The sequence below is a fragment of the Metapseudomonas resinovorans genome, from assembly GCF_002003485.1.
In the GTDB taxonomy this organism is placed as follows: Bacteria; Pseudomonadota; Gammaproteobacteria; order Pseudomonadales; family Pseudomonadaceae; genus Metapseudomonas; species Metapseudomonas resinovorans_D.
In genome coordinates this window covers 1-55,726 of sequence record NZ_BDMA01000055.1, presented here as the reverse complement: position 1 = coordinate 55,726, position 55,726 = coordinate 1, and the positions used below count along the sequence as shown (strand labels likewise).

Below are 55,726 nucleotides of genomic sequence, written 5' to 3'. Positions count from 1 at the left end.
GGCCTGGCCACTTACCAGCCGGACCTGCCCTTTGCCGGCGTGCTCGGCAATCGTGTCGGCAGCCAGCGCCACAGTGACCTGATCCGCGACAGCCTGCCGGACTGGATTCGCTGGTACGGCGCCCTGCCGCGCAACGCCGATGTGGAGCTGCCGAGCCGCCACCTGGGGCTGGTGCAGGCCGATGAACTGGCCGATCTGGATGCACGCCTCGACGCCGCCGCCGATGCCCTGGCCGCCAGCGCAGAGGTGGCGCTGCCGCCAGCCGTGAGTTTCGCCGCGCCCGAGCCGCAGTCGCTGGGCAACGAATTGGCGGGAGTACGCATCGGCGTCGCACGGGATACCTCGTTCGCCTTCATCTATCAGGCCAACCTCGACCTGCTGCAGCGGCTGGGTGCGGAACTGGTGTACTTCTCGCCGCTGGCCGATGAGTGCCTGCCTGAGGTGGACAGCCTCTACCTGCCGGGCGGCTATCCCGAGCTGCACTTGCGTCAGCTGGAGGGGAATCGTGCCATGGCCGACGCCATCCGCGCGCACCACAGGGCCGGTAAGCCGATCCTCGCCGAGTGCGGCGGCATGCTTTACCTGCTCGACGCCCTGACCGATGCGAGCGGCGAGAGCGCCGAACTGGTTGGCCTGCTGCCCGGCCGCGCCACCATGCAGAAGCGCCTGGCAGCCCTGGCGCTGCAAGAAGCGCCGTTACCGGAAGGCAGCCTGCGTGGGCACACCTTCCATCACTCGCTGCTGGATTCCACCGAGGAGCCGCTGGTTCGCGGCCTCTGCCCGAACGACAAACCGGTGGCCGAAGCCGTATTCCGCTGCGCAAGGCTGACTGCCTCCTACATTCACTTCTACCTGCCGTCCAACCCTCGGGCGGCGGCGGAGCTGTTCCGACCATGAGCGATCACGCCTTCAGCCCGGAGGAACGCGCGGCGGTCTATCGCGCCATCGCCGAGCGTCGCGATATGCGCCACTTCAGCGGCGGCGAAGTGGCGCCCCAGTTGCTGTCGCGTTTGCTGGAGGCGGCCCATCAGGCCCCCAGCGTCGGCCTGATGCAGCCCTGGCGATTCATCCGCATCAGCTCGGGCGAGCTGCGCGAGCGCGTCCATGCCCTGGTGGAAGCGGAGCGGGTACGCACCGCCGAGGCCCTGGGTGAGCGCTCGGATGAATTCATGCGACTCAAGGTAGAAGGCATCCGCGACTGCGCCGAGCTGCTGGTGGCGGCGCTGATGGAGGGTCGCGAAGCCCATGTGTTCGGCCGCCGCACCTTGCCGGAAATGGACCTCGCCTCGCTTTCCTGCGCCATCCAGAACCTCTGGCTGGCGGCCCGTGCCGAAGGTCTGGGAATGGGCTGGGTGTCGTTGTTCGATCCGGCCGCCCTGGCGGAGCTGCTGGACATGCCGGAGGGCAGCAAGCCTGTTGCGGTGCTCTGCCTGGGCCCGGTGAACGCGTTCTATCCGGCCCCCATGCTCGCGCTGGAGGGCTGGGCCGAGCCGCGGCCATTGACCGAACTGGTATTCGAGAATCAGTGGGGGCTGCGCCCGTGAGCCTCGGATTCCTGACCCTCGGCGCCGTTGCGCTGGATGCCCTGTTCGGTGAACCGAAGGGCTGGCACCCGCTGGTGGCCTTCGGCAAGTTCGCCAATCGTCTGGAGCGCCGTTTCAATCCCAGTGGACGGGGTTGGCGCAGCCACGGCGTCACGGCCTGGGTGCTGGCGGTGATGCCGCTTACCTTCGGCGCCTGGCTGCTCGCGGAACTGCCCTATGTGGGGTGGCTGGTGGGCGTGATCGCCCTGTATGCCGCCATTGGCCTGCGCAGCCTCAACGAACATGCCGAGCCGGTGGCCAGTGCACTGCAGGCCAGCGACCTGCCGGAAGCGCGCAAGCGCGTGGGTTACATGGTCAGTCGCGAAACCCGTGAGCTGGACGAGCCTGCCGTAGCCCGCGCCGCCACCGAGTCGGTGCTGGAGAACGGCAGCGATGCCGTGTTCGCTGCGCTGTTCTGGTTTGCGGTCGCCGGTGCGCCGGGGGTGGTGCTCTATCGCCTGTCCAACACCCTGGACGCCATGTGGGGCTACCGCAACGAACGTTTCGAACGCTTCGGCTGGGCGGCGGCCCGCATCGACGACGTGCTCAATTACATCCCGGCGCGGCTGGTGGCTCTGACCTATGCACTGCTCGGCAAGACCGCGCTGGCCTTGCGCTGCTGGCGCCGACAGGCACCCCGCTGGGACAGCCCCAACGCCGGTCCGGTAATGGCTGCCGGCGCCGGTGCCTTGGGCGTGGCCCTGGGTGGACCGGCGGTATATCACGGCGAACTGCATGAGCGCCCGGTGCTGGGTGAAGGTCCACAGGCCCGCGCCGAGGATATCCGCCGCGCCATGGACCTGGTGCGCCAGGGCGTGATGCTCTGGCTGGTGGTGCTGATCATTGGAGGCTGGCTCCTTGCTTGAACATGGCGGACGGCTGCGCGCAGCGGCGCGGCGCTACGGCATTGCCGAGGCCGACTGGCTCGACCTTTCTACCGGCATCGCACCTTACGGCTGGGAGCTGCCGGCCATTCCGGCTGCGGCCTGGGCGCGCCTTCCCGAACTGGATGACGGCCTGGAGGACGCAGCCCGGCGCTATTACGGCTGCCAGTCGCTGCTGCCAGTGGCCGGTTCCCAGGCGGCGATCCAGGCCTTGCCACGCCTCCGCGAGCGCAGCCGGGTCGGAGTGATTTCACCTTGCTACGCCGAGCACGCCCATGCCTGGCGCCGCGAAGGTCACGAGCTGGAAGAGCTCGATACGCAGACCGCGGAGCGCGAGCTGGAGCGTTTCGACGTGCTGCTGGTGGTCAACCCGAACAATCCCACCGGCCAGGAACTGACGCCGCAAACCCTGCTGGACTGGCGCGCGCGCCTTGCCGAGCGGGGCGGCTGGCTGTTGGTGGACGAAGCCTTCATGGACTGCACGCCGCAACACAGCCTGGCGAGCCATTGCCCTTTGCCGGGGTTGGTGGTGCTGCGTTCCTTCGGCAAATTCTTCGGCCTGGCGGGGATCCGCCTGGGTTTCGTCCTGGCCGAAGCTTCGCTGCTGCATCGGCTCAACGAGTGGCTCGGCCCCTGGGCGGTCAGCGGCCCAGCTCGGGCCCTGGCCAAGGCTCTGTTGCAGGATGAAGTGGGGCAGTTGGCCCAGCGGCAATCCCTGTTGCGCGATGGCCAGCGCCTGGACGCCCTGCTGGGTGATTGCGGCCTGCCTCCCTCGGGCGGCACCGCCCTGTTCCAGCGTCTGGTCCGCGACGACGCTCAGGTCCTGCACGAATTCCTCGCCGCTCGCGGCATCCTTACCCGGTTGTTCACCTCGCCACCCAGCCTGCGTTTCGGCCTTCCGCCGGACGAAGCCGGCTGGGCGCGCCTGGGCCGGGCCCTGATCGACTTTTCCAAGGAGCGCCCATGACCACCCTGATGGTGCAGGGCACCACCTCCGATGCCGGCAAGAGCACCCTGGTGACGGCCCTGTGCCGCTGGCTCAAGCGCCAGGGCGTTGCAGTCGTGCCCTTCAAGCCGCAGAACATGGCGTTGAACAGCGCGGTGACCGCCGACGGTGGCGAAATCGGTCGTGCACAGGCCGTGCAGGCCCAGGCTTGCGGATTGGCGCCGCATACCGACATGAACCCGGTGCTGCTCAAGCCCAATACCGATATCGGCGCCCAGGTGATCATCCACGGTCGCGCCGTCACCAGCATGAATGCCGTCGCCTATCACGACTACAAGAAGGTCGCGATGGCGGCGGTGCTGGAGTCCCATCAGCGCCTGCTTGGCCAGTATTCCGTGGTGATGGTCGAGGGGGCCGGCTCCCCGGCCGAGATCAACCTGCGCGCCAACGACATCGCCAACATGGGGTTCGCCGAGGCTGTGGACTGCCCGGTGATCCTGGTGGCCGACATCGATCGCGGTGGCGTGTTTGCCCATCTGGTGGGCACCCTGGCGCTGCTGTCGGAAAGCGAACAGGCACGGGTGAAGGGCTTCGTCATCAACCGTTTTCGGGGCGATATCGCCCTGCTCGAGCCGGGTCTCGACTGGCTGGAACAGCGCACCGGCAAGCCAGTGCTCGGCGTGCTGCCTTATCTCACCGACTTCCACCTGGAAGCCGAAGACGCCATCGACCAGCGTCAGTCCGCCAAGACGGGCGATGTGCTGCGAGTGGCGGTGCCGGTGCTGCCGCGCATCAGCAACCACACGGACTTCGATCCGCTACGGCTGCACCCACAGGTACAGCTCACCTTCGTCGGTCCTGGTCAGCCCATTCCACCAGCGGACCTGATCATCCTGCCCGGCTCGAAGAGCGTGCGTGCCGACCTCGCACGGCTGCGCGAGCACGGCTGGGACCAGGCGCTGCAACGTCATCTGCGCTACGGCGGCAAGGTGCTTGGAATCTGTGGCGGCTTCCAGATGCTCGGCAGCACCATCGCCGACCCCCACGGCCTGGAAGGGCCGGCAGGGGAGAGCGCCGGCCTTGGGCTGCTGGATATCGACACGGTGCTGGAGCCGGAGAAGCAACTGCGCAATGTCGCCGGCCACCTGCTGCAGGAAGATGCGGCGGTGAGCGGTTACGAAATTCACGCCGGCGTCACCAGCGGAATTGGCCTCGAAACGCCCATGGTCCTGCTGGACGGCGGTCGCACCGATGGTGCCCGCAGTGCCGACGGTCAGGTCATGGGCACCTACCTGCACGGTCTGTTCGAATCCTCCGCCGCCAGTGCCGCCATACTTCGCTGGGCCGGTCTCGCCGCTGTCCAGGCGGTGGACTACAACGCACTGCGTGAGCGCGATATCGAGCGTCTGGCCGACCAGGTGGAACAGCACCTGGATACGCGGAGGCTGCAGTTACTGTGTGGGCTTTCCCTGTAGGAGCCAGCTTGCTGGCGAACCTTCGCACCACCCTTCGCCAGCAAGCTGGCTCCTACAGACGTGTCTTACGACTCAGGAGGTTTACCGATGCCTGAACTCATCCTCGGCGGTGCCCGCTCCGGCAAGAGTCGGTTGGCGGAGAAGCTCGCCGCTGAAAGTGGCCTCAAGGTCATCTACATCGCCACCAGCCAGCCACTGGACGGAGAGATGAGCGCTCGCGTCGCCCATCACCGTGCCCGCCGCCCGGAACATTGGGGCCTGGTGGAAGAACCGCTGGCACTCGCCCGCGTACTGCGCGAGAACGCTGCCGCCGATACCTGCCTGCTGGTGGACTGCCTGACCCTCTGGCTGACCAATCTGCTGATGCTGGACGACCCGGCGCGACTGGACGAAGAACGCGAAGCGCTGCTCGCTTGCATCGCCGAGCTGCCTGGCCGCGTCCTGCTGGTGAGCAATGAAACCGGCCTGGGCGTCGTGCCCCTGGGGGAGCTGACCCGTCGCTATGTCGACGAGGCCGGCTGGCTCCATCAGGCCCTGGCCGAACGCAGCGAACGGGTGATCTTCACCGTCGCCGGGCTGCCCATGATCCTCAAGGGAGATTCCCTATGATTCCGTTGCACTGGTGGCAGGCCCCTTGCCAGCCCCTCGATCCCATCGCCCGCACCAAGGCACATGCCCGCCAGGACCAGTTGACCAAGCCCCGTGGTGCCCTCGGCCAGTTGGAAGACCTGGCCATCACCCTTGCCGCCCAGCAGGGGCGTGAGCGGCCGTGCATCGATCGCCCCTGGTTCGCGGTGTTCGCCGGTGACCATGGCGTGGTGGAGGAGGGCGTGTCCGCCTATCCACAGGCAGTGACCGGCGAGATGCTGCGGAACTTCGTCCGTGGCGGGGCGGCCATCAGCGTGCTGGCAAAGAGCCTCGGCGCAACCCTGGAAGTCGTAGACCTGGGTACTGCGCTCCCGCTCGAACCGCTGCCGGGCGTACTGCACCTGCATGTCGGGGCCGGCACGGCGAACTTCGCCCGTGAACCGGCGATGACCTCCGCCCAGTGCCTGATCGCCCTGCAAGCCGGCCGTTCGAGTGTCGAGCGCGCCCTGGGCGCTGGCGCCGATCTCTATGTCGGCGGGGAAATGGGCATCGGCAACACCACCACTGCCAGCGCCCTGGCCTGCGCCCTGTTGGGGCTGCCGGCCACTGCGCTGGCTGGCCCCGGTACCGGCCTCGACGGCAAGGGTGTGGCCCACAAGATTCAGGTCATCGAGCACGCCCTGGCGTTGCATCGCGATGGCTGCGACAGCCCGCAGGAAACCCTGCGCCGCCTGGGTGGTTTCGAAGTGGCGGCGCTGACTGGCGCCTACCTGGCCTGTGCTCAATTGGGCCTGCCGGCGCTGGTGGACGGTTTCATATGCAGCGTGGCGGCGCTTTGTGCCGTGCGCCTGAATCCCGCGTGCCGCGAGTGGCTGCTGTTCTCCCATCGCTCCGCCGAGCCGGGCCACGTTGCCGTGCTCGAGGCGCTGGAAGCGCAACCGCTGCTGGACCTGGGCCTGCGCCTGGGTGAGGGCAGCGGTGCCGCCATTGCACTGCCGCTGTTGCGCCTGGCCTGCGAACTCCATGGCGGCATGGCGACCTTCGCCGAAGCGTCGGTTTCGGACCGGCCGGAATGAAGCTCGACCTCCTGCGGCATGGTGAAACCGAACGCGGCGGCGGCTTTCGCGGCAGCCTCGACGACGCCTTGACCGATACCGGTTGGTCGCAGATGCGCGCGGGTATCGTCGGCGCCGGGCCCTGGGATGTGCTGGTGAGTTCGCCCCTGCAGCGTTGCGCCGCGTTCGCTCGCGAACTGGAGCAGCGACTTGGCCTGCCTCTGCATTTCGACGCCGATCTGCGCGAACTGCACTTTGGCCAGTGGGAAGGCCGCAGCGCGGCCGAGTTGATGGAGAATCACGCCGAAGGCCTCGGCCAGTTCTGGAACGATCCCTACAGCTTCACCCCGCCGGACGGCGAGACGTTGCTGGACTTCGAAGCACGGGTGCTGGCTGCGGGTGAGCGCCTGCTGGAGCGCTTCGCCGGAAAGCGGGTGCTGCTGGTCACCCACGGTGGCGTGATCCGAATCCTGGTGGCCCGCGCCCGCCATCTTCCGCGCACCGGCTTGATGCAGGTGGAAGTGGCCCATGGTGAGCTGTTCCGCCTGACCTTCGACGAACACGGCCTGCGGGAGCGGCCATGACGCCCTTGCTGATCGCCCTGCAATTTCTCACCCGCCTGCCGGTACGCCTGCCGGGCATGCCCGAGCCAGAGCAGATCGGCCGCTCGTTGCTCTGGTATCCCCTGGTCGGCCTGTTGATCGGCGCACTGCTGCTGGGGGGCGCCTGGCTGCTGGACGGGCATCCGCCGCTGTTGTCGGCCGCCCTGTTGCTGGCGCTCTGGGTCGGCTTGTCGGGCGGCCTGCATCTGGACGGGCTGGCGGACACGGCCGATGCCTGGGTAGGTGGCTACGGCGACCGCGAACGCACCCTGACGATCATGAAGGACCCGCGCAGCGGTCCCATCGCCGTCGTGGTGCTGGTGGTGGTGCTGCTACTGAAGTTCGCCGCGCTAGTAACGCTGTTGGACGCCGGACATTTGCTGCCCCTGCTGCTGGCGCCCTGGCTGGCGCGCGGGATGCTGCCGCTGCTGTTTCTCACCACCCCCTACGTGCGTCCTGGCGGTTTGGGGCAGGCGATTGCCGAACATCTGCCGCGGCGGGAATTGCCCGTGTGGTTGGGTGGGCAGGCGGTGGTGATGCTGTTGCTGGGCTGGGCGGCGTGGATCGCGCTGGTGGCGGCGCTGGTGCTGTTCGGCTGGTTGCGTGGGCGGTTCATGCAGCGGCTGGGTGGGACGACCGGGGATACGGCGGGGGCGCTGGTGGAGTTGGTGGAGGTGGGGGTGTTGGTGGGTGTGGCGTTGTTTGCCTGATCTACCCTCTCCCCCGGCCCCTCTCCCTGAAGAGGAGAGGGGTGACTCGCGCCTGAAAGGACAGAGCAGGCTGGCAGCTCCGAGCGCCGCTACGGCACGGACTAGCTCCCCTCGCCCTTCAGGGAGAGGGGCTGGGGGAGAGGGAATTGCAGGGAAATGCTTCCTCCGCAGCCAATCGGATGGCTTCGAGCACCGCTTCAGTTTCCAGCAGCACTTGATGGTTCCAGAACCGCAGAACCCGGAATCCCCGCCTGACCAACCAGGTATCTCGCGATTCATCGGATTCGCTTTCCAGATGCTGCCCGCCGTCCACCTCAATCACCAGCATCCGCTCCTGGCAGATGAAATCGACGATGTACGGACCAAGGGGCTTCTGTCGTCGGAACTTCAGGCCAAGCAACCGTTTCGCGCGCAAATGCCGCCAAAGCCACTGCTCAGCATCGGTCTGTCCCGCCCTTAAGCTGCGAGCGAACGCGAGCTTTTCCATGGGTCTTTCCTCCGTGAATGGAAAGACCTGATCTTCCCCGCAACGGGACTCGGAACCGTCCGAAAGCCCCCCGCGATTACCCCGATCTACTCAAACACAAAATGCTCCCCCGCCAGACCCATCACCGACGCTGTCGGCTTCAGCATTGCTGCCACGTGCCCCTTGGCGCGAGGTAGCAGGCGGGCGAAGTAGAAGTCGCTGGTGGCCAGTTTTGCGCGGTAGAACTCGGCGGATTCCGAACCGCCTTCGCGCAGTCGCACGCGGGCCGCGCGCTCCTGCAGGGCCCAGGAATACGCGAGGGCGGCGTAGCCGGAGTACATCAGGAAGTCGTGGCTGGCGGTGCTGACCAGGTCGCGATCTTTGCGGGCGCGCAGGGCGATGCGCAGGGTCAGCCAGTTCCATTGTGCGGCGAGTTTCAGCAGCACCAGCGCGCGGCCGCGCATGGCCGGTTCCGTCTTCAGCAGTTCGATGGCGAAGCGGGCGAGTTTGCCGGTGAAGTCACGCACGGCCTTGCCCTGGGTCATCAGCAGTACCTTGCGTCCCAGCAGGTCGAGTGCCTGGATGCCGGTGGTGCCTTCGTAGAGGGTGGCGATGCGGGCGTCGCGGACGATCTGTTCCATGCCGTGCTCGCGGATGTAGCCGTGGCCGCCGAATACCTGCATGCCGAGATTGGCGCTTTCCAGGCCCAGTTCGGTCAGGCAGCCCTTGAGGATCGGTGTCAGGAAGCCGAGTTTGTCGTCCCAGTGAGCATACTGGTGCTCGTCCTTGTGCAGGATGCCTTCGATCATGCGGTCGGCGTACTGGGTGGCGAGGTAGACCAGCGCGCGACCGCCTTCGGCTACAGCTTTCTGGGTCAGCAACATGCGCCGCACGTCGCCATGGACCATCAGCGGGTCGGCGACGGCATCGGGCTCCTTGGTGCCGGACAGGGCGCGCATCGAGCGGCGTTCGCGGGCGTAGGCGAGGGCGCCCTGATACGCCAGTTCGGCAGTGGCGACGCCCTGGATGGCGGTGCCGATGCGGGCGCTGTTCATGAAGGTGAACATGCACTCGAGACCTTTGTTCGAAGGGCCGATGAGAAAGCCAGTGGCACCGTCGAAGTTCATCACGCAGGTGCTGGAAGCCTTGATGCCCATTTTCTTTTCGAGCGCCCCGCAGCTCACCCCGTTGCGTTCGCCGAGGCCGCCATCCGTGCCGGGGAGGAACTTGGGCACGATGAACAGGGAGATACCGCGCGTGCCCTTGGGTGCGTCCGGCAGGCGGGCGAGGACGATGTGCACGATGTTCTCGGTGAGGTCGTGCTCGCCCGAGGAGATGAAGATCTTGGTGCCGGTCAGGGCGTAGCTGCCGTCGGGATTCGCCTCGGCGCGGGTCTTCACCTGGCCCAGGTCGGTGCCGCACTGGGGCTCGGTCAGGCACATGGTGCCGCCCCAGCGGCCTTCCGTGAGGGGGACCAGGTAGGTTCTTTTCTGTTCTTCTGTGCCGTGCTGCATCAGGGTGTTCATGGCGCCGAGGGAGAGGCCCGGATACATGGAGAAGGGCCAGTTGGCGGTGCCGAGCATTTCCTGTTTAAGCGCACCCAGGCTCATGGGCAGGCCCTGGCCGCCATACTCCACCGGATGCGACAGGCCTTGCCAGCCACCGGCGACATAGGCGTCGTAGGCTTCCTTGAAGCCCTTGGGCGTGCGCACCTCGCCGTTTTCCAGGTGGCAGCCTTCCTCGTCGCCGCTGTGATAGAGCGGGGCGATCACTTCTTCGCAAAGCCGCGCGCATTCGCCGAGGATGGCGTCGACCATGTCCGGCGTCGCGTCGCCGCCATTGGCCAGGGCGCGATAGTGGGCGGGAAAGTCGAAGACTTCGTTGAGCAGGAAACGCGTGTCGCGTAGCGGGGCTTTGTAGCTGGGCATGGTGACCTCGGCGTGCGTTGATGGCCCGGTTTATACGGGGCGCGCAGCACGAGGGCCTTGGCAGCGGCAACGGCAGCCTCTGGCAGTTGGGACAATCACTGGCGTCGAAAAGGAGGTTCCGATTGACGCTCAGGCAGGTGCGGGTATATACACGTAACCCATGTTGCCGACCCAATGCCTCTGTACCAAGCTGCGCCGCGCCACGCGAAGCGTGACCCGGCTCTACGACGATGCCCTTGAGGGCGTCGGGGTGAACGTCGCCCAGTATTCGCTGTTGAAGAATCTGGCGCGGCTGGATCAGCCCAGCATCACCAGCCTGGCGGATGCCCTGGGGCTGGATCGCAGTACGTTGGGGCGCAATCTCAAGGTGCTCGAAGGCAAGGGCCTGGTGCAGTTGGAGGGTGGCGAGGACCAGCGCAATCGACTGGTTTCGCTGACCGCTGCCGGCCAGGCCAGCCTCGATGAGGCGCTGCGGGCCTGGGAGCAGGTGCAGGTGCAGCTGGGGCAACGAATAGGACTGGAGAAGCGGGCGGCGCTGATGGCGCTGCTGGACGATCTGGAACACATCGCCTGAATATTTCGCTGAAAAGCGGGTATGTACCCGTAAAGGACTTTTTATGACATCGGTATGGCGTACGAGTGGCTGGGTACTTCTGGGGGCGTCGCTGATCCTGGCGCTATCCCTGGGCATTCGACATGGCTTTGGCCTGTTCCTGGCGCCGATGAGCAGCGAGTTCGGCTGGGGGCGGGAGGTATTCGCCTTCGCCATCGCCCTGCAGAACCTGATCTGGGGTCTGGCGCAGCCCTTCACGGGTGCGCTGGCCGACCGTTTCGGCGCAGCCAAGACGGTGATCGTCGGAGGCGTGCTTTACGCCGTCGGCCTGGTGCTGATGGGATTCTCCGATTCGGCCCTGTCGCTGTCGTTCAGTGCTGGCCTGCTCATTGGTATCGGCCTGTCAGGCACCTCGTTCTCGGTGATCCTCGGTGTAGTGGGGCGTGCCGTGCCGATGGAGAAGCGCAGCATGGCGATGGGTATCGCCGCTGCTGCCGGCTCGTTCGGCCAGTTCGCCATGCTGCCCGGCACCCTCGGATTGATCGGCTGGCTTGGCTGGTCGTCCGCGCTGCTGGCGCTGGGTCTGCTGGTGGCGCTGATAGTGCCGCTGGTAGGGCTGCTCAAGGACAATCCGCCGCCGCCCCAGGCCCATGAGCAGAGCCTGGGCGAAGCCCTGCGCGAGGCGACGTCGCATAGCGGTTTCTGGCTATTGGCCCTGGGCTTCTTCGTCTGCGGCTTCCAGGTGGTGTTCATCGGCGTGCACTTGCCGGCCTACCTGGTGGACCAGCACCTGCCGGCTTCGGTGGGCACTACGGTGCTGGCGCTGGTGGGGCTGTTCAACGTGTTCGGTACCTATATCGCCGGTTGGCTCGGCGGCCGTCATGCCAAGCCGAAGCTGCTCACCGGGCTCTACCTGCTGCGCGGGGTGGTGATCGTGGCCTTCCTCTATTCGCCGCTGAGCGTCTGGAGCGCCTATGCCTTCGGCATGGCCATGGGGCTGTTGTGGCTGTCCACCGTTCCCCTGACCAACGGCACCGTCGCGACCCTGTTTGGCGTGCGCAACCTGTCGATGCTCGGTGGTATCGTCTTCCTGTTCCACCAGCTCGGCGCCTTCCTCGGCGGTTGGCTGGGGGGCTACCTCTATGACCACACGGGCAGTTACGAACTGGTATGGCAGATATCCATCTTCCTCAGCCTGCTGGCCGCCGTGCTGAACTGGCCGGTTCGCGAGCAGCCGGTGGCGCGGCTCCAGCCCGCCGGAGCCGCATGAGCCTGCGCCTGGTCTGGGCGCTTGGCGCCCTGCTGTTCAGCCTGCTGCTGGCCTTGGGTTGGTGGGGCTGGCAACAGGGCGGGCTGGCGCTGATGCAGCTGGGGATGAGCCTTTGCTGATTGATCGGCGAGGAGGCTCGCAGTAGCGTAAGCGGATCACACGACCTGTGCCGGAGTCCGCCATGAAAGCCTCGCCCTTCCTCTTCCTGTCGCTTGCCTTGTTCGGCAGCCAGGTCATGGCTGCCGAGTGCCCTTCACTGCTGCAGCACGAGCTGCCGCAACTTCGTTCGAAGAACACCATCGACCTGTGTCAGCGCTTCGCCGGCAAGCCGATGGTGATCGTCAACACTGCCAGCCACTGCGGCTTCGCTCCGCAGTTCAAGGGGCTGGAAGCCCTCTATAAACGCTACAAGGATCAGGGCCTGGAAGTGCTTGGCGTACCCTCGGACGATTTCAAGCAGGAAGCCGCCACCACCGAGGAAACCGCCAAGGTCTGCTACGTCAACTACGGCGTGACCTTCGCCATGACCCAGCCGCAGCACGTCACTGGAGACGAGGCGACGCCGCTCTACAAGGAACTGATCGCCCAGTCCGGGCAGAAACCGCGCTGGAATTTCTACAAGTATGTGGTGGACCGGCAGGGCAAGGTGATCGCGCATTTCTCCAGCCTGACCAAGCCCGACGACCCGGACCTGCTGAAGGCGGTGGAGCAGGCGCTGGCTAGCCAGCCTTGATCGACAAGCATGAAAAAGCCCGGACCAGTCCGGGCTTTTTCATGGCTCTGATTCCCGCTTAGAAGCGGTAGGTCAGCTGCGCACCCAGGCCGTGGGCGCTGTTCTGGAAGGTGGCGCGGTAGGCCCCCTTGGAAGCGCTGACCTGGTTGATGTCGGCGTCATCTTCCTTCAGGTAGGAGTAGGCCACGTCGACGGTCACGTCGTCGTTCGGGCTCCAGGCGGCGCCCAGGCTGAAGATCTTGCGGTCGTTGGTGGGAATGCGCGGCGAGCGGTGCTCGTTGCGGGCCGGGGACTGGTCGTAGGCCAGGCCGGCGCGCAGGGTCCACTGCTGGTTCAGCTTGTAGGCGGCACCGACGGCGTAGGACCAGGTGTCACGCCAGTCCTGCTCTTCGACGATGGTGCCGAGGGCAGGGGCCAGCAGGCCGCGAACGCCCTCGTTGTCCACCTTGATTTCTTCCAGGCGGCTCCAGCGGGTCCAGGTGCTGCCGGCATAGAGGGTCCAGGCGTCGTTCAGGTCGTGGGTGACGGAGAAGTCGACCGATTCCGGGGTTTCCAGATCCAGGGAGGCGTCGTACTTGCCGGCGGAGCTGGCCAGTACCGGGCCGCTGCCGGAAACGGTGGTGTCGCCTTTCAGCTTGTAGTCCACCTTGGAGTGGTAGGTCAGGCCGAAGCGGGTGCGCGGGTCCAGTTCAAAGAGAATGCCGGCGTTGAAGCCCAGCGCGGTGTCGTCGCCCTTGACCTTCACGCGGCCATCGTTGCGACCCGGGGACAGCGGGTTGAGCACGGAAGAGGTCAGCTCGCCGTCGATGCGGTTGATGGTGGGGCCGAAGCCGACGGACAGCTGGTCGTTGATGCGGTAGCTGACGGTGGGCTGCAGGGTGATCACCCGTACTTCGCTCTTGTCGCCGTAGTAACGGCCGGCGAAGCCGGTCTCGTAGTCGGTGATCAGGCCGAAGGGCACGTACATGCCGAGGCCGAAGGTCCAGTTGTCATCGATCGGCTTGACGTAATAGCCCATGGGCACGCCGACGGTGGGAACCATGTCGCCATCGTTGCTGCCACCGAAAGTGCCGCGAGCGTCGTCGATATCGGTCTTCGCGAATATGGCGGCGGCGCCGACACTGACCTGCTCGCGCTTCAGGCGCGACATGCCGGCAGGGTTGCCGTACACGGTGGTGGCGTCGTCGGCCGAGGACGAACGGCCGGCGAAGGCGGTACCCATGCTGCTGACGCTTTGTTCGTTGAGGGCGAAGCCCGCAGCCAGGCTGTAGCTGGAAGCGGCGCTGACGGCCAGGGCGAGGGCGGTCTTGAAGACTCTGCTTATCACGGTGAACTCCTGATCGGTGGTGCAAAGGCCGGCACGCTAACAGGAATCCCCCGACCTGGAAAGCTCGGGAAAGTGCGGCAATATGTCTTGTAAGATTGTCGAACAAAAGGCAAAAGGATGGCATTTTCGCCGATCGTGCAGATCGCCTGGCACGCTTGTTCCTGACTGGTCGGTCAGTGATCAGGCGACTTGGCAAAGCCCGCCGACATGACGCTGCCAGGCGTCGATGAACTCGCGGGGACTGCCGTCAGGCTGGAAGACCTGGCGCCAGATCATGGCCATGCCGATCAGGTCATCCGCAGGGGGTAGTACCAGAACGGTCGATTCCACCAGCATCCAGGCGATGGCGGTCGCGTAGCGCAGGTTGACGATCAATTCCAGGTGGGGAGCCGTGAGAAAGGCATGCTGGCTAGCCAACCCGCGTACCTGGCTGGCGAGCTCCGGGTCATGGGCGAGATGCTGGTCCCAGAGCTGCTGATGGCGTTCATCGCTGATGCGATAGAGGCCGCGGCCCGTGCCGCAGTCCAGGGCGGCGCCGAGGGCGGATTGGCAGGCGGCGGCGCCCAGCAGCAGGCTTTCGGCGGTGGAGGAGGGACGCTGCAGGTAGAGCAGCGTCGGTCGTATTACGTGCTGGCGGAGATCGCTGGCGGCAATTCCCATATGGCCCTCGCGAAAGGTGCCGGCGGGGCCGGGGCGTTTTGGCAGCTTCTCATCGTTCTAGGAAAGAGCCCCACCGGGAGCGGAGTTAGCCGCTCGATTTGAAGTCTAGTGCGATATTCCCGCTGTAAAGGACTGTTTTTAAACTGTTTCAGGCTTCTGGTTATTGTCTATATAGCTGCCTGTGATTAAAAAACAGCCAGCAGGCGAGGGCGCCATGTCCCGTGCCTGCCGGTTATTCGGGGGCTTATTCGCCGGTGGCCAGCGGGCGCGAAGGCTGAGTGATCCACTCGCTCCAGGAGCCGGCGTAGAGCCGTGCCAGGGGGTAACCGGCGAGGCTGAGGGCGAAGAGATTGTGGCAGGCAGTGACGCCCGAGCCGCAGTAGGCCACCAGGTCATCCAGCGGACGGTCGCCGATCAGGGCGGCGAAACGCTGCTTGAGGGCCTCGGCCGGGAGGAAGCGACCGTCGCTGCCGAGGTTGTCGGTGAAGGCGGCGCACTGGGCGCCCGGAATATGGCCGGCCACCGGGTCGATGGGCTCCACTTCACCCTTGAAGCGGGGGAGTGCGCGGGCATCCAGCAGGGTCAGGTTCGCATTGCCCAGACGTTGCTGGAGGTCGTCGGCGTCCACCAGCAGGCTCGCGTCCGGCTGACCGGAGAAGGTACCGGGCTGCACCGTCGGTGTTACGGCCGTCAACGGCAGTTCGGCATCGCGCCAGGCCTTGAGGCCACCATCCAGGAGGAATACACCATCACGCTTGCCCAGCCAGGCCAGCAGCCACCAGGCGCGCGCGGCGAAGGCTCCGGGGCCGTCGTCGTAGAGCACGATAGTGCTGTCGGCGGTGATTCCCCAGTCGCGTAGTTTGGCGGCCAGTGTCGTCGGGTCCGGCAGCGGATGGCGGCCGGTCACGCCTCGGGTCACGGGGCCGGAAAGGTCGCGTTCCAGGTCGGCGAAGCGGGCCTTCGGAATGTGGCTCTCGGCATAGCTGCGCTGGCCGTAGGCCGGATCGTCGAGGGAGAAGCGGCAGTCGAGGATGATCAGGCCCGGTTCATCCTGGCGGGCGCTGAGTTGAGCAGGGCTGATGAGCTGTGCGAGCGACATGGCGGGGTCCTTGTCGTGACCATTGTTGTGGCAAGCATCATAAGGACGCCCGCACTGGCTGTCTCGCGCAATTGGCGGCGGCGCGGAGCCCGCGCCGCCCGTGGGGTCAACGGCAGATGGAGCGCAGGCGCTGGAAGCCCGCGTCGAGGTCGGCGATCAGGTCGTCCGGGTGCTCCAGGCCGATGTGCAGGCGTATCAGCGGGCCGTCGGCCTTCCACGTGGTCGCGCTGCGATGGGCGCTGGGATTGGTCAGCAGGATCAGGCTTTCGAAGCCGCCCCAGCTGAAGCCCATGCCGAACAGGTTCATGCCGTCGAGCATGGCGCGCACGGCCTGCTCCGGCATGGCCTTGAGCATCACCCCGAACAGGCCGCAGGCGCCGCTGAAGTCGCGCTTCCACAGCTCATGGCCGGGGGCACCGGGCAGGGCCGGGTAGAGGATGCGTTCCACTTCTGGCTGCTCGGCCAGCCACTGCGCGACCTTCTCCGCATTGCGCTGGTGGCGTTCCAGTCGCGTGGACAGGGTACGCAGGCCGCGCAGGGCGAGGTAGGCGTCGTCTGCACTGACCGACAGGCCGAGCTGCTTGTAGAAGCCGCGTACCTGCGGGAACAGCGCCTCGGTGGTCATGATCACGCCCATCAGCACGTCCGAGTGGCCGACGATGTACTTGGTGGCGGCGTGGATGGAGATATCTACGCCGTGCTTGAAGGAGGCGAAGTGCACCGGGGTGCCCCAGGTGTTGTCGAGCATCACGAGGGCGCCATGGGCGTGGGCGACTTCGGCGATGGCCGGCACGTCCTGCACTTCGAAGGTCAGCGAGCCGGGCGATTCGAGGAACACCACGCGGGTGTTGGGGCGGATCAGCTCGGCAATACCGCCGCCGATCAGTGGGTCGTAGTAGGTGGTCTCGATGCCGAAGCGCTTCAGGGTTTCGTCGCAGAAGGCGCGAGTCGGGTCGTACACCGAGTCGGTCATCAGCAGGTGATCGCCGGGCTTGAGGGTCGCCAGCAGGGCAGTGGTGAGGGCGCTCAGGCCGCTGGGGGTGAGCATCGCCGCGTAGGCGCCTTCCAGTTCGGCGAGGGCGCTTTCCAGCGACCGCGTGGTGGGGTTGCCGTGTCGGCCGTAGGTGTTGAGAGTGCCGTTCTGTGCATGCAGGGCTTCCACGGTGGGGAAGAGCAGCGTGGAGGCGCGGTAGACCGGCGTGTTCACGGTGCCGCCGACCCGGCCCCGTTCGCGGCCTTCATGGGCCAGGAGTGTTTCGAGGTGCAGCTTGCGGTCGTCCACCTGGTGTTTCCTCTGATTCCGAATAACGAAAAGTATGCGACGCCTGGCTGGGGATGGCGGCGTCTGGAGTGGAAAAAAGATTACGGGTGGGGGCGGGGAATTTCTTTGCTTTGATTGGCGAGCTTTGGTGGTTTTATAGAAATAAAATCTACTTAAAAGTCGCAAGGTGAAAAATATTTCCAAGCGATTCGCTCGATTGGAAGAATCATTCTTCGACTTACAGCTTCAGGTGCCCGAGCGGCAGTGCCGTGGTGTGCTTGATCACTTCCATGGCGAAGCCGGAACTGACGTCGGACAGGTCGGCGACGCGGATCAGGCGTTTGTACACGGCGTCGTAGCCCTTGATGTCCGGCACCACGATCTTCAGCAGGTAGTCGACGTCGCCGGTCATGCGGTAGATCTCGACGATCTCGGGAATGTCGCGGGTGCCTTCGATGAACTGGCGCGTCCAGTCGTCGCTGTGACGGCTGGTGCGGATGGTGACGAAGACCGTGACGCCGAGGTCGAGCCGTTCGGCATCACAGAGCGCCACCTGCTTGCGGATCACGCCATCCTCACGCAGCTTCTGCAGGCGACGCCAGCAGGGCGTGGGGGAGAGATTCACCGCCTCGGCGAGCTCCGCGAGGGAGATGGAGGCGTCCTGCTGCAGGAGGTCGACGATCTGCAGGTCTTTCTTGTCCATGGGGGCGGGTCCGTGGAGGAAGCGTTTGGTCAGAAGGCTGGCGGGCCAAGTGTGTCGAAACGATGACAATCGGCATCATAAGGTCACCTGCGCATGAAGTCGCGCGGGGAAAAGATGGGAGAGCTCGATGCCAAGCCTGCAAATTCTGAGTGAACGCGCCTCGCTGATCCGCCGCCTGGGTGTGATCCTGGGGACCTTGTCGGTGGTCCTCTACTACTGCTGCAAGGTTCTGGTGCGCGCGCCGATGAAGCGCCTCGACCGCGCCTGCGTGGACCGTTACACCCGCGCCATGTCGCGCCTGCTGCTGCGCCTGGTACGCATGGACCTGTCGGTGCACGGTGCGATACCCGACTTCAACGACGGTCGCCGCTACCTGATCCTCTGCAGCCATTCCAGCCACTACGACATCCCGGCCAGCTTCGTCGCCCTGCCGGGGTCGATCCGCATGCTGGCGAAGAAGGAGCTGTTCCGCATTCCCTTCCTCGGCCCGGCCATGCGAGCGGCGGAGTTCCCCTCCATCGACCGGCACAACCGCCGCCAGGCCCTGGCCGACCTGGAGACCGCCCGGCGCATGATGGAAAGCGGCATCGTCCTCTGGGCCGCACCCGAAGGCACCCGCTCCGCCGATGGCCGCCTGTTGAAGTTCAAGAAGGGCTGCTTCCACCTGGCGCGGGACACCGATGCGGTGATCATTCCCGTGTCCATTCGCGGTATCCATCGCGTGCTGCCGGCCCGCACCTTCCGCCTGAACCTCGGGCAGAAGGTGGAAGTGCATGTGGGCGAGCCGATCGACGCCAGCCAGTACAGCCCGGAGCGCCTTGGTGAGCTTATGGCGGATACCCGCCAGCGAATGGAAACATTGCTGGGACACGAGCCCGGCGAACCCGTGGTGGTGGAACCGCGCGAAGTGGCGGCCTGAATCACCCCCCGGCCCACCTCGAGCGTGGGCCTTGTGGGAGCGAATTCATTCGCGATGCAGGTCGAAGACCTGCCACTCGCATGCCGGGATGCCTTGCACCCCTTCGCGAATGAATTCGCTCCCACACTAGCTTTCCGAACCCGATACGACTTCTTGCCGCCGGGCGGTGGACATGAAGAGCGAGAGCGTTCCGTGCCTCAGCGGATCTTCAGCTTGCCGATCCGGTCGTTGTCCAGGCTGCCCAGGTAGAGGTAGTCCCCCACCGGCTTGACCGACGTCACCATGCGCAGGTGAGTACCGCTGGTGTCGTGCAGGCTGTGGACGATTTCCCCCTTCTCGTTCAGCTGGATCGCAAAGCCGTAGGGCACCGCCTTGGGCCAGAACATGCGCGGCAGCTTGGCGAGCTGTGCTTTCAACCAGGGCTGCGTGTGGAGGAAGTCGGCATCGGACTTGCGCGGGGTGGGCAGCGCGACCCAGAAGTTGCCCTGGTGATCGCCCTGGATGTTGTCCGGCAGGCCCGGCAGGTTGTCGATGAACACATCGTGGGTGCCAGCCTTCTCGCCGCTCAGCCAGTAGCGGGTGATGCGGTAGCGGTAGGTTTCGTTGACCAGCACGAAGTCCTCGTTGGCCGATAGCGCCACGCCATTGGCGAAGTACAGGTCCTTGAGCAGTACCTCGGTCTTGCCGGTGACCGGGTCGTAGCGCATCAGCCGGCCATGGGGGCGGGCTTCGAGCAGGTCGAGCAGATAGTCCGGTTGCTGGAACTTGCTGGAGGCGTCGGTGAAGTAGATGCGGCCGTCCTGGGCGATGTCCAGGTCGTCGGTGAAACGAAACGGCACGCCCTCGGCTTCGGTGGCCAGGACGCTGATCTTGCCTTGCGGGTCGATGCGCAGCAGTCCCTTGTAGGCGTCGCCGACGATCAGGTTGCCGGTGGAGTCGAAGTCCATGCCCAGCGGGCGGCCGCCGGTTTCGGCGAAGGTCTCGACCTCGCCCTTGTCGCTGATACGCACGATGCGGCCGTCATGCAGGCCGGCGTAGAGGCGACCCTGGGCGTCTACGGCGGTGTCTTCCGGGCCATGGACTTGCCCCAGGGCGATGAGCTCGGCCTTCATCAGGGTGTCGTTGGGCTCGAGTACGCCGGTCATGGCCGGAGCCTTGGGCGCGTCCCAGGCCTGCGGGTCGATGGGCGAGGGCGTCAGGGCGAGATAGACCGTCAGGGCGACGATCAGCAGGGCGAATACGCCCAGCAGCTTCTTCATCTTCTTGTATCCATTCAGGTGAGGTGGCGGCCGGAGCCTTGTTCTTCTGCGCGGGCTTTTTTAGCAGCCGCCTGCCACAGGCGCCAGGGCTGAATGTTGCCGCATTAGACAGACCGCAGTTGACAGTGCCACGGCGGCCTGCGCAGTATCTGGCCCTCGCTGCATTCAACCGAGCTTTAAATGCCTGCCATCGCCTTCTCCGCCGTTTCTACCCTGGTCCTCTCGGCCCAGGCGTTGGCTATTGGCGTTGCCGCTGGTAAATCGAAGAAACAGTCGCTCATTTGACCGGGGCGCGCTGTCCCGTCAGATGGGCTGACAGGACAGAAGGCGCGAAGTAGGTCGATCCTCCCTCGAATTCCCTCCCTGCATCCCTCCGACGGTGACTCTGACGGTCAGCCAATGGAGATCTGCAATGCCTGTGTTTTCCGGAATCTGGGTTGCCCTGGTAACCCCCTTCAACGACGGCGCCATCGACTTCCCAGCCTTGCGCCGCCTGGCTCGGCACCTTCTGGACGAAGGCGTCGCCGGCCTGGTGGCCTGTGGCACCACGGGAGAGGCCGCGGCGTTGTCCAAGGACGAGCAGTTGGCCGTGCTGGACGCGCTGCTGGACGAGGTGCCGGGCGACCGCCTGGTGATGGGGCTGGCGGGCAACAACCTGGCCGAGCTGCTGGCTTTCCAGCGCGAGGTGCAGCGCCGGCCCATCGCCGGTGTGCTGGTGCCGGCGCCTTATTACATCCGTCCATCCCAGGACGGCCTGCTGGCCTGGTTCGGGGCCATCGCCGATGCCTCGACGGTGCCGGTGATCCTCTATGACATTCCCTATCGCACCGGCGTGCGCCTGGAACTGGCGACCCTGCGCCAGCTCGCCCGCCATCCGCGCGTGGTGGCTATCAAGGACTGCGGCGGCAACCCGGAAACCACCCAGGCGCTGATCGCCGATGGCGCACTGGATGTCCTGACGGGCGAAGACGGACAGGTCTTCACCACCCTGTGCATGGGTGGTCGTGGCGCGATCTGCGCGTCGGCGCATATCTACCCGCAACAGTTCGTGCGCATGGCCGAATGTATCGGCAACGGTGAACTTGAAGCCGCGCGCGTGATCTTCCAGAAACTGCAGCCGCTGATTCGCCTGGCCTTCGCCGAGCCCAATCCGGCCCCGGTGAAAAGCCTGCTGGCGCTTCAAGGATTGATCAAAGACGAGTTGCGACTGCCCATGCAACGCAGTTCCGAGGCCCTGCGCCAACGCCTCGATACCGAGCTGGCCTAGGCGCTGGCCCGCCCCGCGCAGATTGGCTGCGGGGGCGGGGGCGATGCAAGGCGCGAAGCGAGGACCCGGCGCGATATATACTGCGCGCCACTGATTCAAGGAGAGCCCTGTGGCCATCGACATTATCTGGATTCGCGACGACGCTTCGCTGGCCAAACACTGCGCCGAGTGGCGGCGCCTGCCCTTCGTGGCCCTGGACACCGAGTTCATGCGGGTCGACACCTTCTATCCCAAGGCCGGCCTGGTGCAGGTCGGTGACAGCGAGCGGGCGTACCTCATCGACCCGCTGCTGATCGGGGACTGGTCGCCCTTCGCCGAACTGCTGGAAGATCAGGCTGTGCTCAAGGTGCTGCACGCCTGCAGCGAGGACCTGGAGGTCTTCCTGCGCCTGACCGGCGCCATGCCGCAGCCCCTGCTGGATACCCAACTGGCCGCCGGCTACCTCGGCATCGGCTATTCCATGGGCTATTCGCGCCTGGTGCAGGCGGTGCTCGGCATCGACCTGCCCAAGGACGAAACCCGCTCCGACTGGCTGCAGCGCCCGCTCACCGACATGCAGGTGCGCTATGCCGCCGAGGACGTGCAGCACCTGGCCGAACTCTATGCAGCCCTGGAGCCGCGCCTGACCGAGCCCAAGCGTGCCTGGGTGCTGGAAGATGGTGCCGAGCTGGTGGCCAACCTGCGCCGTGAAATCCTTCCTGAAGAGCTCTATCGCGAGGCCAAGCTGGCCTGGAAGCTCTCCCGCGCCCAGCTTGCCGTGCTGCGCGAGCTCTGCGCCTGGCGCGAGATCGAAGCACGCCTGCGCGACCAGCCGCGCAACCGCATCCTGCGCGAACACAGCCTCTGGCCCCTGGCGCGCTTCCAGCCGGACAACCTCGTGGCACTGGCGCGCATCGACGACATGCACCCGCGCACCGTGCGCCAGGACGGCAATACCCTGCTCAAGCTGATCCGCGAGGCCGCCGAGACGCCGCCTGCCCAGTGGCCCGAGGCGCTGCCCGAACCCTTGCCGCCGGAGGCTTCGGCGACGTTGAAAATGCTGCGTGCCATCGGCCAGGCCGAAGCCGAGCGCCTGGGCATGGCGCCGGAACTCATGCTGCGCAAGAAATATCTGGAAGCGCTGCTGAAAAGCGGCTTCCCCGACGGCCCCTACACCCTGCCCGAAGGTCTGCGCGGCTGGCGCCGAGAGCTGATGGGCCAGGCCCTGCTGGATGCCCTGGCCACCGCCGGCCAATGAACCTTTCCGCCGTGCCGCCGCGCACGGCTTGCCCCACGAGCCCGACCATGAAACGTATCTGCTCCATCTACAAAAGCCCGCGCAAGAACGAGATGTACCTCTATGTCGACAAGCGCGAAGCCCTGAGCCGCGTGCCTGAAGGTCTGCTCGCCGCCTTTGGCGCCCCCCAGCATGCCTTCGACCTGGTGCTCACCCCTGAGCGCCAGCTTGCCCGCGAAGATATCGGCAAAGTGCTGGAAAACATCGAGAAGCAGGGCTATCACCTGCAGATGCCCCCGGCCCAGGATGAGTACATCGAGCATCTGCCGGAAGAACTGCTGCGGATGAACGACCCCATCTGATGAAAATCCTCATCGCCGAATCCGAGTTCGCCCTCTACGCCGACCTGCTGCGCACCGAGTCCGGGTTGCAGCTCCACGGCGGCAGCGAGGTGGAGCGCCTGCTGGACGCCGCACACGAGTGCACAGTGTGGCTGGGTGAGCCCGATGTGATGGCGCAATTGCTGCGCAAGGGCTGCAAGCCGGAGTGGATGCAATCCACTTGGGCGGGAATCACGCCGTTGCTGGCCGCCGACCTGCCCAAGGACTATCGGCTCACCCGCGCCGTCGGCATCTTCGGCCAGGTCATGGCCGAGTACGTGCTGACCTACCTCCTGGCGCATCAGCGGCAGATCTTCTCGCGGGTTGCGGCCCAGAGCGAGAAACGCTGGGACAACCGCCTGCCACGTAGCCTGGACGGCAAGCGGGTGCTGATCGTCGGTGCGGGCGACATCGGCCAGAGCGTTGCCGGTTTCCTCGAGCCCTTCGGTGTGGAGTTGCATGGCATCGCCCGCGAGCCCCGCCCGATGGAGCCTTTCGAGCGAGTCTCCGGCATGGAGGCGCTGGCCGAGCAGGTGGCCTGGGCCGATTGCGTGGTGAACCTGCTGCCCGACACGCCGGCTACCCGCGACATCTACGACGCCGGAATCTTCGCCTGCATGCAGCCGACTGCGCTGTTCATCAACGCCGGACGTGGCGTGGCGGTCGTCGACCATGACCTGGTGACGGCGCTGCAGGCCGGCCAACTGGCCGGGGCAGTGATCGACGTTTGCCGTGAAGAACCCTTGCCGGCCTGGCACCCGTTCTGGAGCGCGCCCAACCTGCTGGTGACCGGCCACAGCTCGGCGCCGACGCTGCCCAGCGCCATGGCCCGCCTGTTCGTCGACAATCTCGCCCGTCATCGCTCGGGCGCGCCCTTGCGCGGGAACGTCAACTTCGAGCGCGGCTATTGAGTTCGCCGTGCCGTAACCAGCGGTCAGCTATGCTTGGCCGACACCCTGGACGCGACTAGAATATCCGCCCCCCGAACCAACCCCCTCGCACACCATGGCCGCCAAAGTCGAACCCTTCTGGAAGCGCAAGACCCTCGAACAGCTCGATCAGGAAGAGTGGGAATCCCTCTGCGATGGCTGTGGCCTGTGCTGCCTGCAGAAGCTCGAAGACGAGGACGACGGCAGCGTCTATTACACGCGCATTGCCTGCAAGCTGCTGGACCTCAATACCTGCCGCTGCACCGACTACGCTAATCGTCGGAAGTTCGTGGCCGACTGCATCCAGCTCACCCCGGCCCAGGCCGACGAGTTCCGCTGGCTGCCGCCTACCTGTGGATATCGGCTGGTGGCCGAAGGCAAGGACCTGCCGCCCTGGCACCACCTGATCTGCAATGACCCCGAGGCGGTGCACAAGGCGGGGATCTCCCAATCCGGTCGCATGCTGAGCGAAAGCAGCGTGGCGGAGGATGATTGGGAGGACTACCTGATTTTCCGCGCCGGCTAGCAGGCGGTTGGAAGCTGGCCGCGTCGCTGACGATTTTCAACGCGCTACAGGGCCGGTCACGGATCAAACCGCCACCTTTCGAGTCTCAGGGACTGACCGTCACACCTACCAAGGAAGCCATCCTCGATGTCCGCCCGTTCCCAGCTGCTGCTGTCCACCGTCCTGCTGACCCTGAGCACCCCGCTGTGGGCCGCCAAGAAGGTCGATCTCGACTATCAGGTGCGCTTCCTGCCCGAGAGCGACCAGGCCGAAGTCAGCCTGGTGCTGGAGAAAGGCGACGGTGTGCGCGGCCTGCGTTTCGACCTGGGGGACAAGGGCTATTACAGCGACTTCAAGGCCAGCGGTGACTGGACTCAGGAAGACCCGGGCCATGGCACCTGGATACCCGGCAAGGGTAAGGCCAGCCTGAGCTACAAGGTGCGCGTCAGCCATCCCCGTGGCGACGGCCGTTTCGATGCCCGCATGACCCCCGACTGGGCGCTGCTGCGCGGCGACGACCTGGTGCCGGCTGCACGCCTGGACCTGGCGGACGGCATCGACCTGGTGGCGCGCCTGCAATTCGAGCTGCCAAAGGGCTGGGAAGCCGTGGAAACCGGCTGGCCGCGCATCGGCAAGAACCGTTTCCGCATCGACAACCCCGAACGCATGCTCGACCGTCCCACCGGCTGGATCCTCGCCGGAAAGCTGGGCAGTCGCCGCGCCACGCTGGGCAATACCGACGTCACCGTGAGTGCTCCGGTGGGCGAGGACATGCGGCGGATGGACATCCTGACGATGCTGACCTTCGTCTGGCCCCACGCCCAGGAAGTCTTCCCCCGCGAGCCGGGCAAGCTGCTGATCGTCGGCGCCAACGACCCCATGTGGCGCGGCGGCCTGTCGGCGCCCAACTCGTTCTTCATGCACTCCGCGCGTCCCCTGGTGAGCGAGAACGGCACCAGTTCGCTGGTGCATGAGCTGGTGCATGTGCTCAGCCGCATCAGCGATACCGACCGCAGCGACTGGATCAGCGAAGGCGTGGCCGAGTACTACGCCATCGAACTGATGCGCCGCGCCGGCGGCCTGGGCGACGACCGCTACGAAGCCATCCGCAAGCAATTGCGCCAGTGGAGCAAGAAAGTGGACAGCCTGCGCGGCGAGCACGCCAGCGGCCCGGTCACCGCACGCGCCGTGCTGCTGCTTCAGGACCTGGACAAGGAAATCCGTCTGCGCACCGATGGCCAGCGCTCCATGGACGACGTCGCCCGAGGGCTGATGCGCCTGGACAAGGCCAGCACCAAGGACTTCATCGAGATCAGCGAAAACATCATGGGCGGCGCGTCGGACGTGCTGGATACCAAGTTGTTGCGTTGATTGCCGCTTTGCCTTTGCCCGTAGGAGCTGGCTTGCCAGAGAATGGCGCCTTTTCGCTAGCAAGCTGGCTCCTACAGTTGCTGCATCTCCGTAGGTTGCGGTAGAGCGAAGCGAAACCCAACGCTTCGTGGTCGGGCCCTCAAAGGTGGGCTGAAGCCCACCCTACAAATTCCGGGTCATCGCTTTTCCTGTAGGGGCGAATTCATTCGCCAAGCAGGCCGCAGGTCTGCCCTCGGCGCTCAAAAGGGGGGCTGCTGCGCAACCCTTGGCGAATGAATTCGCCCCTACAAGGATCTATTCGCCGTCGTCAGACAATCTGCCTACATCTCCCCCCGCCGCCCGCTCAGCAGCTCCAGCATTGCCGCCGCAGTCGGCTCGGACGATGCCGGGTTCTGCCCGGTGATCAGGTTGCCGTCGGTGACCACATGGGGCTGCCAGTCGGCCACCTTGGAGTACTGGGCGCCTTTTTCCTTCAGTACGTCCTCCAGCAGGAAGGGCACCACCTCGGCCAGGCCCACGGCGGTTTCCTCGGAGTTGGCGAAGCCGGTTACCGCATTGCCCTGCACCAGCGGCGCGCCGTCCGGCGCCTTGGCATTGAGGAGCACGGCGGGGGCGTGGCACACGGCGCCCACCGGTTTGCCGGCGGCGTAGAAGCTTTCGACCAGCACGATGGAATGCAGGTCGTCCACCAGGTCCCACATCGGGCCATGGCCGCCGGGGTAGAAGAGGGCGTCGTAGTCGCCCGGCACCAGGCCGGCGAGCATGTGGGTATTGGCCAGGGCGCGGCGTGCTTCGTCGTCCTCGCGGAAACGATGGGTTGATTCGGTCTGGGCTTCCGGGTCGTCGCTTTTCGGGTCCAGTGGCGGCTGCCCGCCCCTGGGCGAGGCGAGTATCACTTCGGCGCCTGCGTCGCGAAATGCGAAGTAGGGCGCGGCGAACTCCTCCAACCAGAAGCCGGTCTTCTTGCCGGTGTTACCCAACTGGTCGTGGGAGGTCAGTACCATCAGGATCTTCATCGTGATCTCCTTGTGGACTCGGTTTCGAACGGCCCGACGGGCTATTCCTCGCGCTTCAACAGGTCGCCAATGTCGGCGAATGCCTTATAGGTGGTACGCGGCCCCTGCCGCGCGCCGGGTTGTTCTTCGCTGTGCCACTGCTGGTCGGTATAGCGGGCATGCTCGTTGTCATGGCAGTAGAGGCAGAGTAGCTCCCAGTTCGAACCATCCGGCGGGTTGTTGTCATGGTTGTGATCGCGGTGGTGCACCGTAAGTTCGGACAGGCGCTTGCCACTGAATTCGCGGCCGCAGCGGCCGCATACCCAAGGGAACAGTTTCAGTGCCTGCTCCCGGTAGCTGTGTTCGCGCCGCTTGCGTTCGTCGGCAAGCAGCTTGTCCAGCTTGCTCGTTGAAGGAGGCGTAGTCATCGTCAACTCCCGTGGCTGCGTCTCTGAAAGTCTAGTTCCGGGCAAGATCGATCGCCGGCATCCCGTCGCATGGGGGATCACCCCGGCGTGCGGGGATTAGACTGGTCAGTGTGATGAGCAGGAGGCTGACACCATGATCCATTCCCGCGTTGCATTTCTGCTGGCTCTGGCCCTGACAGCCAGCACGGCAGCGGCACAGAACCCACCGCTGTTGCGTGCGCCCTTGCAGGCACCGGCAGGCGCACCCGGCACCGCTAGTCCGCAGCCTTATCCCCAGGTGGTGCCGCGCGCGATTACCAGCCCCTCGCCGCAGAGCGGCAATCCACAGATGATGAGGCGCCCGGACCAGGAACAGCGTCTGCGCGAGTCCCTGGAGCAGCGTGACCAGTCGATTCCCGCACTGGAGCAGCAATTGGAACGCAACTCCAGGGGGCTCGGCACCGGTACCGGTAATCCCTGATTACTGCGGGAGCAGACCCAGCACCTTGAGCAGGAAGGCATATTCCAGGGCCACGTCGCGCAACGCCTGGTAGCGGCCGCTCATGCCACCATGGCCGGCACCGAGGTCGGTCTTCAGCAGCAGCGGGTTGCCGTCGGTCTTCATCGCCCGCAGGCGGGCGACCCATTTGGCCGCTTCCCAATACTGCACGCGGCTGTCGTTGTATCCCGCCACCACCAGCATCGCCGGATAGGCCTGGGCGCGGACGTTTTCGTAGGGCGCGTAACCCTTGATGCGCGCGTAGACCTCGGGCTCGTGCGGGTCGCCCCATTCATCGTATTCGGTCACCGTCAGCGGCAGGTCGGGGTTCTGCATGGTGTTGAGGACGTCGACAAAGGGCACCTCGGCGATGGCGGCGCCGAACAGGTCGGCGCGCAGGTTGAGCACGGCGCCGATCAGCAGGCCGCCGGCGCTGCCACCGCTGACGGCCAGTTGCGCCGGGCTGGTGTAGCCCTCGGCGATCAGGTGCTCGGCGCAGGCGATGAAATCGTGGAAGGTATTGGCCTTGTGCTCCAGCTTGCCGGCGCGGTACCAGGCCTCGCCGAGCTCGCCGCCGCCGCGCACATGGGCGATGGCGAAGACGAAGCCGCGTTCCAGCAGGCTGAGACGCGCGTGGGAGAACCAGGGGTCGAGGCTTTCGCCGTAGGCGCCGTAACCATAGAGGTAGAGCGGGGCGGGCTTGCCCAGGGTGTCGCGGCGGGCCACCAGGCTGATGGGGATGCGCGTGCCGTCCGCTGCCGTGGCCCAGAGGCGCTGACTGAGGTAGGCGTCAGGATCGAAGGGGCCCTCCACTGGGGTTTCCTTGAGCACGACCTGCGCGCCAGTGGCCAGGTCCAGCTGGCGGACCTGGGCTGGGCGGTTCAGGGCCTCGTAGCGCAGGCGAATCACCGGGCTGTCGAATTCCAGGGTGTCCTGCACATACAGGCTGTAGGCGGCGTCCGGCAATTGCAGCGGGTAGGGCGCGGCGCCGTCGGGGTGCACCTGGATCAATGGCAGGCCGCCTTCGCGCAGGCTGAGAGTGAAGCCGCCGGCATTCAGGCTGACGCCTTCCAGCATGCGCGCCTCGTCATGGGCGATCAGTTCCTGCCAGTGGGAACGGGCCGGCGCGGCTTCCGTCGCCTTGTACAGGGCGAAGTTGATGCCGGTCTGGTTGCTGCGGACCAGCCAGGTCCACTGGCCGTCGAGCTTGCCGTGGTCCGCGTAGTACTCGTGATCCTCTTCGCGGGGCGCGAGGCAGGTCCAGGCACCTTGCGGGGTATTGGCATCCAGCACCCAGGTTTCGCTGGTGGTCTTGCTGTTCAGCAGCAGGATCAACTGGCGCTCGGAGCTGGCGCGATAGCAGTGAAGGAAGAAGCGGCCATCGGCCTCTTCGAAGACCAGCTCGGCGCCGGCTTCGCCCAGGCGGTGGCGGTGCAGGCGATGCGGCCGGTGGGTTTCATCCAGTTCGCCAAAGAACAGCGTGTCGCTGTCGTTGGCCCAGGTCATGCTGCCGTCGCATTGCTCGAAGGGCAGGGCGATGATTTCTCCCGTGCCCAGGTCCTTGACGAACAACTGGTAGGTCTCGTCGCCGCTGGTATCCAGGCTGTAGGCCAGACGCGAATGGTCCGGGCTGACGCTGAAGGCCCCAATGGAGAGGAACCCGCCGTCCGCGAGCAGGTTCGGGTCCAGCAGCAATTCCTCGGCGTCGGCGTCCAGGGTCAGCGAACCGTCCGCCGGGCGCGGGCAGCGATAGTGGCGCGGGTATTCGTCGCCCGCCGTAGTGCGCTGATAGTAGAGCCAGGGCCCCCAGGGCACCGGCAACGACAGGTCGGTCTCGCGGATACGGGCCTTGATCTCCTGGAACAGTGTCTCGCGCAGCGCTTTCTGTTCGGCAAGCCCCGTTTCGAGCCAGGCGTTCTCTGCTTCGAGGTGGGCGAGCACGTCGGGCGCGTCGCGCTCCTCCAGCCAGCGGTAGGGGTCGTCACCAGGTTCGATACGGGCGATGGGGGCTTGGGACATGGGCACTCTCGAGGGCAGGCGGTGCGGCGACGGCAGGAGCGCCGGAACCGCGAAAAGCGTTTATCATAAGCGCCCTTTTGCCAGCCTTGCCACGGACGCCAATGACTGAAAACGACTACCTGCTCGCCTGGGCCGCCTACGGAGTTGCCGCGCTCGGCTGTCTGCTGGTCTGGTGGCACCTTACCGGCTGGATGTGGCGCTGGCTGCGCGAGCCGCTGCGGGTGCTGGTAGCAGTGCTGCTGCTGACGCCGACCATCGTCGACCCGGCGAAGGACCTGTTCGCCCCGGCCGTGGCCATCACCGCGCTGGACGTGGTCTTCAAGGTGGGCAACAACGCCTGGAAGGCGACCCTCGACCTGACCATGTACAGCATCATCGCCCTGGCGCTGTACCTGGTGTACGCCGGTATCCGCTGGCCCATCGAGAAGAAGCTCAATGCCCGCCGCGCCGAGCGTGAAGGTGCCCAGCAGGCCGCCGACGAGCCGACCCTGCGTGAGGTGATGCGCGATAGCCGACCTGAAGCAGACACTCGCTTCGACCAGAACGGCGACCGCCGCCTGCGCATCGAACCCCGCCTCTGACTCGCTGGGCCTTGCAGCCCGGCCATGGGGCGTTCAGCATGGGCCACCCCGGCCCGGAACGCCCTGATCGACTTCCCGGCCCGGAAAGTCTTCCCCCCCAGAACGCCTGACGCCAGAGTCCTGAACCATGTGCGAATTGCTCGGCATGAGCGCCAACGTCCCCACCGATATCGTTTTCAGCTTCACCGGCCTGATGCAGCGTGGCGGCGGCACCGGGCCGCACCGCGACGGCTGGGGCATAGGATTCTATGAGGGGCGTGGCCTGCGTCTGTTCCAGGAGCCGTCGGCGAGCGTCGAGTCCGAAGTGGCGCGCCTGGTGCAGCGCTACCCGATCAAGAGCGAAACCGTGATCGGCCACATCCGCCAGGCCAATGTCGGCAAGGTCTGCCTGTCCAACACCCATCCCTTCGTGCGTGAGCTCTGGGGGCGCAACTGGTGCTTTGCGCATAACGGCCAACTGACGGGCTTCGAGCCGCCGAAGGGCTTCTACTGCGCGGTAGGGGATACCGACAGCGAAGCTGCCTTCTGCGATCTGCTGAACCGCGTGCGCGGTGCCTTCCCCGAACCGGTGATGGCGGAAATCCTCCTGCCGGTGCTGATCCAGGCTTGCTTCGAGTATCGCCAGAAAGGCGTGTTCAACTGCCTGCTCAGCGACGGCGACTGGCTGTTCAGCTTCTGTTCCACCAAGCTCGCCCACATCACCCGCCGCGCGCCCTTCGGCCCGGCACGCCTGAAAGACGCCGACCTCACCGTGGACTTCCAGGCCGAAACCACGCCCAACGACGTGGTCACGGTGATCGCCACCGAACCCCTGACCGACAACGAAACCTGGAACATCTACCAGCCGGGCGAGTGGATACTCTGGCGCCGTGGCGAGATCGTCACCCAGGGCCGGACCTGATACGGAGAAACAGGGAATGTTGCGAAGCTACCTGCGCCTGGTCCTCTTCACCCTCGGGCTGCTGATCGGTGTGCAGGTGCCGGGTTTCATCGAGGACTACGCCCAGCGCGTCGACGCCCATCGGCTGGAAGCGGAGCAGGGGCTCAAGGGCTTCCGCGAGACTGCCCAGCGCTTCTTCCAGGGCGACCTGGTGGCGCTGGTAGCTCACTACCGCGCCAGCGACGACCCGGTGATGCGCAGCGACGCCGACAGCATTGCCCATCTGGTCGCCCGCAATGAGCTGATGCAACGGGAATGGCAGGCCCTGCAAGGGCCCTGGTACCAGCGCGCCTGGCACGTCCTGGCCACTGCCAACCCCGAACTGCGCCAGGAAACCCTCGCAGCCTACAGCTACCAGCTCCTGCTCAAGCCTGAAGCCATTGCATGGGGCCTGGGCGCCGGGTTGCTGTTGGCCTGGGTGGTGGAAAGCATTCTCCTGCTCATTGGCGCCGCCGCTGGGCTCGGCCGCAGCCGCAAGGTGCAGCAGCGACACAGGCTCTGAGTCCGGCACACCGGTCTGTGGGGCGATTTCAATCACGAATGAATTCGCTCACTGGACAGCATGCAGCCGGGTCGACGCTGCATCGGCTGACGCATGCCGGCGGTCGCCTGGACGCAATGCGAACAAGGCGGATTCGTAGTTGATTCCTATCTTGATTTAATATGCCCGTCCCTTCGATTGAGGCCAGCCATTCATGGATGTTCTCTTGCACCTCCATGAGCGCCTGTCCGAGTGGGTGATCGGGCCGGTCAGCGACCAGTTCGCCGGCATCTTCGATCTGAATGGCCGCTTCGGCGTGCTGTTCCTCGGTATTTCCTACGGTATCGCCTACGCACTGTTCCGCTTCAGGAAGCATCGTGGCCTTACCGAGGCGAGTTCCTTCTGGCAGTTCATCGGCGGTCGCCGGGTGTACTTCCACCGCTCGGCGCTGCTCGACTACCGCTACTACTTCGTCCGCGCCATCCTCAAGGTCACCCTGGTATTGCCCATAGTCGGTCTGGTCGACCCGCTCATACTCCGTTCCGGGGACTACATCGCCTTCTTTACCAACCTCTGGGGCGCTCGCCCGCAACTGGGCGAGAACCTCGGGCTATCCCTGCTCTTCGGGCTGGGCGTATTCCTGGTGAAGGACTTCGTCCACTACTGGGCTCACCGGGCCTTCCATTCCCGTTGGCTTTGGGCCTTCCACAAGGTCCACCACTCGGCGCCCGTGCTGGTGCCGGCGACGGCGAGCCGGGTCCACTTCGTTGAGAAGATCGTCGAGAAGCTGGCCGTCGGCGTGGTCCTCGGCCTCTACGTTGGCGCCTTCTGGTACACCTGCGGCGGCGAGATCAGCCGCTACACCCTGTTCGGCGTCACCTACCTGGTGTTCATCTGCAATGCCCTGGCGGCGAATCTGCGTCACAGCCATGTCTGGCTGTCGTTCGGTCCTGTGGTCGAGCATGTGCTGAACAGCCCGGCTCAACACCAGATCCACCACAGCGACGCCCCCAGGCACTTCAACAAGAATTTCGGCACCAACCTGTCACTCTGGGACTGGATGTTCGGCACCCTCTACGTCACCAGCTCCAGACCGGAGGACCTTCGCTTCGGCACCCTGGAAAAGGACCACGACCGCTACCTGACGATCTACAGCCTGATCGTCACTCCATTCGTGGATACCGCGCGCAAGCTCGCCAGGGTGAAACAGCCGCAGCGATTTCCGCTGCGCAATGGCTGAGCCGAACCGGCGCTTGGACGTTGGCCCCGTTTAGCCAACTTCGCCGGCTCGGCCAGCGTGGGATGCTTCGCTAGCGCCGTTCGATACGGCGGGAAGAAGAACGGAACGCTCGGCCAGTTCCTCCTACAAGCGGATCGCCTTGGGTGTGCAGCCGGTCAACTTGGCGAGCTTTCCGATATACATGGCAGGTTTCTCATCCGTGAGGGGAGTGATTGCAAGCGGTACCTATGGCTGATGGTCGGTTAGGTTCCCGCGCTGCTCAAGACTCGCGGCCGTGGGCCGTCGCGGCCAACTGCCCGGTGTCTACCCGCACGAAGACGGAGTCGCCGACGGCGGTCAGCAGTTCTCCCGCGTAGACCTCGCAGATCACCCGGGTCTTGCGGCCCGGTTCACCCTCAAGCCGGGCACGCAGCAGCAGCGGCACGCCCATGGGCGTCGGCTTGATGAACTTGATTCCGAGGTTGCCGGTGACGCACTCGATACGCGGCAGGCTGCCGGGCTCGCGGCCTTCTGCACGGTAGTGGTAGGCCATGGCGGTCCAGTTGGAGTGGCAGTCCACCAGCATGGCGATCAGCCCGCCATACACCAGGTCCGGCCAGCCGCAGTACTTGGCATCCGGCACGTGTTCGGCCACGACGTGTACGCCGTCCTCGTGCCAGTGGCTCTTGATGTGCAGTCCGTGATGGTTGCGACCGCCACAGCCATAACAGACGCCGTCCGGCGCGGCGATGTCCTGCAGGGAGATGTCTTGCATGATCGGCTCGTCTCGAAGAAATACGCGCCAAGCCTAGCGGCTTTGGCAACAAAGCAGAACGGGCCCCGCAGGGCCCGTTCTCATTTCGACAGGAACTTCATCCCATCCTCCAACCCCTGCAGGGTCAGCGGGAACATCTGCTCGTTGATCAACTCGCGGACGATGTTGGTGGAGGAGGTGTAGTTCCAGGTGTCCTTGGGGTAGGGGTTGATCCAGATGAGCTTCTTGTACTTCTCCATGAAGCGTTTCATCCAGGCGTAGCCCGGTTCTTCGTTCCAGTGTTCGACGCTGCCGCCGGCCTGGGTGATTTCGTAGGGGGCCATGGCGGCATCGCCGACGAAGACCACTTTGTAGTCCGGACCGTACTTGTGCAGCAGGTCGAGGGTGGCGGTGCGCTCGGAGGTACGGCGCAGGTTGTTCTTCCACACCGACTCGTAGACGAAGTTGTGGAAGTAGAAGTACTCCAGGTGCTTGAACTCGGTCTTGCACGCGGAGAAGAGTTCCTCGCAGACCTTCACGTGGGCGTCCATGGAGCCGCCGATATCCAGCAGGAGCAGCAGCTTCACGGTGTTGCGACGTTCCGGGCGCATCTGGATGTTGAGCAGGCCGGCATCCTTCGCGGTGTGGTCGATGGTGCCTTCCAGATCCAGCTCTTCCGCCGCGCCTTCACGGGCGAACTTGCGCAGGCGGCGCAGGGCGACCTTGATGTTGCGGGTGCCGAGTTCCACCTGGTCGTCGAGGTTCTTGTACTCGCGCTGGTCCCAGACCTTGACGGCCCGGCCCTGACGCTTGCCGGCATCGCCCACGCGGATGCCTTCGGGGTTGAAGCCGCCGGAGCCGAAGGGGCTGGTGCCGCCGGTGCCGATCCACTTGTTGCCGCCGGCGTGGCGTTCCTTCTGTTCTTCCAGGCGCTTCTTGAACTCTTCGATCAGCTTGTCGAGGCCGCCCAGGGTCTGGATCTGTGCCTTTTCCTCGTCGGTCAGCATGCGCTCGAACTCCTTGCGCAGCCATTCCTCGGGAATCAGCGCCTGGAGGTAATCGTCGAGCTTTTCCAGGCCCTTGAAGTAGGCGCTGAAGGCACGGTCGAACTTGTCGAAATGGCGCTCGTCCTTGACCAGCACCGTGCGGGCGAGGAAGTAGAACTCGTCCATGTCGGCGAACACCACGTTGTGCTTCAACGCGTTGATCAGGTCCAGCAGCTCACGGACCGAGACCGGTACCTTGGCTGCGCGCATTTCATTGAACAGGTTGAGCAGCATGGCTGCACCCTCGTTGTTTATCGGTAAGGCCTCAGGAGCGAGACTCCTGGGGCAGGCCGTCGGCGATGGCGTACCAGTCGGCCTTCGATTCCACGTAAATGTGCTTCTGCGCTATCTCGCCAAGTGGCGAGTCCAGCGTACCCAGGGCCACTGATGTCCAGTTGGGCTGGGGCTGATCGGCGAACCATTGCAGGTTCGAGCCGCACTGCCGGCAGAAGGTCCGGGTCACACCAGGGGAGGAGTGGAACTCGGCCACTTGATCCAGCCCCTGGGTGAAGCGGAAATTCGCCCGGCGCACGTTGCCGTAGCTGGCGAACGCCGCCCCGTGGCCCTTGCGGCACTGGCTGCAATGGCAGTGGGTGGCGGATTCGATGGGCGCGTCGATCTCGTACTTCACCGCGCCGCACAGGCAACTGCCGTGGTGCATGGCTTCAACCTCCTGCGTTCGGCCGGGTTTCCCTCACCCCGGCCCTCTCCCGGTGGGAGAGGGGGGAATACCGGATTCAGCGGCTGGCGCGGCGGCTCATGAAGGCCAGGCGCTCCAGCAGTTGCACGTCCTGCTCGTTCTTCACCAGGGCACCGGCCAGCGGCGGGATGGCCTTGGTGGGGTCACGCTCGCGCAGCACGGCTTCGCCGATGTTGTCGGCCATCAGCAGCTTCAGCCAGTCCACCAGTTCGGAGGTGGAGGGCTTCTTCTTCAGGCCCGGGACCTTGCGCACGTCGAAGAACACGTCCAGCGCCTCGGCCACCAGCGAGTTGCTGATGTTCGGGTAATGCACGTCGACGATCTTCTGCAGGGTGTCGCGATCCGGGAAGGCGATGTAGTGGAAGAAGCAGCGGCGCAGGAAGGCGTCCGGCAGTTCCTTCTCGTTGTTCGAGGTGATGATGATGATCGGGCGCTGCTTGGCCTTGATCGTCTCGTTGGTCTCGTAAACGTAGAACTCCATCTTGTCGAGTTCTTGCAGCAGGTCGTTGGGGAACTCGATGTCGGCCTTGTCGATTTCGTCGATCAGCAGGATGACGCGCTCCTCGGACTCGAACGCCTCCCACAGCTTGCCTTTCTTGATGTAGTTGCGAACGTCGTGGACCTTGTCGGAATCCAGCTGGGAATCGCGCAGGCGACTCACCGCGTCGTATTCGTACAGGCCCTGGTGCGCCTTGGTGGTGGACTTGATGTGCCAGGTGATCAGCTTGGCGCCGAAGGCGGCGGCCAGTTGTTCGGCCAGCATGGTCTTGCCAGTACCCGGTTCGCCCTTGACCAGCAGCGGGCGCTGCAGGGTGATGGCGGCGTTCACCGCGAGCTTGAGGTCGTCGGTGGCGACGTAGGACTGGGTGCCTTCGAACTTCATCAGTGAATCCTCGGACGTGAGACTCCGGTTGGAGTACCGGACGGTTCAGTATTTGGGAAAGGGCTGACTATAACGCGCGCACGAGTCGACTGTGAACGCAGACGATTCATTCAGTCACTGAATGGGCGGTCACTCGTCTGTATTGGCGCAATCGTCATGGCGGGCTAGTCGTTCCGCTTGGGCGGGGCCAGTTCGAAGCGGGCGGTAAAGGCTTCGATGAAGGCGTTGCGCAGGATGGCCAGGAAGGCCTGGATGGCGCTGACGTCCTGGCGATGAATATTTCCGCGCAGCTCCACGCGAGTGGCGAACTGGTCGCGCTGCTGGTTCTTCAATACCGTTTCGCCGCCGCCCACCAGGGCTTCCCAGAGCGAGCGGAAAAAGCCCTTGTCGGTGTTTTCCACGTCCTGTTGCCAGTCGAACACATCGACGTTGTGCAGCAACGGCTTCACATAGCCGCTGAGCAGACCGTTGTCGGCTCGTGCTTCGATAACCAGGTCGCCCGTACCAGCCTTGAAGTCGAACTTGCCGTAGGCGCGGGAGAAGTCATTGAGCTTCGGCAGGTCGATCTTGCGGGCGCGCAGGCGCAACTCGAAGTCATTGAAGTCCTTGAACGGATCGAAGGTCGCCTCGACCTCCAGCGGTGCATTCCCCAGGACCTTCGCCTTGCCTTCCAGGCGCGCCACACGCTCGCCCTTGCTGTCAGTGACGTTGGTCAGGTTGTAGATGCTGGCGTTCACCTCGGTGGCTTCGATGTCCACCTTGGGCCTGGATTTGAAGTTGTGAAAGGAAACGCGGCCATTCACTACTCGCACTTCGTTGAGGGTGATGGGCAGCAGTTTGTTCAACTGGTCGCGCCAGTCGGTGCCGGCGCCGGTCTGGGATTCTTCCTTGTTGGCACCGCCATCGACGAAGTTCAGCTCAGGCCCCTCGAAGACCACCTGGGCGACCACGGCATGGTCATTCCAGAGCGAGTGCCAGCTCACCGCCAGGTCTACGCCCGGTGCGTCCAGGAAGGGCACCGGCACCTTGCCGCCAACCTTGATGATGGACAGTCCATTGATGCGATAGGCGCCGCGCCACCAGGCGAGGTCGACGTCGGCAATCTGGCCGTGGTACTCGCCCATGGAGGCGAGCCTGTCGTTGAGATAGTTGCGGATCAGCACGGGCAGGGCGAGATGGACCACCACCAGCAGGAGGACCAGGATCGCGCCAAGGGTCAAGCTGAAGCGTCGTTTCATGGGGGCTTGCGCCGGGGAGCCTGTTTTGCAGTGGACTGCGCCGGCTCGGCATGAGTTCGGCTGGACTGACGTGACCAGCGGGCATACGCTTCCCAGCTTTCAATCGACCCCAACCACTAGGGACAGGATCAATGAGCCGTATCCACGCAGATAACTCGCAAGCCATCGGCAACACCCCGCTGGTTCGCATCAACCACCTGGGGCCGCGAGGCGTGACCATTCTCGCGAAGATCGAGGGACGCAACCCCGCGTACTCGGTGAAGTGCCGCATTGGCGCCAGCATGATCTGGGATGCGGAAGCGTCGGGTCGCCTGAAGCCCGGCATGACCCTGGTGGAGCCCACTTCCGGAAATACCGGCATCGGCCTGGCCTTCGTCGCCGCCGCGCGTGGCTACAAGTTGATCCTCACCATGCCGGCGTCCATGAGCCTGGAGCGCCGCAAGGTACTCAAGGCCCTGGGTGCCGAACTGGTGCTGACCGAACCGGCCAAGGGCATGAAGGGCGCTATCGAAAAGGCCAGCGAACTGGCGAGCGCCAACCCCGAGCAGTACCTGCTGCTGCAACAGTTCGAGAACCCGGCCAACCCGGCCATCCACGAGAAGACCACCGGCCCGGAAGTCTGGAATGACACCGAGGGTGCCGTGGACGTGCTGGTGGCGGGCGTGGGTACCGGCGGCACCATCACCGGCGTGTCGCGCTACATCAAGCAGACCTGCGGCAAGCCAATCATGTCCGTGGCCGTGGAACCGGTGAATTCCCCGGTCATCAGCCAGACCCTGGCCGGCGAGGAAGTGAAGCCGAGCCCGCACAAAATCCAGGGCATCGGTGCCGGATTTGTGCCGAAGAACCTCGACCTGACCATGGTCGACCGCGTCGAACAGTGCACCGACGACGATGCCAAGGCCGTGGCCCTGCGCCTGATGCGCGAGGAAGGCATCCTGTGCGGTATCTCTTCCGGCGCCGCCATGGCGGTGGCCGCGCGCATGGCGGAGCGTCCGGAAATGCAGGGCAAGACCATCGTGGTGATCCTGCCTGACTCGGGCGAGCGCTACCTGTCCAGCATGCTGTTCGATGGCCTGTTCACCGAACAGGAACTGCAACAGTAGGTTGGCCCGAGCTCAGCGAGGCCCAACGTTCGGGCGGTGGGCCTCGCATCGTTGGGCTTCGCTACGCTCTGACGGAGCGCCGCCCGCCACAACCTACGGCTGAATGGGTTCGTAGCTCCCTGACTCATAGCTCACCCCGTGACGCACGCGGGGTGGGCCATCGCCTTCGTGCAGCATGGTCAGGTTGTCGATGATCGCCTTGTCGGCGATGGTCAGGCGATCCAGCATCCGCAGGTGCTGCAGCCAGTTCTCCACCACCATGGTTTCCTGCCACAGCTCCGGCTCGCTGGCATCGCGATAGAGCGCCCAGCGTTCGGCCCCGTTGCGCAGGCGCAGGCGGCGAAGCGGGCGACTGGCGCGGACGAAGTCGCGGGTGCGCTCCTGGGGAATGCGGTATTCGATGGTCACCAGCACGGAGCCCCGGTCCGGGTCGAAGGCGAAGCTCGGCTGGCCGGGCTGCGGACTGTCGGCATGGGCGATGCTCGAGGCGTCCAGCTCCGGCAGGCGACGCGGGTAGAGCAGGAAGGCGCAGGCGATCATCAGGCAGCCGGCGCTGAACAGCGCACCCTTAACGCCCATACTCTCCGCCAGGTGGCCCCAGAGGTACGAGCCGAGCGCCAGGCCGCCGTAGATTGCGGTCTGGTACAGCGCCAGGGCACGGGCCTTGACCCAATCCGGCACCAGGATCTGCACCGCCGAGTTGTAGCTGGCCACCGCCGCGATCCAGCAGATACCGCCCACCAGCAGGGCGGGGAAGATCACCCAGAGGCTGTCCAGTGAGCCCAGCGCCAGCATCACCACGCCGAATACCAGGCCGGCGAGGCTGATCAGCTTGCTGGTGCCGATCAGCAGGCGTCCCCGATTGACCAGCAGGCTGCCGCTGATGGCGCCGAGTCCCAGCGCGCCGAGCATGTAGCCGTATACCGCGGCGTCGCCATCCGGATTGCGGTGCGCCAGCAGTGGCAACAGTGCCCAGACGGCGCTGGCGGAAATGCCGAACGAGAACGAGCGCAACATCACCAGGCGGGTGACGCTGGAGTACTGGGTGAAACGCAAGGCCGCCACCACCCCCTGCATCAGGCCTTCGGGCGGCAGGGCGCGGGCGGGGATTTCGCGGCGCCATTGCCAGATCGCACCGATCAGCGCCAGGTAGCACAGGCAGTTGAACAGGAACACCCAGGCCGGACCCACGGCGCTGAGCATCAGCCCGCCCAGGGCCGGACCCGCGGCGCGGGCGACGTTGTAGTTGACGCTGTTGAGCAGCACCGCGTTGCCCAGCATCTCGCCCGGCACCTGCTCGCTCACGGCCGCCTGCCAGGCGGGGATGGTGATGGCGCCGCCGATGCTGATCCAGAGGATGGAGACAATCAGCAGGATCGGGTCCAGATAGCCGAGGAAGGCGATGGCGCTGAGGAAGATGGCGCCGCTCATCTCGAAGCAGAGTCCGGCGAGCATGATCTTGCGCCGGTCATGGTTGTCCGCCAGCACGCCCGAGAGGATCGACATCAGCACCAGGGGCAAGGCCGAGGCGACCTGGATCATCGCCACCTGCAAGGGGCTGGCCTGGGCCTCGGTGACGACCCAGGCGGCGGCCACCGATTGCGCCCAGGTGCCCAGGTTGGCGAACAGGTTGGCGATCCAGATGATGCGGAATGCGGCGATTGTGAAGGGGCTGAACAGGCCCTTGCGTGAAGGGGCTTCAGGTTCGGTGTCGAGGGGGAGATCGTTCTTCGGTGAGACGGACTGGAGCATAGCGGCCATCCTTGCAGTTCGCGGCCCCGGGCAGGCGGGCCGGTCAAGGCAGAAGTGTAGACGCCGCCCATGGCCCGGTTTTGCGCTGGATCAGGCTTCCTCGCGGGCACGCTGGGACTTGCCGCGCATTGTCACTGGCGGCGCTGATGGAGAAGCTGGAAGCCCCGCACGACGGGGTCTCGATCCACAAGCAGCCAGGACACAACGACAATGACACGTTCCTTCGCGCCCCTCCTTCTGACGCTGGCCATGTCCGCCGCCGCCCAGGCGGCCGATACGGTGAAGATCTACAACTGGAGCGAGTACATCGCCCCGGACACCGTCGCCAACTTCAGCAAGGAAAGCGGTATCCAGGCCAGCTACGACGTCTATGACAGCAACGAGACCCTCGACGGCAAACTGATGACCGGCCAATCCGGCTACGACGTGGTGGTGCCGTCCAACCACTTCATGGCCAAGCAGATCCGGGCCGGCGCGCTGAAGAAGTTGGACAAGAGCCAGCTGCCCAACTGGAAGAACCTCAACCCGGTGTTGCTCAAGGCGCTGGAAGTGAACGACCCGGGCAACCAGTACGGCTTCCCCTACCTCTGGGGCAGCACCGGCATCGGCTACAACGTCGACAAGGTGAAGGCCGTGCTGGGCGAAAACGCCCCGGTGGGTTCCTGGGACCTCTTCTTCAAGCCGGAGAATATGGAGAAGCTCGCCAAGTGCGGCGTCGCCGTGCTCGACAATGGCCCGGAACTGCTGCCCATCACCCTCAACTACCTGGGCCTGCCGCACCACAGCCAGAAACCCGAGGATTACAAGACGGCGCAAGCCGAGCTGATGAAGGTGCGTCCGTACATCACCTACTTCCATTCCTCGAAGTACGTCAGCGACCTGGCCAACGGCGATATCTGCGTGGCGGTCGGCTTCTCCGGTGACATCCTCCAGGCCGCCACCCGTGCCAAGGAAGCCAACAACGGTGTGAACATCCAGTACTCGACGCCGAAGGAAGGCTCGCCCATGTGGTTCGACATGGTCGCCATGCCCGCCGATGCGCCTGACGAGGCGGCTGGCTATGCGTTCCTCAACTACCTGTTGCGCCCGGACGTGATGGCCGGCATCAGCAACTCGGTGCATTACGCCAACGGCAACGCCGCGGCTGATTCGCTAGTGGAAGCCGAAATCAAGTCCGACCCGGCCATCTACCCGCCGGCCGACGTGATGAAGAACCTCTTCGCCCTGGAGTCCATGCCACCGAAGATCGATCGCGTGCGGACCCGTGTGTGGAGTGCGATCAAGACGGGGCGTTGATCCCTCTCCGGTGAATCTGTTGGAGGATTCACCTTGTAGGGGCGAATTCATTCGCCAAGGGCTGCGTAGCAGCCCCATCAGGCTGAGGGGCAGACCTTCGGCCTGCTTGGCGAATGAATTCGCCCCTACAGAAAACCGCCCCGCAATTAACCCGCCGATTTAACCGCAGCCGGCACCGCCGCCGGCTTGAGCACCAGCCACAGCGCCAGGGCGATCAGCACGCCGCCTTGCAGGTGCGCCATCGACACCGATTCATCGAGCAGCAGCACGCCCCAGAACACGCCGAACGGCGGAATCAGGAAGGTCACGGTCATGGTCTTCACCGGGCCGACATTGGCGATCAGGCGGAAGTAGAGGATGTAGGCGAACGAGGTGCAGATGAATCCCAGGGCGGCCAGTGCCAGCCAGGTGCCCGGTTGCATGAGCGGTGCCAGCGGCATGTTCGGCGCATCCCAGGCGAACACCGGCACCAGGCAGAGGGTTGCGCCGATCTGGCAACCGAGGGCCACCATCCCGCTGTCCATGCCGCCGGCCTCGGTGATCCAGCGCTTGGTCATGAAGCCGGCGAAGCCATAGCAGGTGGTCGCCACCAGGCAGGCGGCCGCACCCCAGAGCAATTGGGCATCGAAGGCCACGGGGCCGGTGCGGGTCAGTACCGCCACGCCAGCCAGGCCCATCAGTACGCCGAGTGCCTTGCTGCCGGTGAGTTTTTCGCTGAAGAACAACGCCCCGATCAGTACGCCCATCAGCGGCGTCGTCGCATTGAAGATGGCCGAGTAGCCGGCCGGTAGCACCTTGGCCGCGAGGGCATACATGGCTGCCGGAACCCCGGAACTGACGATGCCGATCACCAGGGTCTTGCCCAGCTTGCCGCGAAAGTCCCAGTCGCTGCGCAGCACCGCAAGGAGCACGGCCAGGCCGATGGCCGATAGCAGCACCCGCAGGAAGGCGGTCGGCAGCGCGCCGATTTCCGGCACAAGCATGCGGATGAACAGGAAGCTGGCGCCCCAGATGGCGGCGAGGCTCAGCAGGCGGACGAGATCGGCGGGTTTCATGACAGGCTCCGGGCAGTGGAGCCGGCACGATGCGCCGCCCCGGTTGGCGGCGCAATCTACAACTTGCTTTCAAATTGGCGGAACAGTTTGGTGATGTGACGGCCGTGGGGCGAGCCTTTGTAGGGGCGAATTCATTCGCCAAGGGCGGCGCAGCTGCCCCACCCGTTGGAATAGGGCGAACCTGCGGGCCGCTTGGCGATTGAAATCGCCCCTACAGGGAAAAGACGTTCCCGTTCGCGTGCCGAATCAGAAGCTCTTGCTCGCACTTGCCACCCAGTTCGCCGTGCAGACGTCGGTGAACCCGTAGTTGCTGGCGCATTGGGCCTCAGAGAGGTCTGTGTCGACATAGGAGAGGCCCCAGGTGACGCCGAGGAAGTCCCGGGTCAGCTTCGCCTTCCACTCGTGAAAACTGTCGGTGCTGTCGCCATTGGTGGACCAGAACATCGGGTCCTTGAAGTCCATTCGTCCGTAGCGCAGTTCGAGGCCGACCTCCAGGGGCAGGCGGGTCTCGTAACCGACATAGCTGTAGAGCGCGTCCTGGTCTTCGCCGAATACCGTCGAGGCGTCGTTGGAGTAGTAAGCGCCGAGCTTGAAGCCATAGGCGCCGAGGATGGCGTAGACCTCGCTCTGGTTGAACTGGCTTTCCTTCGGGTAGCTGTACTTGATGTAGCCGAGGTCCAGGTTCACCTCATCCGTGGCCTGCCAGTACCAGCCTGCGTAGTAGTCCACTTCCTGGCGGGTCTTCAGGCCGAAGCCGTAGTCCACGTTGGAGGTCCAGGCGCCGGCGTAGAGGCCGCTGCTGTGCAGCAGTGTGGCGCCAGCCTGGGCGGCCGGGTCGTTCTGGGTCTGGGAAATGCCACGGGTGCGATAGTCGCTGAGGACGGCCAGGTCGACTTGCACGGAAAAGTCATCGTTGAGTTGCAGGGCCTGGCAGGCGAGCGGAGCCAGGGTGAGGGCGAGGAGCGTGATGCGGCGCATGGGGATACCCGTTGTTGTGATTGTTCTGGCAGATGCGGGCAAGGCTCCGCCCGGCCCCCGCCGTGGGGCGGGAGCAGAGCGGGAGCGGGTGGTGCTTGTTGTCAGAGAGCGGCGTTGAAGACTTCGCGGCCGCCGAAGTAGGTCTTGAGGACGCGGGTTTCGGCGAGGTCCTTGTCGGCGACGCTGAGCACGTCGCGGTCGAGGATGATGAAGTCGGCCTGCTTGCCGGGAGCGAGGGAGCCGATCTGCTGTTCCAGACCGATGGTGCGGGCGGCGTTGAGGGTGTAGGCCTGGAGCATCGTTTCGCGGTCGATGCGTTCGTCGGCGTTGAGCACGCCCTTGGGTCCTTCGCGGGTCACCGCCTGATAGATGGCCTGCCAGGGATTGGGCGAGGAAACCGGCCAGTCGCTGGCACCGGCAATGGTCGCGCCCTGTTGCAGTAGCGAGTGGGCCGGGTACTGGTAGCGGAAGGCGAAGGCGCTGACGTAGGGCTTGACCATGTCCAGGGTGTACTCGTCGCCCGAGGCCCAGAGCAGCTGCATGGAGGCGATCACATCTAGCGGCTTGAAGCGGGCGAACTCCTTCGGATTCACCAGTTGCAGATGGGTGATGGAGTGGGCGATGCCGCTCTGGCGATCCTTGCGCGCCTGCTCGATACCGTTGAGGGATTCACGCACCGCACGGTCGCCGATGGCGTGGATATGTACCAGCCAGCCACGGGCGTCGGCCGCGCTGACCAGTTCGCCGAAGTGGGCCGGGTCGATCAGCAGCTCGCCTTTCGTCTGCGAGTTGTTGTACGGGTCGATCAGCGCCGCGCTCTGCGCTGGGTATTCCAGCACGCCGTCAGCGAACACCTTGATGCCGGGCAGGGTCAGGTTGGGAATGCCCTGGAAGCGCTGGCGCACCTTGTCGAGGGTATCCAGGTCGGCGGGACGACTCTTCGGGTTGGCCACCAGCAGGGCGGCGACGTGGGCGCTCAGATCGCCCTTGTCGGCCAGGGCCTTGTAGGCCGGCAGGACGCCGACGGACTTCTCGGTCGGCTTCAGCGCGAAGATCGCTTCGCCCGGCGCGGCGTTGGCGGCCGGGTCCATCCAGGCGGTGATGCCCTGGCTGTTGTTGTATTTCACCGCGGCCTCGCCTGCGCGCAGCAGCTCCTCGGCGCTGACCGAAGGCATGGCGGAGGCGATGCGGTCCCAGCCGGCATCTACCACGAATCCGTTGGGTTTGCCGTCCTTGCCAATGCCCACAGTGCCTCGTTCGGCTTCCGGCAGGGAGGCAACCAGCGCGGCATTGACGCCAGCGCGGTCTAGCATGGCCTGGTTGGCCCAGCCGGTGTGGTGGTCGCTGCCGATGAACACCACCGGCACTTTCGCCCACTCGCCGTTGTTGAAGATGCGCCCCAGTTCCTTGGCCTTGCTCCAGTAGGTGGAGCTCACGCCGGCCACGCTCAGTACGCCGCCATGGCGGGCGGTGCCGTCGTCGCGCCAGCCGCGCAGGCGTTTTTCCAGATCCGCCAGGGCCACGTTCTCTTCGCTGTCGAGGTTGGCCGAGGTCATTTCAAGGCCACCGAAGATGGCGTGAGAGTGGGTATCGATCAGACCCGGCAGCAGGCGCTTGCCGGCCAGGTCGATGACCTGGGTGGACGCGTCGGCCAGGGCCTTGATCTCGGCATCGCTGCCCACCTTCAGCACCTTGCCGTCCGCCACCGCCATGGCCTGCGCGGAAGGCCGGGAGGGATCGGCGGTGTAGAGCTTGCCATTGAGCAACACCAGGTCGGCGGCTGCCATGGACTCCATCGAGGAAAAAGCCAGCGCCAGTGCCAGCACGGTGGGCTTGAAGTCTTTCATGGGTGAACCTCTTGTTTTTATTGATCTGGCAGCGAGACTAGCGACTCGACCGGGGCGGCAGAACGCCCGAAACGTGCAAAAGCTTTTTTCCTGAATGGAAAAACCATGGACAAGTTCGGTGCCATCACCATGTTCGTCGCCACGGCGGATTTCGGCAGTTTCAGCCGTGCCGCCGAGCAGCTCGGCAAGACTCCTTCGGCCCTGACCAAGGCCGTCAGTCATCTGGAAGAAGAACTCGGCGTTCGGCTGTTCGAGCGCAGCACCCGGCGCACGGTGCTGACCGAAGCTGGGCGGATTTATCTGGAAACCGCGCGCCAGGTCCTGCAGCGCCTGCAGGACGTGGGGGAGGAGGTGGGCCAGTTGCAGCACGGGCTGCATGGCAGCCTGCGGCTCACGGCGCCGCTGGCCTTCGGGAGGGCCTTTCTCGATGAAGTCTGCGTCGGCTTTCTCGCCGAGTACCCCCAGATTCGCCTGCGGGTGGACCTGTCCGACGACTTCGTTGACCTGGTGGAATCCGGCTACGACCTGGCTCTGCGGGAGGGCCGCAGCGACCAACCGGGGATGATCGCCAGGGCAGTGGGGAGCAATCGCCTGGCACTGTGCGCCAGCCCGGCCTACCTCGCCCGCAACCCCCTGCCGGTGACACCAGAGACCCTCGATCAGCACGACTGGCTGCTCTACTACCACGCGGCCCTGGATCGCACCTGGTGGTGGGTGGAGCGCGACGGCCAGCGCCTGAGCCTGCCCAGGCCGCCGGCGCCGCGCATGGACAGTGACAACCACGACCTGCTGATGGCCAGTGCCCTGGCCGGTGTCGGCCTCTACCACGTGCCGCTGTGGAGCGCCGACCCTTATCTCGCCGATGGCCGGCTGGTGCGCCTGATGGCCGACTACGAGATCGACCCCGACGCCTTCGGTTCGCAGATCCTCGCCGTCTACCCCAGCCACCGCCGTGCAACCGGCAAGGTGCTGGCGTTCATCGACTACCTGGCGCGCTACCTGGAGCAGCGTGGGTTGGCGTGAGCCGCTAAACGTGGAATGCCTGTAGGGGCGATTTCAATCGCCAAGCAGGCCGTAGGCCTGCCCTTTGACTCCTGAGGGAGCACTGCGTGCTCCTTGGCGAATGAATTCGCCCCTACACAATCCACCGTCGGAGTCAGGTGCCACACCGATGGTGGAAATGAAGAGCGATTTCCACCCTACGCACCGGGGATACCTCGCCCTGACTAGAAACGCTTACTCACACTCGCCACCCAGGTCGAACTGCACACATCGGTGAAACCGTAGTAGCTGGTGCATTCGGACTCGGACAGGTCGGTGTCGATGTAAGCGATACCCCAGGTGACGCCAACGAAGTCGCGGGTCAGCTTGGCTTCCCACTCGTGATAGGCGTCGGAGCTTTCGCCGCGGGCGGACCAGAACAGCGGGTCCTTGAAGTCGTTGCGCCCGTAACGCAGTTTCAGGCCTACATCCAGGGGCAGGGTGTTCTCGTAGCTGATGTAGCTGTAGAGCGTGTCCTGCTTCTCGCCGATCAGGTTCTTCGCGTCGTTGGAGTACTGGGCGGCGATCTTGAAGCCGTAAGCGCCGAGGATCGCGTACACCTCGCTCTGGTTGAACTGGTCTTCCTTCGGATAGCTGTACTTGATGTAGCCGAGGTCCAGGTTCACCTCATCCGTGGCCTGCCAGTACCAGCCCGCGTAGTAATCCACTTCCTGGCGGGTCTTGAGACCGAAGCCGAAGTCCACGTTCGAGGTCCATACCCCGGCGTACAGGCCGCTGCGATGGAGCAGGGTGGCGCTGGCCTGGGCCGCCGGGTCGTTCTGGGTCTGGGAAATGCCACGTGTGCGGTAGTCGCTGACCAGCGCCAGGTCGACCTGCAAGGAAAAATCGTCGTTCAGTTCAATGGCCTGGCAGGCGAGTGGAGCCAGGGTGAGCGCAAGGAGGGTGAAGCGTTTCATCGAGGGTTTCCCGTTGTTGTGATTGTTCGGGCAGATGCAGGCAAGGCTTCGCCAGCCCCCGCCAAGTGGTGGGGGATGAGTGCGAAGCAGGGTCTTTCTTGTGTTTAGAGCGCGGCGTTGAAGACTTCGCGGCCGGCGAACCAGGTTTTCAGCACCTGGGTGTCGCGCAGGGCTTCGGGCTCGACCTGGAACACGTCGCGGTCGAGGAGGATCAGGTCGGCCTGCTTGCCGGGTGCGAGCGAACCGATCTGCTTGTCGAGGCCAATGGTGCGGGCGGAATTGAGGGTGTAGGCCTGGAACATGGTTTCCCGGTCGATTTCCTCGGCGGCGTTCAGCACGCCTTTCGGACCCTTGCGGCTGACGGCCTGGTAGATCGCCTTCCAGGGTTCGGGCGTGGTCACCGGCCAGTCGCTGGCGCCGGAGATGGTCGCTCCATTCTTCAACAGCGAGCGGGCCGGGTACTGGTACTGGAAGGCCATGGCACTGATGTAGGGCTGCACCAGGTCGATGCTGACTTCATCGGCGCTGGCCCAGTAGAGCTGCATGGACGCGATCACACCGAGCGGCTTGAAGCGGGCGAATTCCTTCGGGTTGACCATCTGCAGATGGGTGACCGAATGGGCGATGCCGCTTTGCCGATCCTTGCGCGCCTGCTCGATGCCGTTCAGGGATTCGCGCACCGCGCGGTCGCCGATGGCATGCACATGCACCAGCCAGCCACGGGCGTCGGCCGCGCTGACCAGCTCGCCGAAGCGCGCCGGGTCGATCAACAGCTCACCGCGCTTGTTCGAGTTCTTGTAAGGATCGAGCATCGCTGCGGTCTGAGCCGGCACTTCGGCTACCCCATCGGCAAAGACCTTGATGCCGGGCAGGGTGAGGTTGGGCAGGCCCTGGAATTGCTGACGCACCAGGTCGAGGGTGTCCAGGTCAGCCGGCTTGCTCTTCGGATTGGCCACCAGCAGGGCGGCGACGTGGGCGGTCAGCTCACCTTTCTCGGCCAGTGCCTTGTACGCCGGCAACACGCCCAGGGTCTGGGCGGTGGGTTTGAAGTCGAACAGGGGCTCGCCCGGTGCGGCATTGGCGGCCGGGTCCATCCACGCGGTGATGCCCAGGCTGAGGTTGTAACGCAGTGCCGAGCGAGCGGCCTTCAACAGTTGCTCGGCCGAGGCTGGCGGGAGCTGCGCCATCACCGGATCGAGCCCGGCATCGGCGAGGAAACCATTGGGCCGGCCGTCGGGATGGTGACCAATGGTGGCCTGTGCTTCGCCCTTCAGGCCCTTCACCCTGGCCGCATCGATACCGGCGCGCTTGAGCATGGCCTGGTTGGCCCAACCGGTGTGGTGATCCCAGCCGAGGAAGAAAATGGGCACGTCGGCCCATTCGCCCTGGTTGAAGCGTTGTTCCATCTCGGCTACCTGGCCCCAGGCAGCTGAAGGCATGCCGCTGACGCTGAGCGCTTCACCATGCCGCGCCTTGCCGTTGTCGCGCCACTGACGCAGGCGCTGCTCCAGTTCCTCCACGGGGATCAGTTGGCCGCCCATGGAGGCCGAGTCCAGTTCGAGGCCGCCGAAGATGGCGTGGGAGTGGGAGTCGATAAAGCCCGGCATCAGTACCTTGCCGCCAATATCGATTACCTGGGTGCCGGATTCCTTGAGACGCAGGACTTCGGCATCACTGCCCACGGCGCGCACCTTGCCGTCTTCCACGGCCACGGCCTGTTGCAGGGCCTGGCCGGGTTCGGCGGTGTAGACCTTGGCGTTGTGCAGGATGAGATCGACCGCCGCGAAGCTTTCCATCGAGGAACAAGCCAGCGCGACGGCCAGGAGGGTAGGGGCGAAGGTTTTCATCGGGCGATTTCCGGTTCTTGTTGGTCTGCCGGTGAGCCTAACCAAGCCGGCGAAGCGGCAGAATGCTATGTTCTCGCACAACTTTTGTGCCGATCCGGAACAGATCAATGGACAAGCTCAGCGCGCTCAACATGTTCGTCGCCACCGCCGAGTACGGCAGCTTCAGTCGTGCCGCCGAGCAGATCGGCAAGACACCCTCGGCGCTGACCAAGGCGGTCGGGCATCTGGAGGCCGAGCTGGGTGTGCGCCTGTTCGAACGCACCACCCGTCGCATGGCGCTGACCGAGGCCGGCCACATCTACCTGGAAGGTGCCCGGCAGGCCCTGATGCAACTGCAACTGGCGGGCGAAGAAGTGGATCAGTTGCAGGACGAGTTGCGCGGCAGCCTGCGCCTCACCGCACCGCCTTCCTTCGGACCGGCCTTCCTGAGCGAGGTGTGCTGCCGCTTCATGAGCGAACACCCGCAGGTGCGCCTGGAGGTGGACCTCAACGACGCCTTCGTCGACCTGATCGATGGCGGCTACGACCTGGCCCTGCGCGACGGGCCGACTGACCTGCCCGGGCTGATCGCCCGGCCGCTGACGGAAAACCGTATCTACCTGTGCGCCAGCCCCGACTACCTGGAACGCAAAGGCGGGACGGTGACCCTGGAAAACTACTTGCAGCACGACTGGCTGATCTTCCAGCATCCGTTGCTCAACCGGCACTTCTGGTGGCTGCTGCGAGACGGCGAGCGCATGCGCTTGCCGCAGCCCGTGCCTAGAATGGCCAGCGACAACTACGACTTTCTGCTCGCCTGCCTCCTGGCCGGCCACGGCTTGCAGGTGATGCCGCAATGGAGTGCGGCGCCCTACCTGGCCAGCGGCGAACTGGTTCGGGTGATGTCCGACTACGAGCTGGAGCCCGACGCCTTTGGCCCGTGGGTTCATGTCCTCTACCTGGCCCATCGCCGCCGCACCCGCAAGGTGCGGGTATTCATCGAAATGCTGGAAAGCTGCCTGCGGGAGAAGGGGATTGCCTGATTTCTGTAGGGGCGATTTCAATCGCCAAGCAGACCGCAGGTCTGCCCCTGAGCGGTAAAGGGGTAGCTACGCCGCCCATGGCGAATGAATTCGCCCCTACAACGAGCAATTTTTTCTGGATAAGCTCGCCTTTCCCGTGACCGCAGCCGAGAACAATTCCATGGCGCAGCAATGGCCGGCAGAAGGCATCGCCCGACTGATCCTCGATGGCTTCGATGATTACCGTGAGCATTTCCGCCAGATCACCGATGGCGCCCGTGCCCGCTTCGAGGAAGCCCAGTGGCAGGCCACGCAGCTTGCGGCGGCCGAGCGGATCGCCCTCTACGAAGTGAAGGTCGGTGAAACCAGCGCGCGGCTGCGTGCGGCCTATGCAATGGACGAGCTGCTGGATGTGCAGCTCTGGCCCCTGGTGAAGAGCGCCTACATCGGTCTGATCGATGTGCGCTTCGACGATGAGCTGTCCGAGACCTGGTACAACTCGATCTTCTGCAGCCTCTTCAGTCATGACCTGATCAGCGACGGCTGCATGTTCATCCACACCACCCGGCCGTCGTTGCGCGTCCACGAGCGCGCGCCGCAGACCCGCAGCTATCGCCCCGCGGGTCGGCTGCATGCGGCGCTTTCGGCAATACTCGACGACTTCCGCTTCGACGTGCATTACGACGATCGCGCCGGTGACATCGAACGCCTCGAAGCCCAGCTGCGCGAGAACTTGCCGGACTGGGTGTGCAAGGACCCGGAGCTGTGCATCGAACTCTTCGCGTCCCCGCTGTTCCGCAACAAGGGCGCCTACCTGGTAGGCCGCATCTACACCCGCGACGAACAGTGGCCGCTGGTGATGCCGTTGCTGCACCGCGAGGGGCGCGGCATCCAGGCCGACGCCATGATCACCGACGAAGCGGAAGTGTCGATCATCTTCTCCTTCACCCGTTCCTACTTCATGGTGGATGTCGCCGTGCCGGCTGAGTTCGTCGGCTTCCTCAAGCGCATCCTGCCGGGCAAGCACATCGCCGAGCTGTACACCTCCATTGGCTTCTACAAGCACGGCAAGTCGGAGTTCTATCGGGCGCTGATCAACCACCTGGCCAACACCGACGACCGCTTCATCATGGCGCCAGGCGTGCGCGGCATGGTGATGAGCGTGTTCACGCTGCCGGGCTTCAACACCGTGTTCAAGATCATCAAGGACCGCTTCGCCCACGCGAAGACGGTGGACCGAAATACCGTGATCGAGAAGTACCGCCTGGTGAAGAACGTCGACCGGGTTGGGCGCATGGCCGATACCCAGGAGTTCGCCGACTTCCGCTTCCCCAAATCCAAGTTCGAGCCGGAGTGCCTGGCGGAGCTGCTGGAAGTGGCGCCGTCCACCGTGGCGCTGGAAGGCGACGTGGTGCTGATCCGCCACTGCTGGACCGAGCGCCGCATGACCCCGCTGAACATCTACCTGGAAAGCGCCAGCGAGGCCCAGGTGCACGAGGCGCTGTATGACTACGGCCTGGCCATCAAGCAACTGGCGGCGGCAAACATTTTCCCCGGTGACATGCTGCTGAAGAACTTCGGTGTCACCCGTCACGGTCGCGTGGTGTTCTACGACTACGACGAAATCTGCTACCTCACCGAGGTGAACTTCCGCATCATCCCGCCGCCGCGTTACCCGGAGGACGAGATGTCCGCCGAGCCCTGGTATTCCGTGGCACCGAACGACGTGTTCCCCGAGGAGTTCCCGCGCTTCCTCTTCGCCGATATCGGCCAGCGCCGCTTGTTCGCCAAGCTCCATGGCGACCTCTATGACGCCGCGTACTGGAAGACACTGCAGGTGGCCATCCGCTCCGGCAAGGTGATCGACGTCTTCCCCTACCGGCGGCAGGAACGGGAACTCACCGAGGCCATACAGTAGGGATCATGGTCGAGCACACCTTCTCCCGCGCGACCTGGCTCAACTCCCTGCACATGTCGGCACTCACCGCCGCACTGTTACAGGAGGAGGGCATCGGAACCGCGGATGTACTGGCCGGCAGTGGCATCAGCGAGCAGGATCTGCTCGAGTTGCAGCGCCTGATCAACCCCGAGCAGGAGCAACAGGTCTACGCCAACGCCGTGCGCCTGCTGCCGCGTCCCGCCCTGGGCCTGACCCTCGGCCTTCGCACGCGTATCTCCGCCTATGGCCTGCTCGGCTACGCGATGCTTTCCGCGCCGACCTTCGGCGAAGCATTGCGCGTCGGCCTCAGTTACCCGGTGCTGCTGGGGACTTACTTCCGCCTGGCCCTGGAGCAGGACGGCGATACCGCCTGGCTCAGCGCCTGCGGTTACAGCGAGGACGAATCCCTGCGGGCATTCAACACCGAAGTCTGCCTGGGCTCGCTCAAGGTCACCTTTGCTGACCTGCTGGGGCAGCCACTTCCATTGCGTGCGGTGCAGCTGGACTACCCCGCCGGCAGCGGCATGCTGCGCCCCTATGCGCGTGGCTTCGGATGCCCGGTGAGCTTTGGCGCCAGCCGCAGTGCGATGGGTTTCGATGCCGCCTGGCTGGCCCGGCGCCTGCCGCTCGCCGACCCGGTGACGCACAAGGAAATGCTCGAACAGTGCCGCCGTCAGAACGTCGAGTTCGCTGCCCGTCGTGCCTGGCTGGAGCGGGTGCGCGGCTTCCTCGCCGCACGCCTGCAGGACCCGCCAGGACTGGAAGAGCTGGCCCGGCAGATGAACTGCTCGTCCCGCAGCCTGCGCCGCCACCTCGCCCAGCAACAGACCAGCTACCAGCAACTGCTGGACGAACTGCGCTTCACCCGTGCCAAGGAAATGCTTCAGCAAGGCGACATGCCTATCTACCGCATCGCCGAAGAACTCGGCTTCAGCGAAACCGCCAGCCTGCGCCACGCATTCCAGCGCTGGAGCGGGCAGCCGCCGAGTCATTTCCGGGGTTGATGGCGGAGGGGTGGCCGTGTAGGGGCGATTTCAATCGCCAAGCGGACCGCAGGTCCGCCCTAGGCGGTGTCGGATTGGCGTCGTTGCCCGTAGGTTGGGCTTCGCGTAGCTCAGCCACAACCTACGGAGGCTGGCGAGGTGCAGCGACATGGAAGGGGTTACTGGCCATTCATGTTGGCCATATCAATCCCCTATTGGCCGTCCTTGCCACTGCGCAAACACCCCCGATTGCCCACAGAATCCCTCCATCAATAACAAGACCCAGATGAGGTGCCCCCCATGTTGACCGTCTACAGCGACGATCACCGTCTCCATTTCGGCCAGTCGGAACTGGTCGATGGCAAGCTCCAGCCCTGCTTCGAAATGCCCAGCCGCGCGGACACCGTGCTGGCACGGGTTCGCCAGCAGGAAATCGGTGAGGTGATCGAGCCGAAAGACTTCGGCCTGGAGCCGGTCCTGCGGGTGCATGACGCCGCCTACGTGGAGTTCCTCAAGGGTGCCTGGGATCGTTGGGCCGCCGAAGGCCATAGCTGCGACATGCTCCCCAGCACCTTCCCGGCGCGCCGCCTGCGCCGCGACGGCCCCATTCCGACCGCGCTGCATGGCCAGCTCGGCCATTACTGCTTCGACACCGAAGCGCCAATCACTGCTGGCACCTGGCAGGCCGTGTACAGCTCCGCCCAGGTGGCGCTGACCGCCCAGGACCACATGCGCCAGGGTGCCAACACCGCCTTCGCCCTCTGCCGTCCGCCGGGACACCACGCCGGTAGCGACTTCATGGGCGGCTACTGCTTCTTCAACAACGCTGCCATCGTCACCCAGGCCTTCCTCGACCAGGGCGCCAAGCGGGTGGCCATCCTCGACGTCGACTACCACCACGGCAACGGCACCCAGGAGCTGTTCTACGAGCGCAGCGACGTGCTCTTCGCCTCGATCCATGGCGATCCGCTGGTGGAATACCCCTACTACCTGGGCCATGCCGATGAGCGCGGCGAAGGCGAGGGCGCCGGCTTCAACCACAACTATCCGCTGCCCCACGGCACCGGTTGGGACGGCTGGTCCGCCGCCCTCGACGATGCCTGCCGCAAGATCGCCGCTTACGCGCCGGATGCCCTGGTGATTTCCCTGGGTGTGGACACCTACAAGGACGACCCGATTTCCAAGTTCAAGCTGGATTCGCCGGACTACATCCGCATGGGCCAACGCATCGCCGCACTGGGCCTGCCGACCCTGTTCATCATGGAAGGCGGCTACGCGGTGGAGGCCATTGGCGTGAACGCGGTGAACGTGCTGCAAGGCTACGAAGGGGCCGCCCAATGAAGGCCCGCATCCTTCTGGCAGGGGCTCTGCTGGGCGCTTCGCTGAGCGCTGTCGCCGAGCCTGAAGTGCGCATCTACAACTGGTTCGACTACATCGGCCCGAACACCCTGAAGGATTTCCAGGCCGACAGCGGGATCAAGCCCCAGTACGACGTCTACGACAGCAACGAAGTGCTGGAAGCCAAGCTGCTTTCCGGCCATTCCGGCTACGACCTGGTGGTGCCCAGCGACGGCTTCCTGCCCAACTACATGAAGGCGGGTGTGTTCCAGCCGCTGGACAAGAGCAAGTTGCCGAACTGGAAGAACCTCAATCCGGCGCTGCTCAAAGTGCTGGCCGCCAAGGACCCGGGCAACCAGTACGTGATGCCCTACATGTGGGGCACCAACGGCATCGCCTACAACGTCGACAAGGTGAAGGCGGTGCTGGGTGAAAACGCGCCGGTGGATTCCTGGGAGCTGATCTTCAACCCGGACAACCTGGCGAAGCTCAAGCAATGCGGCGTGGCCTTCCTCGACTCCCCCACCGAGGTGATTCCGGAAGTCCTGCATTACCTGGGCCTGTCACCCAACAGCCGCAACCCCGCGGACTACGAGAAGGCCGAGGCGCTGTTGGCCCAACTCCGGCCGAACATCACCTACTTCAGTTCGTCGAAGTTCGTCACCGACCTCGCCAACGGCGAAGTCTGCGTGGCCCTGTCCTGGTCGGGCGGTGCGATGCAGGCGGCCGCCCGTGCGAAGGAAGCCGGCAATGGGGTGAAGGTGGAGTACCGCATTCCCAAGGAAGGCACCGCGGCCTGGTTCGACGTGCTGGCGATTCCGAAGGACGCGAAGAACGTCGAGCAGGCTCACGCCTTCCTCAACTACTTGCTGCGCCCGGAAGTGGTGGCGCCGATCTCCGACCATGTCGCCTACGCCAACCCCAACCAGGCGGCAGACTCGTTGATCTCGGCGGAACTGCGCGACAACCCCAACGTCTACCCGCCGGCGGAGGTGCAGGCCAAGCTGTTCTCGGTGGAGATGCTGCCGCCGAAGCTGGAGCGCATCCGTACCCGCACCTGGACCAAGATCAAGACCGGGACCTGACGCCGGTATCTCGTAGGATGGCGTAGAGCGAAGCGAAACCCATCAGCGGATCGATGGGTTTCGCGGGCTCTACCCATCCTACGGTTCTTC

54 protein-coding genes and 1 pseudogene (1 of these 55 cut by a window edge) are annotated in these 55,726 nt (G+C 64.9%); 33 read left to right on the top strand and 22 right to left on the bottom strand.

Annotated elements, in window-relative coordinates; genetic code table 11:
- The 9 genes from MnOB_RS14780 to MnOB_RS14740 form a co-directional block, all read left to right on the top strand.
- On the top strand, positions 1-897 hold the 3' portion of the coding sequence (locus MnOB_RS14780) for a cobyrinic acid a,c-diamide synthase CobB (protein WP_077524983.1). It extends 402 nt beyond the left edge of the window; the window shows 897 of its 1,299 coding nt (coding positions 403-1,299); the start codon falls outside the window, past its left edge; its stop codon occupies positions 895-897.
- The gene (gene bluB / locus MnOB_RS14775; protein WP_077524982.1) at positions 894-1,544 is read left to right on the top strand and encodes a 5,6-dimethylbenzimidazole synthase; all 651 of its coding nucleotides are present in this window, start codon (positions 894-896) and stop codon (positions 1,542-1,544) included. The genes MnOB_RS14780 and bluB overlap by 4 nt, the downstream gene beginning before the upstream one ends.
- Positions 1,541-2,449 carry an adenosylcobinamide-phosphate synthase CbiB gene (gene cbiB / locus MnOB_RS14770; RefSeq protein WP_077524997.1) on the top strand — a complete coding sequence of 303 codons (909 nt, stop codon included), beginning with the start codon at positions 1,541-1,543 and terminating at the stop codon, positions 2,447-2,449. The genes bluB and cbiB overlap by 4 nt, the downstream gene beginning before the upstream one ends.
- On the top strand, positions 2,442-3,434 hold the full coding sequence (cobD, locus tag MnOB_RS14765) for a threonine-phosphate decarboxylase CobD (RefSeq protein WP_077524981.1): 993 nt from the start codon (positions 2,442-2,444) through the stop codon (positions 3,432-3,434). Before cbiB ends, cobD begins: the two co-directional genes overlap by 8 nt.
- Positions 3,431-4,888 (top strand): cobyric acid synthase, encoded by a 1,458-nt coding sequence (locus MnOB_RS14760; RefSeq protein ID WP_077524980.1) that lies wholly within the window; start codon positions 3,431-3,433, stop codon positions 4,886-4,888. The genes cobD and MnOB_RS14760 overlap by 4 nt, the downstream gene beginning before the upstream one ends.
- A gap of 87 nt (positions 4,889-4,975) precedes the next feature.
- Positions 4,976-5,497, top strand: a complete 522-nt coding sequence (gene cobU, locus MnOB_RS14755; protein WP_077524979.1) for a bifunctional adenosylcobinamide kinase/adenosylcobinamide-phosphate guanylyltransferase — start codon at positions 4,976-4,978, stop codon at positions 5,495-5,497.
- Positions 5,497-6,552 (top strand): nicotinate-nucleotide--dimethylbenzimidazole phosphoribosyltransferase, encoded by a 1,056-nt coding sequence (cobT, locus tag MnOB_RS14750; protein WP_077524996.1) that lies wholly within the window; start codon positions 5,497-5,499, stop codon positions 6,550-6,552. Before cobU ends, cobT begins: the two co-directional genes overlap by 1 nt.
- A complete protein-coding gene (locus MnOB_RS14745) occupies positions 6,549-7,115 on the top strand; it encodes a histidine phosphatase family protein (protein ID WP_077524978.1) in 567 nt (188 codons plus the stop codon). Before cobT ends, MnOB_RS14745 begins: the two co-directional genes overlap by 4 nt.
- Positions 7,112-7,843: an adenosylcobinamide-GDP ribazoletransferase gene (locus MnOB_RS14740; RefSeq protein WP_077524977.1), complete on the top strand. Its 732-nt coding sequence runs from the start codon at positions 7,112-7,114 to the stop codon at positions 7,841-7,843. The genes MnOB_RS14745 and MnOB_RS14740 overlap by 4 nt, the downstream gene beginning before the upstream one ends.
- Before the next feature lie 118 nt (positions 7,844-7,961).
- Here MnOB_RS14740 and MnOB_RS14735 read toward each other — a convergent pair whose 3' ends face one another.
- Positions 7,962-8,330 (bottom strand): endonuclease domain-containing protein, encoded by a 369-nt coding sequence (locus MnOB_RS14735; protein WP_077524976.1) that lies wholly within the window; start codon positions 8,328-8,330, stop codon positions 7,962-7,964.
- Positions 8,331-8,416: 86 nt separating this feature from the next.
- Positions 8,417-10,237 carry an acyl-CoA dehydrogenase C-terminal domain-containing protein gene (locus tag MnOB_RS14730; protein WP_077524975.1) on the bottom strand — a complete coding sequence of 607 codons (1,821 nt, stop codon included), beginning with the start codon at positions 10,235-10,237 and terminating at the stop codon, positions 8,417-8,419.
- Between the two features lie 160 nt (positions 10,238-10,397).
- Between MnOB_RS14730 and MnOB_RS14725 the strand changes: the two genes are divergently transcribed.
- From MnOB_RS14725 to MnOB_RS14715, 4 genes are all read left to right on the top strand, one after another.
- Positions 10,398-10,811: a MarR family winged helix-turn-helix transcriptional regulator gene (locus MnOB_RS14725; RefSeq protein ID WP_077524974.1), complete on the top strand. Its 414-nt coding sequence runs from the start codon at positions 10,398-10,400 to the stop codon at positions 10,809-10,811.
- A 43-nt stretch (positions 10,812-10,854) separates the two neighbouring features.
- Complete coding sequence (locus MnOB_RS14720) at positions 10,855-12,060, top strand: MFS transporter (RefSeq protein WP_077524973.1); 1,206 nt, start codon at positions 10,855-10,857, stop codon at positions 12,058-12,060.
- On the top strand, positions 12,057-12,179 hold the full coding sequence (locus MnOB_RS29380) for a hypothetical protein (protein WP_265093687.1): 123 nt from the start codon (positions 12,057-12,059) through the stop codon (positions 12,177-12,179). The genes MnOB_RS14720 and MnOB_RS29380 overlap by 4 nt, the downstream gene beginning before the upstream one ends.
- 62 nt (positions 12,180-12,241) lie before the next feature.
- Positions 12,242-12,793, top strand: a complete 552-nt coding sequence (locus MnOB_RS14715) for a glutathione peroxidase (RefSeq protein ID WP_077524972.1) — start codon at positions 12,242-12,244, stop codon at positions 12,791-12,793.
- 58 nt (positions 12,794-12,851) lie between these two features.
- On the opposite strand, the gene MnOB_RS14710 is transcribed toward MnOB_RS14715, so the two are convergent.
- The 5 genes from MnOB_RS14710 to MnOB_RS14690 all read right to left on the bottom strand — a co-directional run bounded on the left by MnOB_RS14710 (position 12,852) and on the right by MnOB_RS14690 (position 17,843).
- The gene (locus tag MnOB_RS14710) at positions 12,852-14,120 is read right to left on the bottom strand and encodes an OmpP1/FadL family transporter (RefSeq protein ID WP_077524971.1); all 1,269 of its coding nucleotides are present in this window, start codon (positions 14,118-14,120) and stop codon (positions 12,852-12,854) included.
- Between the two features lie 180 nt (positions 14,121-14,300).
- Positions 14,301-14,780 carry a hypothetical protein gene (locus MnOB_RS14705; protein ID WP_077524970.1) on the bottom strand — a complete coding sequence of 160 codons (480 nt, stop codon included), beginning with the start codon at positions 14,778-14,780 and terminating at the stop codon, positions 14,301-14,303.
- 244 nt (positions 14,781-15,024) lie between these two features.
- Positions 15,025-15,879 carry a sulfurtransferase gene (locus tag MnOB_RS14700; protein ID WP_077524969.1) on the bottom strand — a complete coding sequence of 285 codons (855 nt, stop codon included), beginning with the start codon at positions 15,877-15,879 and terminating at the stop codon, positions 15,025-15,027.
- 106 nt (positions 15,880-15,985) lie between these two features.
- On the bottom strand, positions 15,986-17,161 hold the full coding sequence (metC, locus tag MnOB_RS14695) for a cystathionine beta-lyase (protein WP_077524968.1): 1,176 nt from the start codon (positions 17,159-17,161) through the stop codon (positions 15,986-15,988).
- A 217-nt stretch (positions 17,162-17,378) separates the two neighbouring features.
- Positions 17,379-17,843 carry an Lrp/AsnC family transcriptional regulator gene (locus MnOB_RS14690; RefSeq protein ID WP_077524967.1) on the bottom strand — a complete coding sequence of 155 codons (465 nt, stop codon included), beginning with the start codon at positions 17,841-17,843 and terminating at the stop codon, positions 17,379-17,381.
- A gap of 127 nt (positions 17,844-17,970) precedes the next feature.
- On the opposite strand from MnOB_RS14690, the gene MnOB_RS14685 reads away from it, so the two are divergent.
- On the top strand, positions 17,971-18,762 hold the full coding sequence (locus MnOB_RS14685; protein ID WP_077524966.1) for a lysophospholipid acyltransferase family protein: 792 nt from the start codon (positions 17,971-17,973) through the stop codon (positions 18,760-18,762).
- Between the two features lie 197 nt (positions 18,763-18,959).
- Here MnOB_RS14685 and MnOB_RS14680 read toward each other — a convergent pair whose 3' ends face one another.
- Positions 18,960-20,021 carry an SMP-30/gluconolactonase/LRE family protein gene (locus tag MnOB_RS14680; protein WP_077524965.1) on the bottom strand — a complete coding sequence of 354 codons (1,062 nt, stop codon included), beginning with the start codon at positions 20,019-20,021 and terminating at the stop codon, positions 18,960-18,962.
- Between the two features lie 412 nt (positions 20,022-20,433).
- On the opposite strand from MnOB_RS14680, the gene dapA reads away from it, so the two are divergent.
- From dapA to MnOB_RS14650, 6 genes are all read left to right on the top strand, one after another.
- Entirely contained in the window at positions 20,434-21,288 is an 855-nt protein-coding gene (gene dapA / locus MnOB_RS14675; protein ID WP_077524964.1) for a 4-hydroxy-tetrahydrodipicolinate synthase, read from the top strand.
- 109 nt (positions 21,289-21,397) lie between these two features.
- The gene (gene rnd, locus MnOB_RS14670; RefSeq protein ID WP_077524963.1) at positions 21,398-22,525 is read left to right on the top strand and encodes a ribonuclease D; all 1,128 of its coding nucleotides are present in this window, start codon (positions 21,398-21,400) and stop codon (positions 22,523-22,525) included.
- A gap of 47 nt (positions 22,526-22,572) precedes the next feature.
- A complete protein-coding gene (locus MnOB_RS14665) occupies positions 22,573-22,866 on the top strand; it encodes a YcgL domain-containing protein (protein ID WP_077524962.1) in 294 nt (97 codons plus the stop codon).
- Positions 22,866-23,795 (top strand): D-2-hydroxyacid dehydrogenase, encoded by a 930-nt coding sequence (locus tag MnOB_RS14660; protein WP_077524961.1) that lies wholly within the window; start codon positions 22,866-22,868, stop codon positions 23,793-23,795. Before MnOB_RS14665 ends, MnOB_RS14660 begins: the two co-directional genes overlap by 1 nt.
- A gap of 94 nt (positions 23,796-23,889) precedes the next feature.
- The gene (locus MnOB_RS14655; RefSeq protein WP_077524960.1) at positions 23,890-24,339 is read left to right on the top strand and encodes a YcgN family cysteine cluster protein; all 450 of its coding nucleotides are present in this window, start codon (positions 23,890-23,892) and stop codon (positions 24,337-24,339) included.
- A 126-nt stretch (positions 24,340-24,465) separates the two neighbouring features.
- Complete coding sequence (locus tag MnOB_RS14650; RefSeq protein WP_077524959.1) at positions 24,466-25,689, top strand: hypothetical protein; 1,224 nt, start codon at positions 24,466-24,468, stop codon at positions 25,687-25,689.
- A gap of 320 nt (positions 25,690-26,009) precedes the next feature.
- Here MnOB_RS14650 and MnOB_RS14645 read toward each other — a convergent pair whose 3' ends face one another.
- Together MnOB_RS14645 and MnOB_RS14640 are read right to left on the bottom strand one after the other, a co-directional pair.
- On the bottom strand, positions 26,010-26,705 hold the full coding sequence (locus MnOB_RS14645; protein WP_077524958.1) for a type 1 glutamine amidotransferase domain-containing protein: 696 nt from the start codon (positions 26,703-26,705) through the stop codon (positions 26,010-26,012).
- Positions 26,706-26,746: 41 nt separating this feature from the next.
- The gene (locus tag MnOB_RS14640) at positions 26,747-27,118 is read right to left on the bottom strand and encodes a YajD family HNH nuclease (RefSeq protein ID WP_107504082.1); all 372 of its coding nucleotides are present in this window, start codon (positions 27,116-27,118) and stop codon (positions 26,747-26,749) included.
- A gap of 127 nt (positions 27,119-27,245) precedes the next feature.
- Between MnOB_RS14640 and MnOB_RS14635 the strand changes: the two genes are divergently transcribed.
- Positions 27,246-27,572, top strand: a complete 327-nt coding sequence (locus MnOB_RS14635; RefSeq protein WP_077524956.1) for a hypothetical protein — start codon at positions 27,246-27,248, stop codon at positions 27,570-27,572.
- Here the strand turns inward: MnOB_RS14635 and MnOB_RS14630 are convergent, their stop codons facing one another.
- Positions 27,573-29,615: a S9 family peptidase gene (locus MnOB_RS14630; RefSeq protein WP_107504081.1), complete on the bottom strand. Its 2,043-nt coding sequence runs from the start codon at positions 29,613-29,615 to the stop codon at positions 27,573-27,575.
- Positions 29,616-29,710: 95 nt separating this feature from the next.
- Between MnOB_RS14630 and MnOB_RS14625 the strand changes: the two genes are divergently transcribed.
- From MnOB_RS14625 to MnOB_RS14610, 4 genes are all read left to right on the top strand, one after another.
- Positions 29,711-30,190, top strand: coding sequence for an MFS transporter (locus MnOB_RS14625; RefSeq protein WP_077524954.1), 480 nt, complete (start codon positions 29,711-29,713; stop codon positions 30,188-30,190).
- A gap of 127 nt (positions 30,191-30,317) precedes the next feature.
- Complete coding sequence (locus MnOB_RS14620) at positions 30,318-31,091, top strand: class II glutamine amidotransferase (protein WP_077524953.1); 774 nt, start codon at positions 30,318-30,320, stop codon at positions 31,089-31,091.
- A gap of 16 nt (positions 31,092-31,107) precedes the next feature.
- Positions 31,108-31,632, top strand: coding sequence for a DUF2937 family protein (locus MnOB_RS14615; protein ID WP_077524952.1), 525 nt, complete (start codon positions 31,108-31,110; stop codon positions 31,630-31,632).
- 193 nt (positions 31,633-31,825) lie between these two features.
- Positions 31,826-32,851 carry a sterol desaturase family protein gene (locus MnOB_RS14610; RefSeq protein WP_077524951.1) on the top strand — a complete coding sequence of 342 codons (1,026 nt, stop codon included), beginning with the start codon at positions 31,826-31,828 and terminating at the stop codon, positions 32,849-32,851.
- Between the two features lie 259 nt (positions 32,852-33,110).
- Here the strand turns inward: MnOB_RS14610 and MnOB_RS14605 are convergent, their stop codons facing one another.
- The 5 genes and pseudogenes from MnOB_RS14605 to MnOB_RS14585 form a co-directional block, all read right to left on the bottom strand.
- Positions 33,111-33,605 (bottom strand): PaaI family thioesterase, encoded by a 495-nt coding sequence (locus MnOB_RS14605; protein WP_077524950.1) that lies wholly within the window; start codon positions 33,603-33,605, stop codon positions 33,111-33,113.
- 80 nt (positions 33,606-33,685) lie between these two features.
- On the bottom strand, positions 33,686-34,864 hold the full coding sequence (locus tag MnOB_RS14600; RefSeq protein WP_077524949.1) for a vWA domain-containing protein: 1,179 nt from the start codon (positions 34,862-34,864) through the stop codon (positions 33,686-33,688).
- Between the two features lie 31 nt (positions 34,865-34,895).
- On the bottom strand, positions 34,896-35,291 hold the full coding sequence (locus tag MnOB_RS14595) for a GFA family protein (RefSeq protein WP_077524948.1): 396 nt from the start codon (positions 35,289-35,291) through the stop codon (positions 34,896-34,898).
- Between the two features lie 76 nt (positions 35,292-35,367).
- Positions 35,368-36,213 carry an AAA family ATPase gene (locus tag MnOB_RS14590; RefSeq protein ID WP_077524947.1) on the bottom strand — a complete coding sequence of 282 codons (846 nt, stop codon included), beginning with the start codon at positions 36,211-36,213 and terminating at the stop codon, positions 35,368-35,370.
- A 164-nt stretch (positions 36,214-36,377) separates the two neighbouring features.
- Positions 36,378-37,454: pseudogene (locus MnOB_RS14585) on the bottom strand (DUF748 domain-containing protein); the annotation flags it as partial.
- A gap of 128 nt (positions 37,455-37,582) precedes the next feature.
- On the opposite strand from MnOB_RS14585, the gene cysK reads away from it, so the two are divergent.
- A complete protein-coding gene (gene cysK, locus MnOB_RS14580) occupies positions 37,583-38,557 on the top strand; it encodes a cysteine synthase A (RefSeq protein ID WP_077524945.1) in 975 nt (324 codons plus the stop codon).
- A gap of 93 nt (positions 38,558-38,650) precedes the next feature.
- On the opposite strand, the gene MnOB_RS14575 is transcribed toward cysK, so the two are convergent.
- Positions 38,651-40,309 carry an MFS transporter gene (locus tag MnOB_RS14575; RefSeq protein WP_077524944.1) on the bottom strand — a complete coding sequence of 553 codons (1,659 nt, stop codon included), beginning with the start codon at positions 40,307-40,309 and terminating at the stop codon, positions 38,651-38,653.
- Between the two features lie 210 nt (positions 40,310-40,519).
- Here MnOB_RS14575 and MnOB_RS14570 point away from each other — a divergent pair, with 210 nt between their 5' ends.
- Positions 40,520-41,605 carry a polyamine ABC transporter substrate-binding protein gene (locus MnOB_RS14570; protein ID WP_077524943.1) on the top strand — a complete coding sequence of 362 codons (1,086 nt, stop codon included), beginning with the start codon at positions 40,520-40,522 and terminating at the stop codon, positions 41,603-41,605.
- Positions 41,606-41,751: 146 nt separating this feature from the next.
- Here the strand turns inward: MnOB_RS14570 and MnOB_RS14565 are convergent, their stop codons facing one another.
- The 3 genes from MnOB_RS14565 to MnOB_RS14555 all read right to left on the bottom strand — a co-directional run bounded on the left by MnOB_RS14565 (position 41,752) and on the right by MnOB_RS14555 (position 45,485).
- Positions 41,752-42,660, bottom strand: a complete 909-nt coding sequence (locus tag MnOB_RS14565; protein WP_077524942.1) for a DMT family transporter — start codon at positions 42,658-42,660, stop codon at positions 41,752-41,754.
- A 246-nt stretch (positions 42,661-42,906) separates the two neighbouring features.
- Complete coding sequence (locus tag MnOB_RS14560) at positions 42,907-43,638, bottom strand: TorF family putative porin (protein ID WP_077524941.1); 732 nt, start codon at positions 43,636-43,638, stop codon at positions 42,907-42,909.
- A gap of 101 nt (positions 43,639-43,739) precedes the next feature.
- Entirely contained in the window at positions 43,740-45,485 is a 1,746-nt protein-coding gene (locus MnOB_RS14555) for an amidohydrolase (RefSeq protein ID WP_077524940.1), read from the bottom strand.
- A gap of 105 nt (positions 45,486-45,590) precedes the next feature.
- Between MnOB_RS14555 and MnOB_RS14550 the strand changes: the two genes are divergently transcribed.
- Positions 45,591-46,508, top strand: a complete 918-nt coding sequence (locus tag MnOB_RS14550) for a LysR family transcriptional regulator (RefSeq protein ID WP_077524939.1) — start codon at positions 45,591-45,593, stop codon at positions 46,506-46,508.
- 203 nt (positions 46,509-46,711) lie between these two features.
- On the opposite strand, the gene MnOB_RS14545 is transcribed toward MnOB_RS14550, so the two are convergent.
- Entirely contained in the window at positions 46,712-47,443 is a 732-nt protein-coding gene (locus MnOB_RS14545; RefSeq protein ID WP_077524938.1) for a TorF family putative porin, read from the bottom strand.
- Positions 47,444-47,547: 104 nt separating this feature from the next.
- Positions 47,548-49,290, bottom strand: a complete 1,743-nt coding sequence (locus MnOB_RS14540; RefSeq protein WP_077524937.1) for an amidohydrolase — start codon at positions 49,288-49,290, stop codon at positions 47,548-47,550.
- A 107-nt stretch (positions 49,291-49,397) separates the two neighbouring features.
- Between MnOB_RS14540 and MnOB_RS14535 the strand changes: the two genes are divergently transcribed.
- From MnOB_RS14535 to MnOB_RS14515, 5 genes are all read left to right on the top strand, one after another.
- Positions 49,398-50,312 carry a LysR family transcriptional regulator gene (locus tag MnOB_RS14535; RefSeq protein ID WP_077524936.1) on the top strand — a complete coding sequence of 305 codons (915 nt, stop codon included), beginning with the start codon at positions 49,398-49,400 and terminating at the stop codon, positions 50,310-50,312.
- A 160-nt stretch (positions 50,313-50,472) separates the two neighbouring features.
- Positions 50,473-52,209 carry a bifunctional isocitrate dehydrogenase kinase/phosphatase gene (aceK, locus tag MnOB_RS14530; protein WP_077524995.1) on the top strand — a complete coding sequence of 579 codons (1,737 nt, stop codon included), beginning with the start codon at positions 50,473-50,475 and terminating at the stop codon, positions 52,207-52,209.
- Between the two features lie 5 nt (positions 52,210-52,214).
- Entirely contained in the window at positions 52,215-53,234 is a 1,020-nt protein-coding gene (locus MnOB_RS14525) for an AraC family transcriptional regulator (RefSeq protein ID WP_077524935.1), read from the top strand.
- Between the two features lie 279 nt (positions 53,235-53,513).
- Positions 53,514-54,554: a histone deacetylase family protein gene (locus MnOB_RS14520; protein ID WP_077524934.1), complete on the top strand. Its 1,041-nt coding sequence runs from the start codon at positions 53,514-53,516 to the stop codon at positions 54,552-54,554.
- Positions 54,551-55,636 (top strand): extracellular solute-binding protein, encoded by a 1,086-nt coding sequence (locus tag MnOB_RS14515; protein ID WP_077524933.1) that lies wholly within the window; start codon positions 54,551-54,553, stop codon positions 55,634-55,636. Before MnOB_RS14520 ends, MnOB_RS14515 begins: the two co-directional genes overlap by 4 nt.
- Positions 55,637-55,726: the final 90 nt, after the last annotated feature.

Coding starts and splice junctions, on each gene's coding strand:
- bluB (WP_077524982.1), top strand. CDS start 894: ATGAGCGATCACGCCTTCAGCCCGGAGGAACGCGCGGCGGTCTATCGC.
- MnOB_RS14760 (WP_077524980.1), top strand. CDS start 3,431: ATGACCACCCTGATGGTGCAGGGCACCACCTCCGATGCCGGCAAGAGC.
- cobU (WP_077524979.1), top strand. CDS start 4,976: ATGCCTGAACTCATCCTCGGCGGTGCCCGCTCCGGCAAGAGTCGGTTG.
- MnOB_RS14745 (WP_077524978.1), top strand. CDS start 6,549: ATGAAGCTCGACCTCCTGCGGCATGGTGAAACCGAACGCGGCGGCGGC.
- MnOB_RS14740 (WP_077524977.1), top strand. CDS start 7,112: ATGACGCCCTTGCTGATCGCCCTGCAATTTCTCACCCGCCTGCCGGTA.
- MnOB_RS14735 (WP_077524976.1), bottom strand. CDS start 8,330: ATGGAAAAGCTCGCGTTCGCTCGCAGCTTAAGGGCGGGACAGACCGAT.
- MnOB_RS14730 (WP_077524975.1), bottom strand. CDS start 10,237: ATGCCCAGCTACAAAGCCCCGCTACGCGACACGCGTTTCCTGCTCAAC.
- MnOB_RS14725 (WP_077524974.1), top strand. CDS start 10,398: ATGTTGCCGACCCAATGCCTCTGTACCAAGCTGCGCCGCGCCACGCGA.
- MnOB_RS14720 (WP_077524973.1), top strand. CDS start 10,855: ATGACATCGGTATGGCGTACGAGTGGCTGGGTACTTCTGGGGGCGTCG.
- MnOB_RS29380 (WP_265093687.1), top strand. CDS start 12,057: ATGAGCCTGCGCCTGGTCTGGGCGCTTGGCGCCCTGCTGTTCAGCCTG.
- MnOB_RS14715 (WP_077524972.1), top strand. CDS start 12,242: ATGAAAGCCTCGCCCTTCCTCTTCCTGTCGCTTGCCTTGTTCGGCAGC.
- MnOB_RS14705 (WP_077524970.1), bottom strand. CDS start 14,780: ATGGGAATTGCCGCCAGCGATCTCCGCCAGCACGTAATACGACCGACG.
- MnOB_RS14700 (WP_077524969.1), bottom strand. CDS start 15,879: ATGTCGCTCGCACAGCTCATCAGCCCTGCTCAACTCAGCGCCCGCCAG.
- MnOB_RS14690 (WP_077524967.1), bottom strand. CDS start 17,843: ATGGACAAGAAAGACCTGCAGATCGTCGACCTCCTGCAGCAGGACGCC.
- MnOB_RS14685 (WP_077524966.1), top strand. CDS start 17,971: ATGCCAAGCCTGCAAATTCTGAGTGAACGCGCCTCGCTGATCCGCCGC.
- MnOB_RS14680 (WP_077524965.1), bottom strand. CDS start 20,021: ATGAAGAAGCTGCTGGGCGTATTCGCCCTGCTGATCGTCGCCCTGACG.
- dapA (WP_077524964.1), top strand. CDS start 20,434: ATGCCTGTGTTTTCCGGAATCTGGGTTGCCCTGGTAACCCCCTTCAAC.
- MnOB_RS14665 (WP_077524962.1), top strand. CDS start 22,573: ATGAAACGTATCTGCTCCATCTACAAAAGCCCGCGCAAGAACGAGATG.
- MnOB_RS14660 (WP_077524961.1), top strand. CDS start 22,866: ATGAAAATCCTCATCGCCGAATCCGAGTTCGCCCTCTACGCCGACCTG.
- MnOB_RS14655 (WP_077524960.1), top strand. CDS start 23,890: ATGGCCGCCAAAGTCGAACCCTTCTGGAAGCGCAAGACCCTCGAACAG.
- MnOB_RS14650 (WP_077524959.1), top strand. CDS start 24,466: ATGTCCGCCCGTTCCCAGCTGCTGCTGTCCACCGTCCTGCTGACCCTG.
- MnOB_RS14645 (WP_077524958.1), bottom strand. CDS start 26,705: ATGAAGATCCTGATGGTACTGACCTCCCACGACCAGTTGGGTAACACC.
- MnOB_RS14635 (WP_077524956.1), top strand. CDS start 27,246: ATGATCCATTCCCGCGTTGCATTTCTGCTGGCTCTGGCCCTGACAGCC.
- MnOB_RS14625 (WP_077524954.1), top strand. CDS start 29,711: ATGACTGAAAACGACTACCTGCTCGCCTGGGCCGCCTACGGAGTTGCC.
- MnOB_RS14620 (WP_077524953.1), top strand. CDS start 30,318: ATGTGCGAATTGCTCGGCATGAGCGCCAACGTCCCCACCGATATCGTT.
- MnOB_RS14615 (WP_077524952.1), top strand. CDS start 31,108: ATGTTGCGAAGCTACCTGCGCCTGGTCCTCTTCACCCTCGGGCTGCTG.
- MnOB_RS14610 (WP_077524951.1), top strand. CDS start 31,826: ATGGATGTTCTCTTGCACCTCCATGAGCGCCTGTCCGAGTGGGTGATC.
- MnOB_RS14605 (WP_077524950.1), bottom strand. CDS start 33,605: ATGCAAGACATCTCCCTGCAGGACATCGCCGCGCCGGACGGCGTCTGT.
- MnOB_RS14600 (WP_077524949.1), bottom strand. CDS start 34,864: ATGCTGCTCAACCTGTTCAATGAAATGCGCGCAGCCAAGGTACCGGTC.
- MnOB_RS14595 (WP_077524948.1), bottom strand. CDS start 35,291: ATGCACCACGGCAGTTGCCTGTGCGGCGCGGTGAAGTACGAGATCGAC.
- MnOB_RS14590 (WP_077524947.1), bottom strand. CDS start 36,213: ATGAAGTTCGAAGGCACCCAGTCCTACGTCGCCACCGACGACCTCAAG.
- cysK (WP_077524945.1), top strand. CDS start 37,583: ATGAGCCGTATCCACGCAGATAACTCGCAAGCCATCGGCAACACCCCG.
- MnOB_RS14575 (WP_077524944.1), bottom strand. CDS start 40,309: ATGCTCCAGTCCGTCTCACCGAAGAACGATCTCCCCCTCGACACCGAA.
- MnOB_RS14570 (WP_077524943.1), top strand. CDS start 40,520: ATGACACGTTCCTTCGCGCCCCTCCTTCTGACGCTGGCCATGTCCGCC.
- MnOB_RS14565 (WP_077524942.1), bottom strand. CDS start 42,660: ATGAAACCCGCCGATCTCGTCCGCCTGCTGAGCCTCGCCGCCATCTGG.
- MnOB_RS14560 (WP_077524941.1), bottom strand. CDS start 43,638: ATGCGCCGCATCACGCTCCTCGCCCTCACCCTGGCTCCGCTCGCCTGC.
- MnOB_RS14555 (WP_077524940.1), bottom strand. CDS start 45,485: ATGAAAGACTTCAAGCCCACCGTGCTGGCACTGGCGCTGGCTTTTTCC.
- MnOB_RS14550 (WP_077524939.1), top strand. CDS start 45,591: ATGGACAAGTTCGGTGCCATCACCATGTTCGTCGCCACGGCGGATTTC.
- MnOB_RS14545 (WP_077524938.1), bottom strand. CDS start 47,443: ATGAAACGCTTCACCCTCCTTGCGCTCACCCTGGCTCCACTCGCCTGC.
- MnOB_RS14540 (WP_077524937.1), bottom strand. CDS start 49,290: ATGAAAACCTTCGCCCCTACCCTCCTGGCCGTCGCGCTGGCTTGTTCC.
- MnOB_RS14535 (WP_077524936.1), top strand. CDS start 49,398: ATGGACAAGCTCAGCGCGCTCAACATGTTCGTCGCCACCGCCGAGTAC.
- aceK (WP_077524995.1), top strand. CDS start 50,473: ATGGCGCAGCAATGGCCGGCAGAAGGCATCGCCCGACTGATCCTCGAT.
- MnOB_RS14525 (WP_077524935.1), top strand. CDS start 52,215: ATGGTCGAGCACACCTTCTCCCGCGCGACCTGGCTCAACTCCCTGCAC.
- MnOB_RS14520 (WP_077524934.1), top strand. CDS start 53,514: ATGTTGACCGTCTACAGCGACGATCACCGTCTCCATTTCGGCCAGTCG.
- MnOB_RS14515 (WP_077524933.1), top strand. CDS start 54,551: ATGAAGGCCCGCATCCTTCTGGCAGGGGCTCTGCTGGGCGCTTCGCTG.